The organism is Rhodococcus sp. BP-316 (genome assembly GCF_019836105.1).
Lineage (GTDB): Bacteria > Actinomycetota > Actinomycetes > Mycobacteriales > Mycobacteriaceae > Rhodococcoides.
On the sequence record NZ_JABUEE010000007.1, the window covers coordinates 288,358 to 344,848 of the forward strand.

Genomic DNA, 56,491 nt, shown 5'->3' on the forward strand with positions numbered 1-56,491 from the left:
GCGTCGCGGAACGTCGGCACGCCCGACTGCGCGGACATCCCGGCCCCGGTGAGCACGGCGACGCGGGACGCGGACCGGACGGCCTCCAGCACGGGCTGCGGAACGTCGGATGCGGGGTCGGCACTGTCGGTGGTCATGAAGCGAGTGTGCCAAGTCGCACCGACACACTCGGTCCGTTATGACCTCCGCCTCACATTCGACCTCGACGCTCGGTATGTCTGTGTCGTGCGTTACCTTGCGGTGGGCCCACCCGGCCGACTCCAGGACCTCTCACGCGGGCGAACATGAGCCACCGTCGACGAGGTCGTTCTCGGAACCGACGACAGTCGGCGGCAGTGCAGCTCCGCGGGACGCGGACGTGCCGCCATTCACAGGAAGTACAGCTGGTGGAAGATTCTCGAGAAGCAGGGACGCTGGTCGGCGTCGTGCGTGAGACGAACGAGGGGGAGCGCCGGGTGGCGCTGGTCCCCAAGGTGGTCGCCGCGCTGACGGGCAAGGGTGTGCGCGTGGTGGTGGAGGCGGGTGCCGGTCTGGGCGCTCTGATCCCCGATCAGCTGTACGTCGACGCCGGTGCGAGCATCGGCGATCCGTACAGCGCCGACGTGGTGGTCAAGGTGGCGCCGCCGTCGTCGGCCGAGGTGCGCAAGCTGCGCCGCGGATCGACGCTCATCGGCTTCCTCGCGCCGCGCAACGCGGACACGATCATTCCGGAGTTGACCGCTGCGGGCGTGCAGGCCTTCGCGGTCGAGGCGATCCCGCGTATCTCCCGCGCGCAGGTCATGGACGCGTTGTCCTCGCAGGCCAACGTCGCCGGCTACAAGGCGGTGCTGCTCGCGGCGTCGGAGTCGACGCGATTCTTCCCGATGCTGACCACCGCGGCGGGCACCGTGAAGCCGGCGACGGTGCTGGTACTCGGTGTGGGTGTGGCGGGACTGCAGGCGTTGGCGACGGCGAAGCGTCTCGGTGGCCGCGCCACCGGGTACGACGTGCGTCCCGAGGTCGCCGATCAGGTGCGGTCGGTCGGTGCGCAGTGGCTGGATCTGGGGATCGACGCCGCCGGTGAGGGCGGGTATGCCCGTGAGCTCACCGAGGACGAGCGTGCCCAGCAGCAGGCGGCGCTGGAGAAGGCGATCTCGACGTTCGACGTCGTCATCACCACCGCTCTGGTGCCGGGTCGTCCGGCGCCGAAGTTGGTCACCGCGGCGGCTGCCGCGGGGATGCGACCGGGCAGTGTCGTGGTGGACCTCGCGGGGGAGACCGGTGGCAACTGCGAGCTCACCGAGCCGGGTCGCACGGTGGTGAAGAACGACGTCATCATCGCCTCGCCGCTGAATCTGCCGGCGACGATGCCCGAGCACGCGAGTGAGCTGTACTCCAAGAACATCTCGGCGCTGATCGAACTGATGCTCGACGATGCCGGTGCCCTCGCCCCCGATTTCACCGACGAGGTCCTCGCGAAGTCGTGCGTGACGCGCACGGCCGACACCACCGTGAAGGCGGACGCCTGATGTACACACCGTTGCTCGCGAACATCGCGATCCTGGTCCTGGCCGGGTTCGTCGGTTTCGCTGTCATCTCCAAGGTGCCGAACACGCTGCACACGCCGCTGATGTCGGGTACCAACGCCATCCACGGCATCGTCGTGCTCGGCGCCCTCATCGTGTTGGGCAGGTTGCCGGAGGACGCGCCGTGGGGTGTGCGGATCATCGCGTTCGTCGCGTTGATCTTCGGCACGCTCAACGTCGTCGGTGGGTTCCTGGTGACCGACCGCATGCTCGGCATGTTCAAGGGCAAGAAGGCGCCCGCTGCTGTGTCGACTGCAACCGGTGAGAAGGGTGCTGATTCCTGATGAACAATCTCGTCAACATTCTCTACATCGTCGCGTTCGCGATGTTCATCTACGGTCTGATGGGTCTGACCGGTCCGAAGACGGCGGTGCGCGGCAACTGGATCGCCGCTGTCGGTATGGGTATCGCCGTGGTGGCGACTCTGATCGAGGTCCGCGACACCGCGGCGATCAACTGGATCCTCATCGCCGCGGGTCTGGCGATCGGTGTCCTGCTGGGTGTCCCGCCGGCCAAGCGCACGAAGATGACGGCGATGCCGCAGCTGGTGGCGTTGTTCAACGGTGTGGGCGGCGGCACGGTCGCATTGATCGCCTGGTCGGAGTTCATCGAGACCGACGGTTTCTCCGCGTTCCAGCACGGTGAAGAGCCGACGGTGCACATCGTCATCGGGTCACTGTTCGCGGCAGTCATCGGGTCGGTGTCGTTCTGGGGTTCGCTGGTGGCATTCCTGAAGCTGCAGGAGCTGCTGAACAAGAAGGTCGAGAAGGCGTTCGTGAAGAACGCCCGCATCTTCCAGCTCACCAACATCGTGTTGCTGCTCATCGCGGTGGCGGTGTCGGTCTACATCGGTCTGCGCGCCACCCCGGGTGAGGGCACCTCGCAGTGGTGGATCGTGCTGGTGCTCGTCGCGGCGGCACTGATGGGCCTGTTCGTGGTGTTCCCCATCGGCGGCGCGGACATGCCGGTGGTGATCTCGCTGCTGAACGCGTTGACGGGTCTGTCGGCTGCGGCGGCGGGGTTGGCGCTGAACAACACCGCGATGATCGTGGCGGGCATGATCGTCGGCGCGTCCGGCACCATCCTCACGAATCTGATGGCGACGGCAATGAACCGGTCGATTCCGGCGATCGTGTTCGGGTCCTTCGGTGGCGGCGGCGCGTCCGCGGTCGGTGGCCCGGACGATGCCGGCGGCACGGTGAAGTCCACCTCGGCGGCCGACGCGGCGATCCAGATGGCGTACGCCTCGCAGGTCATCGTGGTGCCCGGCTACGGTCTCGCGGTCGCCCAGGCCCAGCACGCGGTCAAGGACATGGCGTCGATCCTCGAGTCCAAGGGCGTGGAGGTGAAGTACGCGATCCATCCGGTGGCCGGGCGCATGCCGGGTCACATGAACGTGTTGCTCGCCGAGGCGGACGTGGAGTACGAGGCGATGAAGGAGATGGACGACATCAACGGGGAGTTCTCCCGCACCGATGTCACCCTCGTCATCGGCGCGAACGACGTCACCAACCCGGCGGCGCGCAACGATCCGAGTTCGCCGATCCACGGGATGCCGATCCTGAACGTGGACGAGTCGCGGTCGGTGATCGTGCTCAAGCGGTCGATGAGCTCCGGGTACGCAGGTATCGACAATCCGCTGTTCACGGCGGACCGCACGTCGATGCTCTTCGGCGACGCGAAGAAATCCGTCAACGCCGTCATCGAGGAACTCAAAGCCCTCTAGGTGTACCCGGCCCTGATGCCCCGCCCGCTCACCGGCGGCGGAGCATCAGGGCCGCGGTGTCGAGAGGGTTCTTCGCCTCGCGGGCAGCGGCGACGGGGGAGTGCGCCATGACGACACCGGCGGCGCCCCACCACATCCCGGTCACCAGCAGCGCCCCGACGATGCCGATGCCTGTCGCACCCGCGGTGACCACGGCGGCGAAGGCCACGCCGGCGACCAGGGCCGAGCCCAGCCCCAGGACGACGGGACGCAGCCGACCGGGCACGACGAGCGCACCCGACGCGATCACCGAGGATGCTGCGACCACGCGGCCGTCGGGAAGTGCCGACGTCGCGATGTGATCGGACAGCCATGCCGACCCGGCTGCGGCGGTCAGGGTCGACCCGAGGCACAGCATGAGGATCGCGCCGATGCCGTACGGCAACTTGCGCACCACCGCGACCACCGTCAGCGCGGCGACCACCACCAGCACGGTCGTCACGTCGATGACGTCGAGCACCGTGTCGGCCGGGGCGTACAGGGCCTCGAGCGCGACCGACGCCGGTGGGTAGCGCACGCCCAGCAGCGGCAGGACGGCGTAGAGCACGACCAGTGCCGCCGCAGACACTCCTGTCAGAGCCCACCACCGAGGGGTGGTGCGTCGGGCGCGAAGCGCGATCTGTTGCGTCGTCGTGGTACTCACGGGTCCCCATGATGGCGCACGAGGCTGGCAGAATCCTGTGACCCGGTGCAGTGATTCCCGTGCGGCGCGTCAGCCTGCGAGAACCGTGTCGACTCCCGTGAGAATCCGATCGACGTCCGGGAGGTGGTGCCGCTCGAGGCGTGCCGGCGGGTACGGAACGTGGAAGCCCGTGACCCGCTGGACGGGTGCCTCCAGCGAGTAGAAGCACTCCTGCGACACCTGGGCCGCCACCTCCGCCGCGATGCCGAGGTAGCCCGTGTCCTCGTGCACGACGACGAGGCGCCCGGTCCTACGCACGGACCGACAGACCGTGTCGGTGTCCAGCGGTGAGAGGGACCGGAGATCGATGACCTCGAGGCTGTGGCCCTCGGACTCCGCCACCTCGGCTGCCTTCAGTGCGGTCTGCACCATCGACCCGTAGGCCACCACTGTCGCATCGGTACCGGTGCGGCACACGCGAGCGGCGTCCAGCGGCAGATCGGGCGCATCGGTGGCCCATTCGCCTTTGTCCCAGTACCGGCGCTTGGGCTCGAGGAAGACGACGGGATCCTCCGAGCGCACGGCCTGTTGGATCATCCAGTAGGCGTCGTGAGGCGTGCTCGGGCTGACCACCCGCAGGCCGGCCGTGTGGGCGAAGTACGCCTCGGGAGATTCCGAATGGTGTTCGACGGCTCCGATGCCACCACCGAACGGGATGCGGATGACCATCGGGGCGCCGATGCGACCGGCGGTGCGGTACCGGATCTTGGCCACCTGGGACACGATCTGGTCGAAGGCCGGATAGACGAACCCGTCGAACTGGATCTCGACGACGGGGCGGTAGCCGCGCAGCGCCATGCCGAACGCGGTGCCCACCATGCCGGACTCGGCGAGGGGCATGTCGAGCACGCGCTGATCGCCGAAGTCCTTCTGCAGTCTGTCGGTCACGCGGAACACACCGCCGAGCTTGCCGATGTCGAGGCCCATCAGCACGACCTTGTCGTCGGCTTCGAGGGAGGCACGGAGACCTGCATTGATCGCACCACCGAGGGTGCCCTTGACGTGGAGATCGGACGACGCGGTGGTCGCGCCGGCGCGGGAGAGGGTTCCGGTGGTCATCGCAGTGTCTCCTTCTGGCGGTCCACCACAGCGTGGGGTTCGGCGTAGACGTGGTCGAGCAGGGTGGACGACTCCGGATCGACGGCGGAGATCGTGGCGGAGCGGAGCCGGGCGGCGACGTCGTCGGCGGTCGCGGCGATGCCCTCGCGCACGGACGGTGTCAGGGCGCCCTCGCGGGTGAGCAGTCTGTCGAGGCGGTCCAACGGATCGCGCGCCGCCCACACGTCGCGCTCGGCGTCGGCGCGGTACCGCGTCGGATCGTCGGACGTGGTGTGCGGGCCCATGCGGTAGGTCATGGCTTCGATGAACGTGGGGCCTCCGCCGGTGCGGGCGCGGTGCGCGGCGGCACGGGTGACGGCGAGGACGGCGAGGGCATCGTTGCCGTCGACTCGCAGGGCGGGCATGCCGAAGCCGGCGGCGCGGGAGGCGAGCGGCAGCGGACTCTGCAGCGCAACGGGCTCGCTGATGGCCCACTGGTTGTTCTGGCAGAAGAAGACGACGCCGGCCCCGAAGGAGACCGAGAACGACAACGCCTCCGAGATGTCGCCCTCGCTCGTGGCGCCGTCGCCGAAGTAGGCGACCGTGGCGATCTCGGCACCGTCGAGTCGCGCCGCCATGGCGTAGCCGGTGGCATGCAGCCCCTGCGCTCCGACGATGATCGCCGGGTTGGTGATGTTGTACTCGTCCGGATCCCAGCCGGAGTGCGCGGTGCCGCGCCACAGCGCAGTGAGCTTTTCCACCGGCACGCCTCGGCAGTACGCCACCGCGTGCTCGCGGTAGCTCGTGAAGATGTAGTCGTCCGCGGTGACGGCGTGGGCCGAGCCCACCTGGGCTGCTTCCTGACCCAGCAGCGGTGCCCACAGTCCCAGCTCACCCTGGCGCTGCAGCGCGGTCGCCTCGGTGTCGATGCGGCGAGCGACCACCATGTCGCGGTACATGTCGAGCATGTGGGCGGCGTCGACGTCGGCGACGAGTCGCCAGTGCTCGGGGTCGTGCACTCGTCGCCCGTCGGGCTGGACGAGCTGCACGGGATGCGCGATGCGATCGCCCCGCGGTGTGTCCGATCGGGTCATGGGCTTCCTCTCCGCCGGTGCGCGGACCTCGTCGTGAGAGGAGGGCGCACAGTGTGGACGAACCGGGTGTGGCTCACCTCACAGCATGCTCGCCTGACCGCATTGCGCAAGTGATGTGTACGAGAGTGAGCAACTCGCTCGGCGATTGCCTCACCGACACGCACAGAACGAGCAGGATGGGCATCGGATGACGGTGGCGGATGGTCACGCGTAGCGGTGCCCGGCCGGTTGGCTCCGCGGAGGACGGGGAACAGCAGAGCATGTCCTCTCCGGCTCCGCTCTGGGTGTTCGCCGATCAGCTCGGCCCCCATGTCCACTCGTCCGAGGAGATGGTGGACCGCGACGTCGTCATCATCGAGTCGGCGCGTGCGTTGGGCCGTCGACGGGGTCATCGGCAGAAGGCGCATCTGTTGCTCAGCGGCATGCGGCACCTCGCGGACGAACTCGGCGACCGTGCCACGTACATCCGAGCCGACACCTACCGCGAGGGCCTCGCCCGCGTCGGGCGCCCGGTCGTCGTGCACGAACCGACGTCGCGGCGTGCGGAGGCCTTCGTCCGTCGGCTGGCCGACGAGGGTCTGGTCGAGGAGATCGTGCCGACTCCGACGTTCGCCCTGTCCCGTGCGGACTTCGCCGAGTGGGCGGGCGGCAAGAAGTCGTTCCTGATGGAGAACTTCTACCGAGAGCAGCGCCGCCGGTTCGACATCCTGATGGACGGCGAGAACCCGGTGAGCGGCACCTGGAACCTCGACGCGGAGAACAGGGAGAAGCCGCCCAAGAAGCGGACGACACTCGGTGTTCCCGAACCGTGGTGGCCGGAGGAGGACGACATCGACGCCGGTGTGCGCGCGGATCTCGACGCCATGGACGTCGACTGGTCCGGCGAGGACGGACCGCGTCTCTTCGCCGTCACCGCAGCTGAGGCGGCGTCGGCGCTGAAGACCTTCGTGGCCACCCGTCTCGCCACGTTCGGTCCCTACGAGGACGCCGTGATGGCGGCGGACTGGACCATGTCGCACTCGCTGCTGTCGGTGCCGTTCAACCTCGGTGTGCTGCACCCGTTGGACGCGGCGCGCGCCGCCGAGCAGGCCTACCGGGACGGGACGGCACCGCTGGCGAGCGTCGAGGGGTTCGTACGCCAGATCCTCGGGTGGCGCGAGTACGTGTGGCACCTCTACTGGCATCTGGGCGAGGACTACATGCGCACGAACGCGCTCGACGCCGACACCCCTCTGCCCGGATGGTTCCAGACCCTCGACGCGGAGGAGGTCACCGCAGCGTGCCTGTCCGACGCCCTCGCCGGCGTGCACGATCGCGGGTGGGTGCACCACATCCCGCGCCTGATGATCCTGGGAAACCATGCGCTGCAACGGGGGTACGACCCGCGGGCGCTTACCCGGTGGTTCACCGAGCACTTCGTCGACGGGTACGAGTGGGTCATGCCCGTCAACGTCTTCGGCATGAGTCAGCACGCCGACGGGGGAGTGATCGCGACCAAGCCCTACACGTCCGGCGGCGCGTACATCGACCGCATGACCGACCACTGCAAGGGCTGCGCGTTCGACCCCAAGAAGCGGGTCGGGGAGGACGCGTGTCCGTTCACGGCGGGGTACTGGGCGTTCACGCACAAGCACCGCGAGCGGCTGGCGAAGAACATGCGCACGCGCCGAGCAGTCAGTTCGATGGAGCGGCTCGGCGACATCGACGAGATCGTCGAGCAGGAGCGGCACCGGACCTCTTTCTGAACTCGAGGTCGACCTCGAGTTCGTTGACCCTGAAAGCCCGTCACCCACTGCGCATGCCTACTATCTGAATGATGCGGGTCACAGACAAGGTCGCCATCGTCACGGGAGGTGGCGCCGGTATCGGCGCCGCCCTCGCCACTGCACTGGTCGAGGCCGGGAACTCGGTCCTGGTCGCCGATCTCGACGGGGCGGCCGCCGATGCGGTCGCCGCGCGACTGGGGGAGCGGTGCATCGCCGTCGGCGGCGACGTCGCCGACGACGCGGTGATCGCCCAGATGATCGAGCGGGTCGAGGAGGCGTTCGGGCCACTCGACATCTACATCGCCAATGCCGGGACGACGGCAGGGATGGGGCTCGACAGCACCGACGCCGCCTGGGACACCGCGCTGTCGGTCAACGTCCTCGCCCATGTGCGCGCTGCGCGCGTGGTGATCCCGCGATGGATCGAGCGCGGCACGCACGGCTACTTCCTGTCCACCGCGTCCGCGGCGGGCCTGCTCACCCAGATCGGATCGGCCACCTACTCGGTGTCCAAGCACGCCGCCGTCGGCTTCGCTGAATGGTTGTCGGTCACCTACGGCGACAAGGGCATCGCGGTGAGCTGCCTGTGCCCGATGGGCGTCAACACGGCGCTCCTGAACTCGGGCTTCGACAGTGACGCCGAGGGTGCCTCGGTGGCGGCCTCCGCCGTGACCGGCGCCGGCACCGTCCTCGAACCGGAGGACGTCGCTCGCATCGTCCTCGAGGCGATGGAGACCGAGAAGTTCCTCGTTCTCCCGCACCCCGAGGTGCTCACGTTCTACTCGCACAAGAGTGCCGACTACGACCGGTGGATCGCCGGGATGCGTCGGTACCGAACATCTCTCGAGACGGCCGCACGGCCAGGACAGGATCGCTGACATGGATTTCGCGTACTCGGATCGGTGCAAGGACTACCAGCAGCGCCTGCTGGCGTTCATGGACGAGAAGGTCTATCCGGCGGAGGCGGTCTACGCCCAGCAGATCCTGGAGTCCGGTGATCCGCACTTCCAGCCGCCGATCCTCGAGGAGCTCAAGGCCGACGCGAAGTCGCGCGGCCTCTGGAACCTCTTCCATCCGGATCCCGCCTACGGCCCCGGTCTGACCAACGCCGAGTACGCGCCGCTCGCGGAGATCATGGGCCGCAGCCCCGCGATCGCGCCCGAGGCCTGTAACTGCGCCGCACCCGACACCGGCAACATGGAGGTGTTCACCCGCTTCGGCACGGACGAGCACAAGGAGAAGTGGCTCGCACCGTTGCTCGAGGGCACCATCCGCTCCGCTTTCGCTATGACGGAGCCCGATGTCGCCAGCTCCGACGCGACGAACATCGCGATGTCCATGGTGGCCGACGGCGAGGACTGGATCCTGAACGGCCGCAAGTGGTGGACTTCCAACGCTTTGCACCAGAACTGCAAGGTGCTGATCGTCATGGGCAAGACGGCGCCCGAGGCGTCGACGTACGAACAGCAGTCGATGATGGTCGTGCCGATCGACGCGCCCGGCGTCACCGTCCTGCGCGGTCTGCCGGTGTTCGGGTACCAGGACCGCGAGGGTCACGCCGAGGTCCTGTTCGAGAACGTTCGCGTCCCCGGCAAGGACGTGCTCGCCGGACCGGGTGCCGGCTTCATGATCGGCCAGGCACGTCTCGGCCCCGGCCGAATCCACCACTGCATGCGGGCGATCGGCATGGCCGAGCGCGCACTGGAACTCATGTGCGACCGTGCGTCGTCCCGCGTGGCGTTCGGCAAGCCGATCGCGGCGCAGGCCAACATCCAGGACTGGATCGCCGAAGCCCGCATCGACATCGAGATGGCGCGCCTGCTCACGCTGAAGGCCGCCTGGATGATGGACGAGTTCAGCAACAAGGAAGCGCGCGTGGAGATCGCGGCCATCAAGGTCGCCGCGCCCGCGATGGCCCTGAAGATCGTCGACCGCGCCATCCAGGTCCACGGCGGCGGCGGTGTCTCCGACGACTTCCCGCTCGCCAGCATGTACGCCCACCTGCGGACCCTGCGTCTCGCCGACGGTCCGGACGAGGTGCACAAGCGGACCATCGCGCGCACCGAGCTCGCGCCGTACCGCAAGGTCGACAAGTGAGCACCGGAACCACGCCGGGCCTCGACGACGGTGCGGTGACGGCCTGGATGGAAAGCCTCGATATCGGGGCCTCGGGGCCACTGACCTTCGAGCGCATCGGTAACGGGCAGTCGAATCTGACCTTCGCGGTGACCGACGCCGCGGGCAGCAACTGGGTCCTGCGGAGACCGCCGCTGGGCACGCTGCTGGCGTCGGCGCACGACGTCGCTCGTGAGTACCGCATCCTGTCGGCGTTGCAGCACACTGCCGTTCCGGTGCCGACGACGATCGCGCTGACGGACGATCCGACGGTCACCGATGCGCCTCTGGTCCTGATGAGCCACGTCGAGGGGCTGGTGATCGACAGCCCGACCGTCGCGGAGACATTGTCCGAGGATCGTCGTCGGACGATCGGTGAGGCCATGCCCGCCACGCTCGGCAAGATCCACGCGGTCGATCTCGACAGCACCGGTCTCACCGATCTGGCGAGTCACAAGCCCTACGCTGCACGGCAATTGAAGCGATGGTCGTCGCAGTGGGCGCAGTCGAAGACGCGGGACGTCCCGGACATCGAGCGCCTGGCCACCGCGCTCGCGAATTCGGCTCCGGAGCAGACCGAGGTCTCGCTGGTGCACGGCGACTTCCATCTGAGCAACATCATCACCAGCGGAGCCGGTGAGGGAAGTGTCGACGATGCGATCGTCGCGGTGGTCGACTGGGAGCTGTGCACGCTGGGCGACCCGCTCGCGGACGTCGGTGCGCTGCTGGCCTACTGGTCGGAGGCCGACGACGACAACGCGGGCATGTTCATGTCCTCCACGTTGCCGGGCTTCCCGACGAGGAACGAGCTGGTCGAGCTCTATGCCGCCGCCACCGGCCGCGACGTCTCCGCGGTGGGGTACTGGCACGCCCTCGCGCTGTGGAAGCTGTCCGTCATCGCCGAGGGCGTCATGCGCCGGGCCATCGACGACGAGCGCAACCGGGCACGCGACGGTTCGCCGACGACGGACCTGGTGGACGGCATCATCGGCCGCGCCGTCGCCACGGCGGAGGAGGCCGGGATCCTCTGAGTGGGCTCCGCCCCCGTGCGCCTTTCGCGTACCCCTGGATACGCGAAAGGCGCACGAGGAGCCCCGGTCCTCAGGCGCGTCGGGTGAGGCCCAGTCGGACGACGAGACCGAGCACGAGCGCCCAGAAGGCCGAGCCGATCCCCGCGATCGCCACACCCGAGGCGGCGACCACGAACGTGATGGCCGCCGGCACCCGGTCCGCCTCGGTGCTCAACGCGGCGGCCAGCGATGCCGCGAGGGTTGCCAGCAACGCAAGTCCCGCAACGGTTTCCACGATGCCGGCCGGCGCGAGGGCGACGAGGGTCGCCAGCGCCGCCGAGGCGAGCGCGAGGGCCAGGTAGGACGCCCCGGCAGCCACCGCCGCGATCCACCGACGATCCTTGTCCGGGTGCGCGTCCGGGGCGGCCGCGAGCGCTGCGCTGATGGCAGCGAGGTTGACGGCGTGAACGCCGGCGGGTGCGGTGATCGCTGTACCGACACCGGTGACGGTCATCGAGGCTCGCCACGGTACCGCGTAGCCGAAGGAGGCCATGACGGCCGTTCCCGGGATGTTCTGCGACGCCATCGTCACGATGTAGAGCGGCAGTGCGATGCCGATCAGCGCCTGCCACGTCCAGGTGGGTGCGACGAGGTCGAGGCTCGGGAGCAGCGATCGGGCGCCGATCTCGGTGTCGCCCGTCGTGAGCGAGATGCCGATGACCACGGCGGCGACGGCGAAGGCCGCCGGTACCGCCCAGCGCGGGGAGAAGCGCAGCAGCACGACCCATGTGACGACGACGGGGGCGACCGCCGCGGGATTGTCCGCGAGGGCCCGCACGGGTTCGAGACACAGTGGCAGGATGACGCCGGCGAGCATCGCCTGTGCCAACGACACCGGGATCGCCGCGATGACGCGGCCGAGGCCGGACCACACTCCGGTGAGCACGATTGCGATGCCCACGGTCACGAACGCCCCCACGGCCGCCGGCCATCCGCCGACCACCGCTCCGGTACCCGCGAGCAACGCGGCACCGGGTGTGGACCAGGCCAGTGTGATCGGGATGCGGTAGCGCAGTGCCAGACCGGTGATCCCAAAGGCCATGACGAGAGACATGGCGAACAGTCCGGACGCGGCTTGGGACTCGCTCGCCCCCACCGAGCGCAGGCCCGTGAGGACCACGGCGAACGAACTGGTGAAGCCGACGAGCGCGGTGACCACCCCCGCGCCGATCGGCACGGCGAGGGACACCCGGCCGGGGGCTGTCACTGTCCGAGTGCCTCGACGACCGCGCGGATCTCGTCGGGGACCGGTGTCGGGCGGCGGGTCTCGGCGTCGACGTAGACGTGCACGAACCGTCCCGCCGCCGCCGGGGTCAAGTTTTCGCCGTCCACCCGGAAGATGCTCAGCGCGTACACGATCGAGGTGTTGCCGAGCCTCTCGACGGCGATACCCACCTGCAGGTCGTCGGGAAAGCTCAGTTGGCTGAGGAACCTGCAGGACGTCTCGGCCACCACGCCGATGGCCGGGAGTGTGCGGATGTCGAGGCCGGTGCTCTGCATGAGCCACCCGTTCACCGCGGTGTCGAAGTACGAGTAGTACGTGACGTTGTTGACGTGCCCGTAGTGGTCGTTGTCCTCCCAGCGGGTGGCGACGGGCCACAGGACGGGGCAGTCGGCTGCGGACGGGACGGTGCTCTCGGTCATGCGGGTGAGGATTCCATCCCCGTGCGCCTTTCGCGTATCCCAGGGTGCGCAAAAGGCGCACGGGGCGCAGCCACGGTAGTAAGTTGGACGGGACCAGTCCGTACCGCTCGCGCCACAGATCGCTCCGGTCGCGCCGATTCTCGGGAGTACACGCCGTGGTGATGCCCGTCCACCTTCGCGACAGTGCCGTACCCAAGCACGAGCAGCTCCGCGCGATCCTGCTGCACCGGTGCACCAAGGAACTCCAGCCCGGCGATCTGATGCCGAGCGAACGGCGCCTCATGGAGGACTACGGGGTCAGTCGGATCACCGTGCGCGAGGCCATCGGTCAGCTCGTCAACGAGGGCCACCTGGTGCGGGTGCGCGGCAAGGGCACGTTCGTCGCCAGTCGGCCCGTCCAGTCGAGGCTCCACCTGGCGTCGTTCTCGGAGGAGATGCGCGCGCAGGGTCTCGAACCCACCACGGTCGTTCTCTTCGCGCGGCTCGAGGATCCGTCGGTGGCCACCATCCGTGCGCTGGACATCGCCGCGGGCGGCAAGGCGTACCACATCAAGCGGCTGCGACTGGCGGACGGAGAGCCCGTCAGCGTCGACGACGGGTGGTACGACGCCGCCGTGCTGCCGGGCCTGGTCGATCTCGATCTGAGCAAGTCCATCTACGACGCGGTGTCCTCCCACTACGGGCAGACCATCGATCGCGCCGAGCAGACGGTCAGCGCGACGGCGGCCGACAACGACACCGCGACGTTGCTGGGGACGAAGCGTGGGGCGCCGGTGCTGTACTTCGACCGGGTGTCGTTCAGCGGTGACCGGCCGATCGAACACACGGAGAGCTGGTACCGCTGCGATCGGTATCAGCTCACGATGGAGGTCCAGGGCGGGCGGCGGCCACAGCGTCGCTGACGTCCACAGCCGACAGCGTCGCCGACGCCGTCCGCTCGTACACTTCGGTCGAGGCGTTCCATCCGCAGATCGAAAGGCTCCTCCGTGCCCACTCCCCGTTCGCTCACCGGTCGCACCATCGTCGTGACGGGAGCGAGCGACGGGATCGGGCGCATCGCCGCGCGCACCCTGGCGGAACGCGGTGCGGAGGTGCTCGTCGTGGGCCGCTCACCGGAGAAGACCGCCGCCGCGGCCTCGGAGATCGGTGGTCGCGCGTTCGTGGCCGATTTCGCCACGTTCGACGACGTGCGACGGGTCGCGGACGAGCTGCGGGATTCCGTCGATCACATCGACGTCCTGTTGAACAACGCGGGTGGAACGTTCGATCCGTCGAAGCGCACCGCCGACGGGCACGAGCCGAACGTCCAGATCAATCACCTGTCGCCGTTCCTGCTCACCCATCTGTTGCTCGACCGACTCGGCGGTACGGCGGGCAGTCGTATCGTCAACACGTCGTCCGTGGGCAACCTCGGTGGACGAATCGATCTGCAGGACATCGCCTACGACCGTTCCTCGCCGGCCGAGTTCCGCGCCTACTGCACCAGCAAGCTGATGAACATCGGCTTCACTCGCGGCGCCACGGAGCGGTGGTCCGACCGCGGCATCACGTCGGTGGCCGTCCACCCCGGAGCGGTGCGCAGCAACTTCGGCAACGCCAACGTCCTGTTCCGGGTGATCTACCGGACTCCGCTGAAGTACGTGGCCTCGATCAGTGCCGAGTCGGGCGCCGAGCCGTTGGTGTCGGTGGCCGTCGACAAGCCGGACGCCGAGGTCGCCGGGATCTACTACAGCCGCCACAAGGCTCGCGGTCGCACGAACGGGCAGGTCGACGATCCCGCCGTGGTCGACGGGCTGTGGAGAGAGTCGGAGAAACTGGTCGGGCTGGCCTGACCCCGGCCCGTCAGAGGACGAAGAGCGGCTCGCCGGCAGTGACGGACGACCCGACCGACGGCGTCGCGAAGGAGTCCGCGGCGGAGTCCATCACGACGACGGGGCACACGTCGTCGAATCCGGCGGCGGCGACGGCGGCCGGGTCGTAGCGCACGACGACGTCTCCGGCCGACACCGAGTCCTTCTCGGCCGCGACGAGTTCGAAACCCTCGCCCTTCATCGTCACGGTGTCGATACCGACGTGCACCAGCACTCCCTTCCTGTCCTCCGTCAGAACCACGAAGGCATGAGGGTGCAGCTTGAGGATGCGCCCGGACACGGGCGAGTGGACGTCCACCATTCCGGTCGTCGAAGCGGGTCTGACAGCCACGCCGGCGCCGACCATCTGCGAGGAGAACACCGGGTCGGGGACGTCGGCCAGTGCGATGACGGTGCCCGCGAGCGGGCTGCCCACGGCGGTGTCGGTCACAGGATGTCGTCGATGTCCTCGGCGAGGGTGTCCGCCTCGGGCCCGACGATGACCTGCACGGCCGTCCCCTTGTGGAAGACCCCGTGTGCTCCGGCGGCCTTGAGAGCGGCCTCGTTCACGAGTGCTCCGTCTCGCACCTCGGTGCGGAGCCGCGTGATGCAGGCTTCGATCTCGACGATGTTCCCGGCTCCTCCGAGCCCGGCGACGATGGCGTCCGCCTTGGACATGCGGTGCTCCTTCCGCTCGGTGACCCGCCCCCGGCGCGATGCGATGCAGGTGGGCGTGCTCACACTTTCTGTTTGACATCAGGCTGCCACCTGGTCAAACTACAACTGGTTATGACCGGACAGTACCCGTGATGGAACCGGTCCACAACACACACGAGAAGAAGGTCGCCATGGCCGGCACGACTGCCACCGGGAACACCGCACCACAGACGCCCACCGAGAAGAAGGACTCCCGCGCACTCGCCGGGTTGCAGCGATTCGGGCGCAGTCTCATGCTGCCCATCGCCGTGCTCCCCGCCGCGGGCATCCTGCTTCGCATCGGCCAGCCCGATCTGCTCGGACGCTTCGCCCCGCTCGAGACCACCGCGTCGGTCATCTCGGCCGCCGGGCAGTCGGTCTTCACGTGGCTTCCCCTCATCTTCGCAGTCGGCATCGCGATCGGCTGGGCGAAGAAGTCGGACGGCTCCACCGCGTTGGCCGCGGTGGTCGGCTACATGGTGGTCGACGGAGTCTTCACGGCCATGTCGCCGGTGGTGCTCGACGGCGAGGTCGACGCGAACGGCGACCCTGCCGTCATCGACTACGGCGTGCTGGCCGGCATCATCATCGGTCTGCTCTCCGCCGTTCTCTGGCAACGCTTCTACCGTCAGAAGCTGCCCGACTACCTGGGCTTCTTCAGCGGCCGACGCCTCGTCCCGATCCTGACGGCGATCACCGGTCTCGTGGTCGGCGTCCTGATGTCCTTCGTGTACCCGCTGTTCTACAGCGCCCTGAACTGGGTGGGCACCACCGTCGCCGATCACTCCGTCGTGGGCAGCGGTATCTACGGTTTCGCCAACCGCATGCTCATCCCGACCGGCCTGCACCACATCCTCAACTCCGTCGTGTGGTTCCTCGTCGGTGACTACACGGACGCGAGCGGCCAGATCGTCCGAGGCGACCTCAACCGCTTCTTCGCCGGGGACCCGAGCGCCGGAGTGTTCATGACCGGCTTCTTCCCGATCATGATGTTCGCGCTGCCCGCCGCTGCCTTCGCGATCTACCGCAACGCGAAGCCGTCGCAGAAGAAGCTCGTCGGCGGCATCATGCTCTCGACCGGTCTCACGGCCTTCGTCACCGGTATCACCGAGCCGCTCGAGTACTCGTTCATGTTCGTCGCCTGGCCGCTCTACATCGTGCACGCCGTGCTGACCGGTACCTCGATGGCGTTGACCAACGCACTGGGCATCCACGACGGCTTCTTCTTCTCCGCGGGCGGTATCGACTACCTGCTGAACTACGGAATCGCCACCAAAGCGTGGCTTCTCATCCCGATCGGCCTGGTCTACGCCGTCATCTACTACGTGCTGTTCAGCTTCGTCATCAAGAAGTGGAACCTGCGCACGCCCGGACGTGAGGACGACGTGACCCTCGACGACGCGGCGGTGACCACCGGTGCACCGGCGGCCACCACCGCATCGACGGACGCCACGACCGCGCCGACGGACAAGCCGGCCGGCGGCGGCTCGGCGTGACCCTCCTCCGCGGCCGCGTCGTCCTGGTGGACGGTGTGCTCGAGGACGGGGTGGTGGAGTTCGAGGACGATCGGATCGTCCGGGTGGGCCCGGTCCGCGAGTGGACGGACATCGCCGTCCCGCCGTCGTCGTCGACGATTCTGCCGGGCATGGTGGACGTGCACTGTCACGGCGGCGGGGGAGCAGGCTTCCCCGATGCCACGGCCGACGCCGTCGAAGCCGCTGTCGCGCATCACGTGCGCAGCGGGACGACGACCATGCTCGCCTCCCTCGTGTCCGCCCCGCGCGAGGTGCTCGTCGACAGGACGACACTGCTGGCGGAGCTGTGGCGCCGCGGCGACATCGCGGGCGTTCATCTCGAGGGGCCGTTCCTCGCCCGTAGCCGTTGCGGTGCACAGGATCCCTCGGCGATCGTCCCGGGCGATCCGCGTCTCCTCGAGGCCGTGGTGGCGGCCGGTGGGGGAGCCGTGCGGTCGATGACGCTGGCACCGGAGACCGCGAACCTGGACGCCCTTGCTCAGGTGATGGCCGAGAACGACATCCGTCCGAGCGTGGGTCACACCGACGCCGATGCGGCCACGGTCACGGCAGCGCTGGCGCGGCTGACCGGGCCGGTGAGCGCCACCCATCTATTCAACGGGATGCCGCCGCTGCACCATCGGTCGCCCGGACCGGTGGCCGCGTGTCTCGCGGCGGCGGGACGCGGCGAGATGATGCTCGAACTCATCGGTGACGGTGTGCATCTCGATTCCTGGACGGTCGCCATGGTGGTCGACCTCGTCGGACCCGACGGCATCGTGTTCGTCTCCGACGCCATGGCTGCGGCCGGGATGAGCGACGGCCCTTACCGATTGGGCTCGCTCGACGTGACGGTCGCGGACGGGGTGGCGCGCCTGACGCAGGACGGCGACGAGCCGGGAGCCATCGCGGGCGGAACGTCGACAGTCCTCGACATCGTGCGACGGGCGGTGGCCGAGTCGGGAGTCGACCTGGTGTCGGCGGTGCGCATGGGGGCGACCACACCGGCTCGGTTCCTCGGCCTGCAGGACACGGTGGGGCGCCTGGCGGCCGGGATGCGCGCGGACATCGTGATCACCGATGCCGATCTGACCGTGACGAGCGTCGTGAGGCGCGGACGAGTGGAAGTGGGTGTGCCGGATGGAGATCGTCATCCGTGACGACGCAGCGGCGGTGCACCGCACCGTGGCGGACATCGTCGAACGCAGGGTTCGGCAGGGTGCCGCGGTGCTGGGCGTGGCGACGGGGTCCACCCCGTTGGGGACGTACCGGGAGCTCGGTCGGCGGCATCGCGAGGAGGCGTTGTCGTTCGCGTCCTGCCGGGCGTTCCTCCTCGACGAGTACGTGAATCTCCCGGCCGCCCATCCGCAGTCGTACCGTTCGGTGATCGCCACGGAGTTCGCTGCGGAGATCGACATCGACCCGGATGCCATCGACGGTCCGAACGGCGAGGCGGCGGACGTCGCGGCCGAGTGCGCTCGCTACGACGCCGCGATCGCCGCGTCGGGCGGTGTGGACGTGCAATTGTTGGGCATCGGGTCCGACGGCCACATCGGCTTCAACGAACCGGGGTCGTCGCTCGTCTCCCGCACGCGGGTCAAGACCCTCACGCGCCGCACGCGGGAGGACAACGCACGCTTCTTCCACTCCGCCGACGAGGTACCGCATCACGTGGTGACCCAGGGTCTGGGCACGATTCTCGAGGCCCGCCATCTGGTCCTCGTCGCACTCGGCGAAGGGAAGGCGGACGCTCTCGCCGCGTCGGTGGAGGGGCCGCTGGCCGCGTCCTGTCCGGCGTCGGTGATCCAGATGCATCCGCACGTGACAGTGGTCGTCGACGAGGGCGCGGCGTCGGCGCTGGGGTCGAGTGACTACTACCGGTACGCGTTGTCGGAGAAACCCACATGGCAGCACTTCTGATCGTCGGACGTCCGGTCCCTACAGTGAGCGGATGACCATGTCGACGCTGCGTACGCGTCTCACCGGATCCACCGTCCTCGTCACCGGCGCGAGCTCGGGCCTGGGTGCCGATTTCGCACGACGCTTCGCGTCCCTCGGGTGCGACGTCGTGCTCGTCGCGCGGCGACTCGATCGCCTCGAGGAGCTGGCTGCGGAGATCTCCTCCCGGCACGGTGTCACCGCCACCCCGATCGCCGCGGACCTCGCCGTGCCCGGTGCGGGATCGGCGCTGAAGGCGACTCTCGGTCACCGCGGCATCACGGTGCACTCGCTGATCAACAATGCGGGATTCGGGACGCACCAGCCGTTCGTCGAGGAGGATCCGGTGACGCTCGGCAACGAGATCGCCGTGAACATCGCTGCTGTCGTCGATCTCTCGCGTGCGTTCCTGCCGGGCATGATCGAGCACGGCGCGGGTGTGCTGGTCACGCTCGCGAGCACGGCGGCGTACCAACCGCTCCCGGGAATGGCCGTCTACGCGGCGAGCAAAGCGTTCGTGCTCAGCTTCACCGAGGCGCTGGCCGTCGAGACTCGCGGGACCGGTGTCACCGTCATGGCGGTCTCGCCGGGTCCCACCGAGACCGAGTTCTTCGAGGTGCTCGGCAGCAAGGACGCCGCGTTCGGGAAGATGCAGACGTCGGAACAGGTCATGGACACGACGTTCGCGGCGCTCGCGGCCAAGCGGCCCCCGGCCTCGGTGGTGTCCGGAGTGAACAACAAGCTGCAGTCGGCCGGTGTGCGGTTGCTCCCACGTCGCGCCGCCCTCGAGGTCACCGCCAGAATGTTCCGTGAGTAGTCGGCTGGTCGAACGACCTCAGCGCCGACTGAACTCGGAGGCCCGCTGGATCTGCTCGGTGCGCAGGCGCACGCCGGTGTACAGCGCGAATTGCTCCGCGGCCTGCAGTGCCACCACCTGCGCACCGGTGATCACGGGCTTTCCTGCGGCGCGCGCCGCGACGATCAGCGGTGTCTCGGACGGCACCGCGACCACGTCGACGACGGCGCGAGCGGCGGCGATCTGCTCGGTGGCGAACGGCAGCGCGTCGGAGTCCGGACCGCCGGCCATCCCGACGGGTGTCACGTTGACGAGGACGTCGGCCGAGACGTCGTCGGCGGTGGCCGACCAGCCGTAGCCGTACTTCCCGGCGAGAGCCGGTCCGGTTCTCTCGTTGCGCGCCACGACAGTTCCCGTGGTGAAGCCCGTGTCCCGCAGCGCGGCGACGACGGCCTTGGCCATGCCGCCACTGCCCGTGACCGCGACCGACCACGACGGGTCGAGACCGGCCTCCCGGACGAGGTCCGCGACGGCCTGGTAGTCCGTGTTGTAGGCGTGCAGCACGCCGTCCTCGTTGACGATGGTGTTCACCGAGTCGATCGCGGACGCCGAGTCGTGCATGATGTCGACGTGCTCGATGCACGCCTCCTTGAACGGCATGGACACTCCGCAGCCGCGGATTCCGAGCGCACGGATTCCGGCGACGGCCGCGGGGAGGTCGGTGGTGGTGAACGCCTTGTAGACGAAGTTCAGATCCAGCTCGTCGTAGAGATAGTTGTGGAACCGGGTCCCGATGTTGCTGGGCCGCCCCGACAACGACATGCAGAGCTGGGTGTCTTTGGTGAACACACGCGACATGACGGGCAGCGTAACGGTTCCGGCGACGGCTCGGGTTCGGACGGAGTCAGGGGCAGGAGTTCGACACCGTGGTCAGCACGTCCCGGTCTGCCACCGTGACGGGAAGCCCGTACCGGACGGCCACCGTGAGGAACCGCCCCGCGTAGTAGCAGTGGTACGCGCCGTTGGGAGGCATCCAGTCCGAGGGGGTCTTGTCGCTCTTCGACTGGTTCTCCGCACCCGAGACGGCCATGAGGTTGTACGTGATGTCGTTGGCGAAACGGATGCGCTGATCGAGCGGCCACTGCCATGCGCCCATGTCCCACGCCGCCGCCAGCGGGTAGGTGTGGTCGATCTGCACGTCGCCTGCGCTCTGCTTGCTGAACGGCAGCACCGATCCCGTGAACGGATCGTTCAACGATCCCGCCACGACGACGCAGTCGTTGGTTCCCGGCCGGAACTGCACGTCGGTGAGCGCGAGCTGCAGCACGTTGTCGCGGGTGCCGCAGCCGTCGTGTCCACCCGGGCCGTCGTAGTCGTCGGTCCAGGCGGGACCGAACACGCATCCGTCCCCGGCCTTGCAACTGCGCTCGTACCCCGGCACGTCGGGCCGGGAGTCCACGACGGCGACCTGCGCGAGCAGTGACTCGATCGTCGTCGCGGGGGGACTGCCCGGTGCGGGAGTGGGCGCGCCCAGCAGCGTCGAGCAGCCGGTGAGGACGGCCAGGACCATCGCGGCGACGAGCGCGGACGCGAGACGCCGCGTCGGCCGGGTCGAGGAGAAGGTCACGAGGAGCGAGTATGCCGGGTGGGTCCGACAGGACGCGGGACGTTCTGCACAGGCCTCGCAGTGATTGGATGGCACCATGCTCCACGGCCTCTGGACCCCCGGTCGAGGCCTGATGTTGTGGGAGGACGACGACGCCCCGAGCGGCGACCGTCACTCGGCCGACACGCCGGAGCTCCCGCCTCACCTGGCCAAGGTGATGTCCCGACGGATGCGGCACCGTGCCGACGTCACCCTGCCGACGCCGCGCGGACACGTGGCGGTGTCGATGCCGTCGATCGCGCTGGCGCCGGCGGACGCAGCGGAACTGCTGTTGCGCGTTCCGCCCCGCCATCCCGCGATCTCCGGGGATCTGCGCTATCTCGCCCTCGTGGTGGCCGGGGTGGAGCGGTGGGTCCGTGCCGCGCGAGTGGTCCCGGTGCAGGTGCGGTTCGAGTCGCAGTGGTGGCTGCGGTGGCGACTGGTCGGAGGGGAGCCACAGCGCGCGTGGCGCGCGGAACTGGCGGCCGCGATGCCGCCGGTGCAGAGTGCGGAGGGCGGTGCGCGCGCCGTCCTCGACGACCTGCTCGCCGAGGTGACGGATCCGATCGTGCGCCGCGTCATCGGACGCCCCGGAGTCGAGCATCCGCTCCTGTGGTCCCTCGTCGAGGAGGAGCCGTACGAGGAGGGATCGGCTCGCTCCGAGGCGGCACTGGAGCAGTGGCGGGCGAGCCTGCGCGGCGACGAGCCCGAGCTGGTCCTGCGGCTCACCGAACCGGACGACGACGAGGAGACCGGGGAGCCGTTGTGGCCGCTCGAGGTGTTGCTGCGTCCGGACGGTGAGGCGCCGACGCCGGTGGTGGTGCACCGCGGCGGCGCGCCCGGTGCACACGGTGGCGGAGCGCCGGGTGTGCGCGACGCGGAACTGTTCCGGGTCGCGGTGGCGAAGCTCGGCGAGGCGATGGCCGCGTACGAGCCGCTGCGCTCGATGGCGACGGACACCGGCTCGCTCGACATGCTGCTGCCCACGGCGGCGGTGACCGACTTCGTGCTGCACGGGGTCGAGAAGCTGCGTGCCGTGTCGGTCGGGGTGCTGCTTCCGCGGGCGTGGAGTCGCCTCGACGCGTCGTTGCGGCTGAAGGTCGACTCGCCGCCGTCGCCCACCGCGGAGAACCGGGCGGTGGGGTTGGACGAGATCGTCTCGTACGACTGGCAACTGGCCATCGGCGACATGGAACTGACGCCGGAGGAGATGACCCGGCTCGCGTCGACGAAGGGCGACCTGGTGCGACTGCGCGGCACCTGGGTGCAGGCCGACGGAACCGCCCTGAGCCGCGCGATCGAGTACGTGAAGAAGCAGAACCGGGACCGCGCCCTGCCGCTCGCCGACGTGCTGGGGCAGTTGTCCGCCGAGAAACCGCCGCCGGTTCCCGTCGAGCGGATCGAGGCCACCGGCTGGGCGCAGAAGTTGCTCGACCCGGACCGCCGGCCGGAACCGGTGGAGGTGCCCGACTCGGTGCACGCGACGCTGCGGCCGTATCAGCAGCGCGGTGTGGAGTGGCTCGCCTTCATGAGTTCGGCCGGCCTCGGGGCGGTACTGGCCGACGACATGGGGTTGGGAAAGACGCTGCAGCTGCTGGTTCTCCTGGCGCACGAGCGATCGGTGACACCGACGTTGCTCGTCGCGCCCATGTCGGTGGTGGGCAACTGGCAGCGCGAGGCGGCGAGGTTCGTGCCGACCCTGCGCGTGCTGGTGCACCACGGGCCGGATCGCGCGACGGGGGACGACCTGACGGCTGCGGTGCGCTCGCACGATCTGGTGGTCACGACGTACGCATTGTTGGCCCGCGACGTGGGCGAACTGTCGGCGCAGACCTGGCGACGGGTGGTGCTCGACGAGGCCCAGCACGTCAAGAACAGCAGCACGGCGCAGGCCCGCGCGGCGCGGGCGATTCCCGCGGCACACCGGATCGCGCTGACGGGCACGCCCGTGGAGAACCGGCTGGACGAGCTGCGGTCCATCTTCGACTTCTGCAACCCTGGAATCCTGGGCACCCCCGCCACGTTCCGGGCGCGCTTCGCGATCCCGATCGAACGCGAGAAGGAGGAGACCGCCGTGGCTCGGTTGCGTTCTCTCACCTCACCGTTCGTTCTGCGACGGGTGAAGACCGACAAGACGGTCATCGCGGATCTGCCCGACAAGTTCGAGATGACCGTGCGCTCGAACCTCACCGCCGAGCAGGCGAGCCTGTACCAGGCCGTCGTCGACGAGATGATGCGACAGATCGCCGAGAGCGAGGGCATGGCGCGCAAGGGTGCGGTGCTCGGCGCACTGACCCGGCTCAAGCAGGTGTGCAACCACCCTGCGCACTTCCTCGACGACGGGTCGACGGTGTTACGTCGTGGCAAACACCGCTCCGGCAAACTCGCACTCGTGGACGACATCCTCGACTCGGTCCTCGGCGACGGCGAGAAGGCGTTGTTGTTCACCCAGTTCACGGCGTTCGGCTCGATGGTGGCGCCGTACCTCGAACGCCGGTTCGGCGTTCCCGTCCCGTTCCTGCACGGTGGTGTGAGCAAGGGCCGACGGGACGCGATGGTCGAGGAGTTCCAGTCCGCCGGCGGTCCTCCGATCATGGTGCTCTCGCTCAAGGCGGGTGGCACCGGCCTCAACCTGACGGCCGCCAATCACGTGGTGCACCTGGACCGGTGGTGGAATCCGGCGGCGGAGAACCAGGCGACGGATCGCGCGTTCCGCATCGGCCAGCGCAAGGACGTCCAGGTGCGCAAGTTGTTGTGCGTCGGCACCGTGGAGGAGCGCATCGACACCATGCTCACCACGAAGAAGGATCTGGCCGATCTCGCGGTGGGCTCCGGCGAGAGTTGGATCACCGAGTTGTCGACGGGGGAGTTGCGCGATCTGCTCACGCTCTCCGAGGACGCGGTGGGCGACTGATGGCGCAGTTCGACCAGTTCGGCCCCCGGCGGCGGATCCCGGACGGCATCGCGGCGAAGACCTCTCGGGGCGCCTTCGGTCGCACGTGGTGGGGCAAGCAGTTCGTGGAGACCATCGAGTCGATCGCCGACGCCGGGCGGCTCTCACGCGGACGGACGTACGCCCGCGGCGGGCAGGTGATCTCCCTCGAACTCCGGCCGGGGCGGATCGACGGCGACGTCCAGGGCAGTCAGGTGGAGCCGTTCTCGGCGTCCGTGAGCATCGCTGTCCTGGATCCGTTCGACATGGACGCGCTGATGTCCGACGTGCAGGAGTCGCCCGGCATGCTGACCGAGCTCGCCTCCGGCTCTGTTCCGCGGGCGCTGGGGCCGCGGCTGCTGCTGTCGAGTGCGTCGCAGCTCGATTTCGACTGCACCTGTCCCGACAGCGGGTGGCCCTGCAAGCACGCCGCGGCGCTGACGTATCTCGCCGCGGAGCGGATCGACGAGGACCCGACCCGCCTGCTGGCGCTGCGCGGAGTCGACCTCGATGCCCTGGTCGGGTTCGTCGAGGACGCGGAGGCGACGGTCGATCCGGACGATCACTTCGGTGACGCGACGACGCTGCCGGCGCTGCCGGACCCGCTGTTCTCGCCGGCGTCGGACGATCTCGAGGCGTCGTTGCTGCGCATCGCGTTGCGGACTGCGGACGTCGACGAGCGCGGGGTGCGGTCCGCGATGGCGGAGCTCGATGCGCTCTATCGGCGGATGGGCGGGGCGTGATCCTGGACATACGTGGACGTCCGACTATAGGATCACCTCACTCAACGACGACGAAGGTGGATCCGTGACCCGAGAACTGACGCACTACATCGGTGGACAGCACGTGGCGGGGGAGTCGGGCCGTTTCGCCGACGTCTTCGACCCGAACACCGGCGAGGTGCAGGCCCGCGTTCCGCTCGCCAGTACGGCGGAGGTCGAGGCGGCCGTGGCGAACGCCGAGGAGGCGCAGGTCGAGTGGGCGCTGCAGAACCCGCAGAAGCGTGCCCGCGTCCTGATGCGCTTCCTGGCCCTGATCAACGAGAACATGGAGCCGCTCGCCCAGTTGCTCTCGTCCGAGCACGGCAAGACCGTGGCCGATGCCAAGGGCGACATCCAGCGCGGACTCGAGGTCGTCGAGTTCGCCACCGGCATCCCGCATCTGCTCAAGGGTGAGTTCACGGCGAGTGCCGGAACGGGTATCGACGTGTACTCGATGCGTCAGCCTCTCGGTGTCGTCTCCGGTATCACCCCGTTCAACTTCCCCGCGATGATCCCGCTGTGGAAGGCCGCGCCCGCCATCGCCTGCGGCAACGCGTTCATCCTCAAGCCGTCCGAGCGGGACCCCTCCGTGCCGCTGCGGTTGGCCGAACTCTTCCTCGAGGCCGGTGGCCCTCCCGGAATCTTCAACGTCGTCAACGGTGACAAGGAAGCAGTCGACGCGATCCTGACCGACCCCCGCGTCAGTGCGGTGGGCTTCGTCGGCTCCACGCCCATCGCCCAGTACATCTACGAGACGGCGGCGGCGCACGGCAAGCGCGCCCAGTGCTTCGGCGGAGCGAAGAACCACGCCATCGTCATGCCCGACGCCGACCTCGACGAGGTGGCCGATGCGCTGATCGGTGCCGGCTACGGCAGTGCGGGTGAGCGCTGCATGGCCATCTCCGTGGCCGTTCCCGTCGGCGAGGAGACCGCGGAGGCCCTGCGCGCCAAGCTGGTCGAGCGCGTCGAGAAGCTCAGCGTCGGACGCAGCGACGACGCGGGCAGCGACTTCGGACCGCTCATCACGGCCGAGGCCGTCCAGCGCGTCACGGACTACGTGCAGATCGGTGTCGACGAGGGTGCGGACCTGGTGGTCGACGGCCGAGGCTTCTCCCTTGCCGGCCACGAGAACGGGTTCTTCACCGGTGCAACGCTGTTCGACAAGGTGACGACGGACATGCGCATCTACAAGGAGGAGATCTTCGGACCGGTGCTGCAGATCGTGCGTGCGGCCGACTACGAGGAGGCTCTGCGCCTGCCGTCGGCTCACGAGTACGGCAACGGTGTCGCGATCTTCACGCGCGACGGTGACACGGCGCGCGACTTCACCGCGCGGGTGAACGTCGGCATGGTCGGCGTCAACGTTCCCATTCCGGTGCCGATCGCGTACCACACCTTCGGTGGCTGGAAGCGGTCCGGATTCGGCGACCTCAATCAGCACGGCCCGGATTCGGTGCGGTTCTACACCAAGACCAAGACGGTCACCCAGCGGTGGCCCAGCGGCCGCAAGGAAGCTGTGGCGCAGAACCACTTCGTCATCCCGACGATGGACTGACGGTGGCGGACATCTTCGCGCTCGACGAGGACGAGCGCGCGATCAGCGAGACGGCAGCGGATTTCGCCGCGGAGTTCCTCGCTCCGAACGCCGTGGAGTGGGACCGGACCAAGCACTTCCCGGTCGACGTCCTGCGCAAGGCCGCCGCACTCGGTATGGGCGGGATCTACATCGCCGAGGACGTCGGCGGCTCCGGTCTGCGCCGCGTCGACGCCGTGCGGATCTTCGAGAAGCTCGCCGCAGGTGATCCGTCGATCGCCGCGTACCTGTCGATCCACAACATGGTGGCGTGGATGATCGACACCTACGGCTCCGACGATCAACGGCGACAGTGGCTTCCGGCTCTGTGCTCGATGGAGACCCTGGGCAGCTACTGCCTCACCGAACCGGGCGCCGGATCCGACGCGGCCGCGCTGTCGACCAAGGCGGTGCGCGACGGGGACACCTACGTCCTGAACGGCGTGAAACAGTTCATCTCGGGTGCCGGCGAGTCCGCCGTCTACGTCGTCATGGCACGCACCGGCGGGCCCGGCCCGTCCGGCATCTCCGCGTTCGTCGTCGAGAAGGACACGCCGGGACTGTCGTTCGGCGCCAACGAGGCCAAGATGGGCTGGAACGCGCAGCCCACCCGCCAGGTGATCCTGGAGGACGTCACGGTGCCGGCCGAGAATCTGCTCGGCGGCGAGGGCAACGGGTTCCGCATCGCGATGAACGGTCTCAACGGCGGTCGCATCAACATCGCGGCCTGCTCGCTGGGCGGCGCGACGGCGGCGTTCGACGCCGCGGTGTCCTACCTCGCCGACCGTCGTGCGTTCGGATCACGGCTGCTCGACGCGCAGGCACTGCAGTTCCGCCTGGCCGACATGCGGACAGATCTCGAGGCGGCCCGGGTCCTGCTCCTGCGGGCCGCGAGTGCTCTCGACGCCGATGCTCCCGACAAGGTGCAGCTGTGTGCGATGGCGAAGAAGTTCACCACCGACGTGGGGTTCACCGTGGCCAACGACGCGCTCCAGTTGCTCGGTGGCTACGGCTATCTCAGTGAGTACGGTCTGGAGAAGATCGTCCGCGATCTCCGAGTGCACCAGATCCTGGAAGGAACGAACGAGGTCATGCGAATCGTCATCGCCCGATCGGTGGTGGGTGCCGCGTGAGCGACACCGCCGCGGAGAACTCCGACGTCCTGCTGACGGTCGACCGCGGGGTCGCCACGGTCACCCTGAACCGGCCGCGCGCGATCAACGCGCTCAGCCACGCGATGGTGCGCGACATCGACGCGGCTCTCGTGCGGTGGGAGGACGACCCGTCGGTGCGCGCCGTGCTGATCACCGGCAACGGTGAGCGCGGACTGTGCGCCGGCGGCGACATCGTCGCGATCCACGACGACGCGAAGGCGAAGGCGGGCGAGAACTGGCCGACGGGGTCCGCCACCGCTCAGTTCTGGCGGGACGAGTACGTCATGAACTCGCGGATCAACCGGTACGGCAAGCCGATCGTCGCTCTGATGGACGGTGCGGTGATGGGCGGCGGAGTGGGTATCTCCGCTCACGCGACGGTCCGCATCGTGACGGAGAAGTCGAAGGTCGCGATGCCCGAGGTCGGCATCGGCTTCGTTCCGGACGTCGGCGGGACGTATCTCCTCGCCCGGACGCCCGGCGAGATCGGCACCCACCTCGCGTTGACCACCGCGCGCATGACGGCGGGCGACGCCGTCGCTGCCGGATTCGCCGATCACTTCGTGCCCACCGAGGATCTGCCGGCGTTCGTCGAGGCCCTGCACACGGGCACCGTCGACACCGCCCTGTCGCTCGTCTCGCCCGTTCCCGAGTCGGCTCTGGCGGCGCAGCGTGAGTGGATCGACGCGGCCTACACGGGCGACGACGCGGCGAGCATCGTCGCTCGGTTACGTGCCGACGGCCGTGACGAGGCCGTCGCTGCGGCCGACGCGATCGAGGCGAAGTCCCCCACGTCGGTGGCGGTCACGCTCCGCTCACTGCGCCGCGCGGCCGCGGCCTCGTCGCTGGACGAGGTCCTCGACGACGAGTACCGCGTGTCCATCGCCTGCCTGGACAGCCCCGACCTCGTCGAGGGCATCCGCGCGCAGGTGGTGGACAAGGATCGTCGACCGCGCTGGCGGCCTGCCCATCTCGACGACGTCACCACCTCCGACGTCGATCGTTTCTTCGCACCGCTCGGCGACGCCGAGTTGGGTCTGACATCCGCTGCGGCGGACTCCGTCTCGAAAGGACCACAATCGTGAGCACCGTGATCGCCTTCCTGGGGCTGGGGCACATGGGCGGGCCGATGGCGGCCAACCTCGCCGCGGCCGGCCACGACGTCCGAGGCTTCGACCTCGTTCCCGCCTCGCTCGACCAGGCGCGGGAGAAGGGCATCACGGTCGCCGAGTCGGCCGCCGACGCCGTGGCGGGTGCCTCGGTGGTGGTGACGATGTTGCCCAGTGGCAAGCACGTCCTCGACTGCTATGCCGACGTCGTCCCCGCTGCCGGCGCCGGCACGCTGTTCATCGACTCCTCGACCATCGACGTGGCCGATGCCCGTACGGCGGCCGACGTCGCGCTGGCCGCGGGCCACCGCGCCGTCGACGCTCCCGTCTCGGGCGGCGTCGGTGGAGCCACCGCGGGCACGCTGACGTTCATGGTCGGGGGCGACGACGCTGCCGTCGCCGAGGCGAATCCGCTGCTCGAGATCATGGGTCGCAAGATCGTGCACTGCGGACAGAGCGGCAACGGCCAGGCGGCCAAGCTGTGCAACAACATGATTCTCGGGGTCTCCATGATCGCCGTCAGCGAGGCCTTCGTGCTCGGGGAGAAGCTGGGGCTGACCAATCAGGCACTGTTCGACGTCGCCAGCACGGCATCGGGACAGTGCTGGGCGTTGACCACCAACTGTCCCGTTCCGGGGCCGGTGCCGACGAGTCCCGCGAACAACGACTACACGCCGGGATTCGCCGCCGCGTTGATGCGCAAGGATCTGGGTCTCGTGTCGGAGGCCGTGCGCGCCAACGGTGTCGAGGCGCAGCTGGGCATGCTGGCCTCGGCGATGTACGAGGCGTACGCCGCCGAGCACGGGGACAGGGACTTCTCCGGCATCGTGCAGGACATCCGTGAGCGTTCGGGCGGTACCGCGTGAGCGACATCGGGACGCCGACAGTGGAGACGCAGCAGTTCGAGACGATCACGGTCGAGACCAGGGGCCGCGTCGGCGTCATCACGCTGAACCGGCCGAAGGCGCTGAACGCGTTGAACTCTCAGCTGATGACCGAGGTGGTCGAGGCTGCCGTGGCGTTCGATCGTGATTCGGCGATCGGGGCGATCGTGGTGACCGGTTCCGAGAAGGCGTTCGCGGCCGGTGCCGACATCAAGGAGATGCAGTCCAAGACCTACATGGAGGTCTACACGCAGGACTTCTTCTCCGAGTGGGACGCGTTCGCCTCAGTGCGCACACCGACCATCGCCGCCGTGGCGGGTTACGCCCTCGGTGGGGGTTGCGAGCTGGCCATGATGTGCGACATCCTGATCGCAGCGGACACGGCTCAGTTCGGCCAACCGGAGATCGCTCTGGGGGTGATCCCCGGAATCGGTGGCTCCCAACGGTTGACGCGTGCCGTCGGCAAGGCCAAAGCGATGGAGATGTGTCTGACGGGTCGCAAGATGGGCGCCGAGGAGGCGGAGCGAGCAGGGCTCGTGTCGCGGATCGTGCCGGCGGCCGATCTGCTCGCCGATGCGCTGGAGACGGCCGAGACGATCGCCGCGAAGTCGCTTCCCATCGCCGTCATGGCGAAGGAAGCCGTGAATCGGGCGTTCGAATCGACTCTGGCGGAGGGTGTTCGGTTCGAACGTCGCCTGTTCCACTCGACGTTCGCCACCGACGATCAGACCGAGGGCATGACCGCGTTCACCGAGAAGCGTCAGCCGGTGTTCCGCCACCGCTGATCCGGCCGTACCGAGATCCGGTGCGACTCTCCTCGCCGAGCGAGGGGAGTGGCACCGGATCTCTGCTGTCACCAGCCGGACGTGTCCTCGTCGTCGAAGTCCCCGGCGCGCCGCCGGACCCCTGCGAGGATGGACACCAGTCTGTCCAGATCCACACCCGCGACTCCGGGGAGCCCGAACACGCGGTCGTTGAGATCTTCCGTCGCCTTGACCGCCAATTGCCGTCCCGCCTCGGTGATCTCGACGAGTGTGGTGCGGCGATCCGTGGGGTGCGGCACCCGCGTGACCAGGTCCGCCTTCTCCAACCTGTCGACGGCGTTGGTCACCGAGGTGGGATGGACCTGCAGGCGCGCGCTGGCTTTCGCCATCGGCAGGGCGCCGGTCTTCGTGAAGGTGAGCAGGGTCAGCAACTCGTAGCGAGCGAAGGTCAGCCCCGTGGGTTTGAGGACCTCTTCGACGCGCGCCATCATGATCTGCTGGACGCGCATGATGGACGTGACCGCGGCCATGCCGTCGGCGGCGTCCGACCATCCGTGGCGGATCCACTGACGGTGAGCTTCCGCGATGGGGTCCAGCGGAAGCTTCGGCGCTGACGACATGGGTCGATCTTCCCACGTTCGCACGGTGGATCGACTCGGCGCGCGACCGAGTCGATCGCCACATCCGTCACATCTGCATCATGCGACACTTTGGTATCAATGCAGTCTCGACGACCGTGACCTGACGAAACCCGTGATCGAATCGGACCACACGGTTCCCACGGGACCGCACGCGCATCTCGATCCCGAGATCGTCGACCCCGAGCCATTCAGGAGCATGCATGCGTACATTCCGTCGGCCTCGTCGAACGGTGGCCGCCCTGGCCATCGCCTGCGCCGGAGCGCTCGCGCTTCCGGCCGTCGCCTCTGCCGATCCGGCACCCGCTCCGGACCCGTTCCAGCAGGCGCTGGCCACTCTCGAGGGATCCGCTGCGCCGGGGGACGTCGCCCTCGAGGCGGCGCGCGCCGTGCTGGGTGCCGCACCGTCGGTCGATGTCGCGGAGCCCGCCGGTACGAACCCGCTGGCGCTGCTGGACGCTGCGAACGGACTGCTCGGCGGCTTCGGTCTCACGCCGTTCTTCTACCCGACGGCCGCGATCAACTGCTCCGCGCTCCCGGGTGCGCCGCTCGGCATCGTGCCCGCGGTCGCCGGTTCGGCTCCCGGCCCGTACACGCCGAAGGTGCCGGGTGTCACCATTCCGACACTGCCCGGGATCGACACCACGATCGCCGATCCGGGCGAGACGCTGTACGCCTTCGTTCCGGCGCCCGGCGGCATCGTGAACGACGGTGCGAACAAGTCCGGCATGCAGGTGGCGTGGTTCAACGTCAACACGCTGAAGGGTGGCTTCGCCGACATGGGTGGACTCACCGACGTCGTCCTCGCGGAGATCATCGAGCCACTGGGTGAGCCGTTCCGTTCCATCGGACGCGACCTGCTGACGAACAACCTCTCGAAGTTCCCCAACGCCGGTGTCCGCCTGGCACCCGTCGCCACGGGCTCGGGCACCGTGCTGTCGGCGATCTTCGGCCAGGTCTCGCACGACGGCAAGACCTGCGCGTTCTTCCCGACGGTGGGGCTCACTCAGGTTCCCTGACACCGGACGCACGAGAAGAACGGGCATCGACCACTGTGGTCGGTGCCCGTTCTGCGTTACGGTCGCGGCATGACGGAGGGAACGGTGCGGGAGTGGCGAGCCGACGGGATCCACGGCGTCGTCCACGAACCTGCCGGCGCACCCGTCGCGACGGCCGTGCTCGCCCACGGTGCGGGAAGCAACTGCGACGCAGCGATTCTGGTGGCCGTGGCCACCGAGCTCGCGGACCGTGGGGTACTGACGGCGCGGATCGATCTCCCGTTTCGTCAGGCTCGGCCGAAGGGCCCTCCGAACCGAGCGGGCGCCGCCGCGGATCGTGCCGGTATCGCCGCCGCGGTGCGGGCGCTGGATGCGCGGGGACCGGTGATCGTCGGGGGTCACTCGTACGGCGGCCGTCAGGCCTCGATGCTCCTCGCCGAGGACCCCGACATCGCGGACGCTCTTCTCGCACTGTCCTATCCGCTGCACCCGCCGACGAAGCCGGACACCCTGCGGACCGAGCACTTCCCGGGCATCGCCGCGCCGACCGTGATCGTGCACGGCTCGCGGGACCCGTTCGCCACCGGCGACGAACTGCGCGAGCACACGACGCGGATCGGGGGAGCGGTGACCATCGTGACGATCGAGGCTGCGGGACACGACCTGGCGCCTGCGAGGAAACCGACGGCCCGGCTGACGGCCGACGCCGTGATGACGGCTCTCCTGGCGAACGACTGACGGTGCTCGCACCGGGCGAGTGATGGGTGCCCCCGGCAGGATTCGAACCTGCGGCCTTCCGCTCCGGAGGCGGACGCTCTATCCCCTGAGCTACGGGGGCGCACCGGAGCGAACTCCGATGTGCCGTTTCGGGCGGTGCCAACAGTAGCGCATCACGCGATCAGAGCGGAGCAGCACCCTTCTCGGTGAGCATCTGCGTCATCAGCTGAGCCTCCGAGGTCTGGGTGTTCACCATCGTCTGCGCGAGATTGCGCACCGCGGGCGTCTCCGCGTGCACCGCGCCGTACTCCATCATCGGCAGACCACCCTCGTGGTGGCGCAGCATCAACTGGAGGAACAGCACGTCCAGTGCCGGACCGGTGGCGGCGCGCAGCGCCGTCATGTCCTGCGTGCTCGCCATACCCGGCATGGTCTGCACGGGACCGGTGGACGAGCCGGACCCGGACATGGACGACATCGACGAGCCGGACATGGGGTGTCCGCCGTCCTCCGTCATCCAGCCCATGTAGCCGCCCGTCGGCAACGGAGCGGCGTCCCAGAGCGCCAGCCAGCCCTGCATCTGCCCGGCCTGGTTCTGCTGTGTCGTGAGGATGTCGTACGCGAGATTCTTGACCAGCGGATCGGAGGCGCCACTGAGCGCGATGGTCGCCATCTCGATCGCCTGGTTGTGGTGCACGGTCATGTCCTGCGAGAACCCGACGTCGACCGAATCGGCGCCCGGTGTGGGTGCCGGATCGTCCCGCAACGGGGTCTGCGCGAGGAAGCCGACGGCGAACCCGATGACGAGCAGGGCCACCGCGCCCAGGACCAGCAGCGCCGACCGCTGACTCCGCTGCGCCGTGGGCCGCTCCTCCGTCGTCACGCTCACGGTGTGGGCACTGCCGCGCCGTCGGTGGGCAGGCCGTCGGTGGGCAGGCCCAGCCCGCCCGGGAGCTGACCCGCACCCGTCTCGGAGGCGTCGGGGGTCAGGCCCTCGCCACTCATCGGCACCGCGTCGGGGCCCGGTGCACTGCCGTCGAACGGCGGCGGGTTGTCCTGGTCGAAGGTCTCCGGCGTCGTGGAGCAGCTCGCGCCGACCTCGGGGTAGGCGTAGCGGTTCAGGCGCAGTGCGGCGATGAAGTGGTCGATCCGGGGGTCGTCGACACTGTCCAGCTTGAGCTGGTGGCCCCACGACTGCAGGGAGATCGGGGAGTCGAGTCCGGGGTAGGCGGACATGAGCATGTACTGCTGGTTCTCGACCTTGGCGGCCAGCGTCGAGATCTGGTCCTCGCTCAGGTCGTCCGGGTTGTAGGCGATCCAGACGGCGCCGTGCTCGAGCGAGTGCACGGCGTTCTCGGTGCGCAGGCCGTCCGGGTAGACCGTGCCCATGCAGTTGGCCCACACCTGGTCGTGCGGGCCACCGAACGGCGGCGACTGGTCGTAGGCGACACGCTGCGAGCCGGTGACGTGCAGCGCAGCGGGATAGTCCTGCGTGACCACGCCGTCGATGCCGGTCGACGGGTCCTGGTTCTCCTCGGTGGGAGCGAAGCGCTGCGCCTCGGCGCGGTCCTGGTACTTGGGCACCAGATTCCAGGCCAGGGCGCCGATCAGCGCGATGACCACGACGGATGCCGCCACCGTCAGCCACGGGATCTGGCGCCGCTTGCCCGATCCCACGCTGGAGGGGACACCACCCTTGTTCCGGGTGCCGGTCTTGCTGGCAGCCTTGATGGCCTTGGCTGACTTCTTGTCGGAACCGCTTGGCATGGTCGGAGCGCTCTTTCGATCGAGGAGATGAGTGGCCGCCTACTCGAGGCAGCCCCACTGTACGGAGGGAGTCTGAGCCCTCGCTGAAGCGCTCCCGTCGGACCCACCGGTGACCGCGGTCGGGGTGCTGTGCAGCGAGACCATAGGATAAGGCCCCGTGACTCCCGCCGACCTCGCCGAACTGCTGCATGCCACCGCAGCGGCCGTGCTCACCGAGCACGGACTCGATCCTGCCGTGTTGCCCGCGACGGTGACGGTGGACCGCCCGCGCAATCCCGAGCACGGCGACTACGCGACCAACGTCGCGATGCAGGTGGCCAAGAAGGCGGGCGTCAGCCCCCGCGACCTGGCGACCTGGCTCGCGGACGCTCTGGCCGGTGCCGACGCTGTCGAGGCCGTCGACGTGGCCGGTCCCGGATTCCTCAACATCCGGCTCGCGAAGTCCGCTCAGGGCGCCATCGTGGAGCGCGTGCAGCGCGAGAACGATCGCTACGGCTGGTCCTACGAGCTCACCGGGACCTCGATCAACCTGGAGTTCGTCTCGGCGAACCCCACGGGTCCCGTGCACCTGGGCGGCGCCCGCTGGGCCGCGGTGGGCGACGCCCTGGGGCGCATCCTCACCTCGCGGGGTGCCGCGGTCACCCGCGAGTACTACTTCAACGATCACGGCGCGCAGATCGATCGGTTCGCACGCTCGCTGGTCGCCTCGGCGCTGGGTCTGCCCGCACCGGAGGACGGCTACGCGGGCGAGTACATCGCCGAGATCGCCGCGGCCGTCGTCACGCAGCGACCGGACGTGATGGGTCTGCCCGACGACGAGCGGCAGGAGGTGTTCCGAGCCCTCGGCGTCGACGCGATGTTCACGAAGATCAAGTCGGACCTGCACGAGTTCGGCACCGACTTCGACGTGTACTTCCACGAGAACTCGCTCTTCGAGTCCGGCGCGGTCGAGCGCGCTGTGGAGACGCTGAAATCCTCGGGCAACCTGTACGAGAAGGACGGGGCCTGGTGGCTCCGCAGCACCGAGTACGGCGACGACAAGGATCGCGTCGTGGTCAAGAGCGACGGCAACGCCGCGTACATCGCCGGCGACATCGCGTACTTCCAGGACAAGCGATCTCGCGGGTTCGACCTGTGCATCTACATGCTCGGCGCGGACCACCACGGCTACATCGGTCGGCTCAAGGCCGCTGCCGCAGCCTTCGGCGACGATCCGGCGACCGTCGAGGTGCTCATCGGTCAGATGGTCAACCTCGTCCGCGACGGTGTCGCCGTGAAGATGAGCAAGCGTGCGGGCACGGTGATCTCTCTCGACGACCTCGTGGAGGCCATCGGGATCGACGCCGCGCGGTACGTGATGGTGCGGTCGTCGGTCGACTCGTCGATCGACATCGATCTCGCGCTGTGGGCGAGCCGGAGCAACGACAACCCGGTGTACTACGTGCAGTACGCCCACGCCCGGTTGTGTTCTCTCGCCCGCGGTGCCGAGGAGCTGGGCGTCTCCGCCGCGGATCCCGACTTCGCGCTGCTGACCCATGCCGCGGAAGGTGACCTCGTCCGTACCGTCGGGGAGTTCCCGCGCGTCGTCGCCAGTGCGGCGGGGCTGCGCGAACCCCACCGGATCGCCCGGTACCTCGAGGAGTTGGCGGGTGCCTATCACCGGTTCTACGGAGCGTGTCGAGTACTTCCCCGAGGAGACGAGGATCCGATGCCCGTCCACACAGCGCGGCTCGCCCTGGGCGACGCCACTCGGCAGGTCCTGGCCAACGGCCTGGCCATGCTCGGTGTCAGTGCACCGGAGAAGATGTGAGCGCGCATCCCGCCGGGCCGCGGCACGCCGAGCAGTCGGGCCCCGGCATGCCGGAGCGTCCGGCGGACAGCGCGGCACTCACGGACCTTCATCCGAAGGTGTTCCCCCGCAACGCAGCTCGTGGTGACGACGGCGTCGTGACGCTGGCCAGTGTTCCGGTGACGGAACTCGCAGCCACGTACGGAACGCCGCTGTTCGTCATCGACGAGGACGATTTCCGGTCGCGCTGCCGCGAGATGGCAGAGGCGTTCGGTGCCCCCGAGCGGGTGCACTACGCGTCCAAGGCCTTCCTGTGTGGGGAGATCGCTCGCTGGGTCGCGGACGAGGGTCTGTCCCTCGACGTGTGCTCGGGCGGCGAGCTGGCGATCGCACTGAACGCGGGCTTCCCGGCGAACCGGATCGCGATGCACGGCAACAACAAGTCACGGGCCGAACTGGAGGCGGGAGTGCGCGCCGGTGTCGAGCACGTCGTGCTGGACTCGATGATCGAGATCGACCGGCTCGACGAGGTCGCTGCCGCGGCGGGAACGGTGCAGGACGTCCTGATCCGCATCACCGTCGGGGTCGAGGCACACACGCACGAGTTCATCGCCACCGCCCACGAGGACCAGAAGTTCGGCTTCAGCCTGTCCGACGGCAGCGCGCTCCGGGCCGTCAGTCGGGTGTTCGAGACCGACAATCTGCGCCTCGTCGGCCTGCACTCGCACATCGGATCCCAGATCTTCGAGGTCGACGGGTTCGAGCTCGCGGCTCACCGCGTGATCGGGTTGCTGCGCGACATCAAGGCCGAGTTCGGCACCGAGAAGACCTCGCAGATCACCGTGGTCGATCTCGGCGGCGGCATGGGCATCCACTACGTGCCGGGGGACAACCCGCCTCCCGTGCAGGATCTGGCCGCCAAGCTCGCCCACATCGTCGAGTCCGAGTCGGCGGCCGCCGGGATCCCTACTCCGACACTGGCAGTGGAGCCCGGACGCGCGATCGCGGGACCCGGCACCGTGACGCTGTACGAGGTGGGCACCGTCAAGGACGTCACCGTCGACAGCACCCACACGCGCCGCTACATCAGCGTCGACGGGGGCATGAGCGACAACATCCGGACCTCGCTCTATCAGGCCGAGTACGTCGGCCGCCTCGCGTCGCGTACGTCGGAGGCTCCGGCCGTTCTGGCCCGGATCGTCGGAAAGCACTGCGAGAGTGGCGACATCGTCATCCGTGACACGTGGCAGCCCGAGGATCTCGGTCCCGGTGACCTGTTCACCGTGGGCGCGACGGGTGCGTACTGCTACTCGATGTCGTCCCGGTACAACCTTCTGCCCCGTCCGGCCGTCGTCGCCGTGCGGGACGGGCAAGCGCGGCTGGTACTCCGCCGCGAAACGTTCGACGACCTGCTCAGCTTGGAGGTAGACCGGTGACCGCTCCAGAATCGTCAGTGTCGTCGGAGGCCGCGGCCTTCGTCAGTCCCGTGGACAAGCCGATCGGCGTCGCCGTCCTCGGTATGGGGAACGTCGGCAGCGAGGTCGTGCGCATCCTGCTCGATCACGCCACCGATCTCACCGCCCGCGTCGGTGCGCCGCTCGTGCTGCGGGGAGTCGCGGTGCGCGACATCGGCAAGGACCGCGGCATCGACCCCGACCTGCTGACCACCGACGTGCGCGCACTCGTCGCGCGCGACGACGTCGACCTGGTGGTCGAGGTGCTCGGCGGCATCGAGCCGGCCCGCGAACTGATCCTCGCCGCGCTCAACGCCGGCAAGTCGGTCGTCACGGCCAACAAGGCACTCCTCGCCGAGTACACCGGTGAGTTGGCCGACGCCGCCGAGAGCCACCGCGCCGACTTGTACTTCGAAGCCGCTGTGGCAGGGGCCATTCCGGTGGTCCGGCCGCTGATGCAGTCTCTCGCCGGCGACCGGGTGAACCGTGTCATCGGCATCGTCAACGGCACGACGAACTTCATCCTCTCGGCCATGGACGAGACGGGTGCGGACTACGCGGACACGCTCGCGGAGGCGGGACGGCTGGGATACGCGGAGGCGGATCCGACGGCCGACGTCGAGGGCTTCGATGCTGCGGCGAAGGCCGCCATCCTGGCCTCGCTCGCGTTCCACACGCGGGTCACCTCGGCCGACGTACACCGCGAAGGGATCTCCTCGATCACCGCGGCGGACATCGCCACCGCGCGTGCGTTCGACTGCACCGTCAAGCTTCTCGCGCTGTGCGAGCGTGTGAGTGACGACGACGGCAACGACCGCATCTCCGTCCGCGTCTACCCGTCGCTCGTACCGCTGTCGCACCCGCTCGCCTCGGTGTCGGGTGCCTTCAACGCCGTCGTGGTCGAAGCCGAGGCCGCGGGACGGCTCATGTTCTACGGCCAGGGTGCGGGCGGCGCTCCCACCGCGTCCGCCGTCATGGGCGACCTGGTGATGGCGGCGCGCAACAAGTTCTACGGCGGCCGTGGACCCGGGGAGTCGACGTACGCCAAGCTCCCCGTCGCGCCCATGGGGGACACCCCCACGCGGTACCACGTCAACATGCAGGTCGCGGATCGCGCCGGAGTGCTCTCCGCCGTCGCGGCCGAGTTCGCCAAGAACGACGTCAGCATCTCCACGGTGCGCCAGGAGGGCGCGAGCAAGCATGCCCGTCTCGTCGTCGTCACGCACCGCGCCAAGGACTCGGCTCTGGCGGCCACCGTGGACGCGCTGAAGGAACTCGACATCGTCACCGCCGTCACCAGCGTTCTCCGACTCGAGGGAACGTCCGAATGATCGGGATCTCGATCGCGGGATCGACTGTGGCGCCAGGGTCGTCGGTGAACCCGGCTGCTACCGAGTCGGCATAGTGGCCGGGCCGGCCGACGTGACGAGGACACTCACCACCGGGACGGTGGCGCACGCCCGCGTGCCTGCCTCCAGTGCCAACCTCGGACCAGGGTTCGACACACTGGGGCTCGCCCTGGGTCTGTTCGACGACGTCGTCGTCACCGTGGCGGAGTCCGGGCTCGACATCGAGGTCGACGGTGAGGGTGCGCGCGAGGTTCCGTGGGGTCCGTCGCATCTCGTCGTGCGAGCGATCGAGCGTGGTCTCGAGTCGGCCGGCGTGTGGGCGGACGGCTTGAAAGTACGCTGCCACAACAGGATTCCTCACTCTCGCGGCCTCGGCTCGTCGGCGTCGGCAGTGGTCGGTGGGCTCGCCGCGGCCAACTGCCTCGCGGCGTCCCTGGATCCGGCTCTCGCGTTGTCGCCCGAGCAGATGGTGCAGCTGGCCGCCGAGTTCGAGGGTCATCCGGACAACGCGTCGGCCAGCGTGCTCGGCGGCGCCGTGGTGTCCTGGAGCCGCGAGTCCGGACCGCCGGAGGGGCCGCGGGCCTATGCGGCCGCCCGTCTCGACGTGCACCCGGACATCGGTGCGACGGTGCTCATCCCGACCGAACGGTCGTCCACGGCGCACACGCGCGGACTGTTGCCCGACCTCGTTCCGCACCGCGACGCCGCGTTCAACGCGAGCCGATCCGCGCTCGCGGTCGTGGCCCTGACGACGCGACCCGATCTGTTGATGGTGTCCACCGAGGATCGCCTGCACCAGCCCTACCGGGCCTCCGCCCTGCCGGTGACGTCGCGATGGGTCGAGACCCTGCGCGCACACGGGCACGCCGCGACGGTCTCGGGCGCCGGACCCACCGTGCTCGTGCTCGGAACGGCGAGCATCGCGCGCGAGTTGGCCGACCGCGCCGGGGACGACGGGATGACGGTGCTGGAGCTGGACATCGCGGACGGCGTCACGACGCGCTGACGCGGACATTCTTGCCCGTACCTCGCATCACGGCTATTGTGGTACGCGTCCGTACATCGTGCGCAGTCAGCGCGCCGATTTCTCCAGGGCATTACTTCCCGGCCTCGAGCTCCAGCGGTGCCGTCGTCGATCGGCGCGCCACGGCCGCCAGGGAAGTCGCATCCTGGAACAGCCTTCGCTCTTCTGCACGACGCGAACGTACGCGGCATCCGAGTTCGACACGAGAGTCGAACGGCGGAACGAACCCTCGATCTGCGCACCAGGCGCGCGAGGGAAGGAAAGGACCTCCGTGACCGATACGGAATCTATCGCTGCTCCGGCGACCCAGTCCGACACCCGCCCGCGCACGTCGCGCCGCGGTGCCGGGCTCTCCGGGATGGTGCTCACCGAGCTGCGCGGACTCGCGTCCGAACTCGGGATCAAGGGTGTCTCCGGGATGCGTAAGGGCGACCTCGTGTCCGCGATCGAGGCCAAGCAGGTGCCCGCGTCCGCGGCTGCCACCGAGGCACCGTCGCGCGCACCCCGCGTGAGCCGGTCCGCGCCCGCCGCCACGTCGGACGCACCGTCCGCCGGTGTGTCCGACGCCGTGGCCCCCCGGGATTCCGGAGCCGACGGTGCGAGCGCCGGCGCCTCCAGCTCCGACGCCGGTACCCCCAGCGCCGACACCTCGGGTTCCGACGGTGCAGCGTCCGACGGCGCGAACCCCGACGGCCCGCGTCGCACGCGGAACCGTCGCGGAGCGACCCGCCGTGCCGGCGCCGCGGAGTCGACCGACACCGCCGCCGAGTCGCAGAACGACGCTGCGCCTGCGCAGGACGGCCGCGCGCACCAGTCGACCGACGCGGCAGCGTCCACCACGACGGCTCCGGCCGAGACCACCCGCACCGACGGTGGCGACGACCGCGACCAGGGCGAGGGTGATCGTCAGAACGGGGACCGGCCGCGCCGCGAGCGCCAGGGCCGCAACCAGGGCGATCGCAACGATCGCAACCAGGGCGACCGCAACCAGGGCGACCGGAACGACCGCAACCAGGGCGACCGAAACGATCGCAACCAGGGCGACCGCAACCAGGGCGACCGAAACGATCGCAACCAGGGCGACCGCAATCAGGGCGACCGCAACGATCGCAACCAGGGCGACCGCAACGATCGCAACCAGGGCGACCGCAATCAGGGTGACCGGAACGATCGCAACCAGGGCGACCGCAACAACGGGCCTCGTGACAACGGTCCCCGCGACGACGAGGACGGCGAGGGCCGCGGCAGGCGGGGACGTCGTTTCCGCGAGCGTCGCCGTGGGCGCGATCGTGACGGTGCTCCCGAGGGCGGCGGCAACCAGCGTGATCGTGAGCGCGAGCCCGAACTGCGCGACGACGACGTCGTGCAGCCCGTCGCCGGCATTCTCGACGTGCTCGACAACTACGCGTTCGTCCGGACCTCGGGATACCTCGCGGGACCGAACGACGTGTACGTCTCCATGAACATGGTGCGCCGCAACGGCCTCCGACGCGGTGACGCACTGACCGGTGCCGTGCGAGTGGCCCGCGAGGGGGAGCAGAACAACTCCCGGCAGAAGTTCAACCCGCTGGTCCGTCTCGACACGGTCAACGGTGCGCCGCCGGACGGCAACCGCAAGCGGCCGGAGTTCAACAAGCTCACGCCGCTGTACCCGAATCAGCGGCTGCGCCTCGAGACCACGCAGAACATCCTGACGACGCGCGTGATCGATCTGGTCATGCCGATCGGCAAGGGGCAGCGTGCGCTCATCGTGAGCCCGCCCAAGGCGGGTAAGACCAGCGTGTTGCAGGCGATCGCGAACGCCATCGCGACGAACAACCCCGAGTGCTACCTGATGGTCGTGCTCGTGGACGAGCGTCCCGAAGAAGTGACCGACATGCAGCGCAGCGTGAAGGGTGAGGTCATCGCCTCCACCTTCGATCGCCCGCCGGGCGACCACACCTCGGTCGCCGAGCTGGCGATCGAGCGCGCCAAGCGTCTGGTCGAGGACGGCCGCGACGTGGTGGTGCTGCTCGACTCGATCACGCGTCTGGGCCGTGCGTACAACAACAGCTCGCCGGCCTCGGGTCGCATCCTGTCCGGTGGTGTCGACTCCACGGCGCTCTACCCGCCCAAGCGCTTCCTCGGTGCCGCGCGCAACATCGAGAACGGTGGATCGCTCACCATCATCGCCACGGCGATGGTGGAGACCGGCTCGACAGGTGACACGGTGATCTTCGAGGAGTTCAAGGGCACGGGCAACGCCGAGCTCAAGCTCGATCGCAAGATCGCCGAGCGGCGCGTGTTCCCGGCGGTGGACGTCAATCCGTCGGGCACCCGCAAGGACGAGCTCCTGCTCAGTCCCGACGAGGCGGCCGTGCTGCACAAGCTGCGTCGGGTGCTCTCCGGGCTCGACTCGCACCAGGCGATCGATCTGCTGATCGACCGACTGAAGAAGAGCAAGAACAACATCGAGTTCCTCATGTCGGTCTCCAAGACGGCGCCCGGTTCGCCGGAGGACTGACCCCCGAGGATCGACGGAACAAACGTCTCGGCACCGATGTTGAGACGATTACCAGCGCGGACAGCTGCTCTGGCATACTGATCGGCCGAGTCCGGTTCCGGTTCACGCTCTCGACAGTCGAGGCGACCCGGCGACCATGAAAGGGACACCATGAAGGCAGGAATCCACCCCGATTACACAGCGACGACAGTCGTGTGTGGTTGCGGACATACTTTCGAGACCCGCAGCACCAACTCGGCGGAGCGCATCAACGTCGAGGTCTGCTCGCAGTGCCACCCGTTCTACACGGGCAAGCAGAAGATCCTCGACACCGGCGGCCGCGTGGCTCGCTTCGAGGCTCGCTACGGCAAGCGCGCAGGCAAGAAGGCCGACGCCGACAGCTAGCTCTTCCGCCGACGCCCGTTCCGAGATTCGTCTCGGGGCGGGCGTCGGTCGTTTCTGCACCATTGTTCGTTGACATTCTTCGGTTCGACAGGGAGAACACCGTGGCCGCCTCCGCGACACCGTCCGCGATCGACGACATCCTCGCCGAGCACGCCGGACTCGAGCGCGACCTGTCCGATCCCTCGCTGCACGACGATCCGGCGGCGGCTCGCCGCGCCGGGAAGCGGTTCGCGCAGCTGGCCCCGATCATGAGTGTGTACTCCAAGCTCAGTGCCGCCCGCGACGATCTCGAGGCGGCCCGCGAGCTCGCTGCCGACGACGCCGGCTTCGCCGCGGAGATCCCGGCGCTCGAGGCGACCGTGGCCGAGCTCGACACCACCCTCACCGACCTGCTCGCGCCCCGTGATCCTCACGACGCCGACGACGTCGTGCTGGAGGTCAAGTCGGGTGAGGGCGGCGAGGAGTCCGCCCTGTTCGCGTCCGATCTCGCTCGGATGTACGTCCGGTACGCCGAGCGCCACGGCTGGCGGGTCGAGATCCTCGACGCGAACGTCTCCGATCTGGGTGGGTACAAGGACGCGACGCTGTCCATCAAGGCGCGCACCGACACCGCCGACGGTGTGTGGTCGCGGTTCAAGTTCGAGGGCGGCGTGCATCGGGTGCAGCGTGTTCCCGTCACCGAATCGCAGGGACGAGTGCACACGTCGGCGGCCGGCGTCCTGATCTACCCGGAGCAGGACGAGGTCGAAGCCGTCCAGATCGACGAGACCGATCTGCGCATCGACGTCTACCGCTCGTCCGGCAAGGGTGGCCAGGGCGTCAACACCACGGACTCCGCGGTGCGCATCACGCATCTGCCCACGGGAATCGTCGTCACCTGTCAGAACGAACGCTCCCAGCTGCAGAACAAGGCGAGGGCGATGCAGGTGCTCGCCTCGCGGCTGCAGGCGGCGGCCGAGGAAGCGGCCGACAAGGAGGCGGCGGCCGGGCGTGCGAGCCAGGTGCGCACCGTCGATCGGTCCGAGCGCATCCGCACGTACAACTTCCCTGAGAACCGCATCACCGACCACCGCATCGGCTTCAAGTCGCACAACCTGGACGCCGTTCTCGACGGTGACATGGACGCGCTCCTCGACGCGCTCGCCGCGGCCGACCGACAGGCGCGGCTCCAGGCGGAATGACCTCCGCGTGATCGCCGGGCCGACCGGCAGTGCGAAGCTGTGTCGGTGAGTCGCGTCCCGCTACGTCTGGCCATCGTCGAGGCAACCCGCGTCCTGACCGAGGCCGGCGTCCCCAGCCCGCGGGTCGACGCAGAGTTGCTCGCCGCGCATCTGCTGTCGGTTCCCCGCGGGCGGCTCGGCCTGACCCCGTTGGTGGAGCCCGAGGTCGCCGAAGCCTACCGTGCGACCGTCGCGCAGCGTGCGAAGCGAATTCCGTTGCAGCACATCATCGGAACGTCGTCACTGGGGGAGATCGACGTCGAGGTGGGCCCCGGGGTGTTCGTCCCCCGCCCGGAGACGGAACTGTTGCTCGCCTGGGCACTCGCGTTCCTCGAGTCCGCCGGGCGGCATCCGCCCGTCGTCCTCGACCTGTGCACCGGAAGCGGCGCACTCGCCCTCGCGATCGCCCACGCTCGCCCGGACGCCGTGGTGCACGCGGTGGAGAAGGATCCGCACGCGTTGGCGTGGGCGCGGCGCAACGCCGACCTGCGGGCGTCGGACGGCGACACTCCCGTGCATCTGCATCACGGTGACGTGACCGAGAGGACGGTGCTCACGGAGCTCGACGGCACCGTCGACCTGGTCGTGGCGAACCCGCCCTACGTGCCGACGAGTGCGCGGCTCGATCCCGAGGTGATCGACCACGATCCGCACGTCGCGCTGTTCGGTGGCCCGGACGGGCTGTCCGTCATCGAGCCGATGATCGCGAACATCGCGCGGTGGTTGCGGATCGACGGGGGAGTGGGCATCGAGCACGACGACTCGCACGGAGACCGGGTGGTCGCCCTCCTGGAGGGGCGAGCGGTGTTCGGAGACGTGTCCCAGCATCGGGATCTCGCGGACCGCCCACGCTTCGTCGTCGCTCGTCGGCAGCGCCGGATCACCTAGGACGCGAGATCGCGCCACCGCTGCGCAGGCGTGCCGTGCACGCAGTGGCAAGATGGGCCGGGTGTCCACCGTCTACGACTGCTCCGATTCCGCCTCTCGCGCGGCAGGTCTCGATGCCGCCAAGCGTGCGCTGTCGTCCGGCCGACTGGTCGTGATGCCCACCGACACCGTGTACGGGCTGGCTGCGGACGCCTTCGACAGCAGCGCCGTCACGGATCTGCTCCGCGCAAAGGGGCGCGGCCGCGACATGCCGGTGCCGGTGCTCGTCGGGTCCTGGCACACGATCGACGGCCTCGTGCTGGGAGTGCGGCAGGCGGCGCGCGATCTCATCCGCGCGTTCTGGCCCGGAGCCCTGAGTCTCGTCGTGCACCAGGCGCCGTCGCTCGCGTGGGACCTCGGCGACGCCCGCGGCACCGTCATGCTCCGCATGCCGCTGCATCCGGTGGCTCTCGAACTGCTGCGCGAGGTGGGCCCCCTGGCCGTCTCGAGTGCGAACATCTCCGGCCGCCCGCCCGCCGTCACGGCGGAGGACGCCCGCGTACAGCTCGGCGGGTCCGCGGCCGTGTATCTCGACGGCGGTCCGGCCGAGCATGCGCTCGCGTCGACGATCGTCGACCTGACGGGGGACACCCCGCGCATTCTCCGCGTCGGCGCGGTCTCGACGAGCGAGATCGCCGAGGTCCTCGGCGTGACCGCCGAGTCGCTCGTCGCCGGAAGCGCCTGACGAATGCCGCACTCGGCTCCGCCGCGGGAGTCACCGTGGTGACGCCCGTGCCCGCGCACGCGAGTGCGCTCCTGGCGCAGTCGGACGGGGGCGCGGGTGTCCCAATCCGCGAGCTTCTTCTCGTCATGCTCACGGCAGCGGTGGTGACGTTCCTGGTCACCGGAGCCGTCCGGCTCGGCGCTATGCGTTTCGGCGCGGTGGCCGTACCGCGTGAGCGCGACGTCCACGTCACCCCGACGCCCCGGCTCGGGGGTATCGGCATCTACCTGGGGCTGCTCGTCGCGCTGCTCTTCGCGCAGAAGTTGCCGGCCCTCACCCGAGGGTTCGAGTTCACCACGGACGTCCAGGCGGCCCTGGTCTCCGGGTTCATCATCATGGCCGTGGGTGTGGTCGACGACCGGTGGGGCCTGGACGCGCTGACCAAGTTCGCCGGTCAGGTCACCGCGGCCGGTGTCCTGGTGCTGATGGGCGTCAGCTGGTACCTGCTGTATCTGCCGTGGGGCGAGGGGTCGACGCTGATTCTGGACCAGCTGCAGGCGGGTCTCGTCACCGTGCTCATCGCCGTGGTCATGATCAACGCGATGAACTTCATCGACGGTCTGGACGGCCTCGCCGCGGGCGTCGGCCTGATCGCCGCGGTGGCCATCTGTCTGTTCTCCGTCGGACTGCTGCACGAGCAGGGCGGTGACGTCAGCGCCTACCCGCCCGCGATGATCGCCGCGGCCCTCGCCGGTGCGTGCCTGGGGTTCCTGCCGCACAACTTCCAGCCGGCGCGCATCTTCATGGGCGACTCGGGTTCCATGGTCATCGGCCTCATGCTCGCCACCGTCGCGACCAGTGCGTCCGGACGTATCGGGCTCAGTGCCTACGGCACGCGGGACCTCCTGGGTCTGCTGACCCCGTTGCTGCTGGTGGGCGCGATCATGTTCATCCCGATCCTCGACCTGCTGCTCGCGATCGTGCGTCGCACGCGTGCAGGCCGCAGCCCCTTCAGCCCGGACAAGATGCACCTGCATCACCGTCTGCTCCAGATCGGTCACTCGCATCGCCGCGTGGTGCTGCTCATCTACTTGTGGGTCGGTGTGCTCGCGTTCGGGGCGGTCGGCGCGTCCCTGTTCGATCGCCGCCTCGTGGTGCTGCTGCTCGCCGGCGGACTCGTCTTCGCCCTGGTGGTCACCGCGGTGCCGTCGTTCCGGGATCCGGGCCGCCGGTAACCTGCGTGTCGTGACCTTCTCGCCCGCACCGATCCCGTCCTCCACCGCACCGCTCCGCGCCGCCGTCCGGTACGGCGTCATCGCCCTGCTCGGCCTCGCCGTGGTCGCCGCGATCATCGCGGTGCTCGTCGCCGGCCTCGAAGGTCTGTGGGGCGCGCTGCTCGGGTCCGCGGTCGGTGGTCTGTTCATCCTCGCCACCGCCGCATCCGTCCTGTTCTCGGCCAAGTTGCCGCCGACCGCGGTCGGGGCCGTCCTACTGGGCGGGTGGATCGTGAAGATGCTGATCGCGGTGATCGTGCTGGGACTGCTGCGGGGGATGGACTTCTACAACCGCCCGACACTGGGCATCGTGGTGCTCGCGTCCCTGGTCATCGTCCTGGGTGCCGAGATGTACGGCATCTTCCGGCAGCGTGTTCCGTACGTCGATTCTCCCGCGGGCGACCCCGACTCGGACGTTCAGTAGTACGACATTTTGTAGTAGTGTCGTCCGCGGAGCGACCCCCGACACAACTCAGCGTGTTGTGTTGATAAAGTTCCTTTCGAGCGAGGGCTTACCGGGCGTAACGGACACATCGCGCCGCCCGGAACCGTCTTTGCAGGTGATCGACGTCACCGAAGCTGTTTCTCGTAGTCCACGCCATGTGAGAGTGTGTACCGCGACGAAGCGTCCGTTTCGAGACGTCGCGTCACCGAGTCGACGAAGTCGCCGACACCCGACAGACGCGGGACCGTGAGCACGGTCCGACGCGGCTGACGACTACTCGAGCCGACCCGAGTCGACTTGTAGATCGTCCTAGCTCGATCGTGCCCGAATGCCATACGTCCGATCGAACCGTGGGTGTCCTTCGCCTGCGGCCGAACACGGGAGAGACCGCTGAGCGTCACCAACTTGGCCGCGGAGTTCCATCCGCCGTCACTGTCCGACTTTTTCCCACCGGCAATCCTGTTCGAGGGCACCCCGTTCGAGCTCGACCGGTTGATGCTCGTCCGCATCCTGATGACCGTCGTGCTGATCGCCTTCTTCGCACTGGCGATGCGCAGCCCGAAGATCGTGCCTCGCGGCATCCAGAACATCGGCGAGATCGCTCTCGGCTTCGTCAAGGACCAGATCGCGAACGAAGTTCTCGGCAAGGAGCAGGGCAAGCGTTTCCTGCCCGTCATCGCCACGATCTTCTTCGCCGTTCTGTTCCTGAACGTGTCGGGCATCATCCCGTTCATCAACATCTCGTCGAATGCCCGAGTGGGCATGCCGATCGTGTTGGCGGCCCTCGCGTACATCGTCTTCAACTACGTCGGCATCAAGAAGTACGGGTTCTTCAAGTACGTGAAGAGCAGCATCGTGGTTCCGGGTGTGCCGATCGCGATGCACGTGCTGCTGATCCCCATCGAGTTCATCTCGACCTTCATCCTGCGGCCGTTCACGCTGACCGTGCGACTCATGGCCAACATGCTCGCCGGCCACATCATGCTGGTGCTGTTCTTCAGCGCGACGCAGTTCTTCTTCTTCGAGGCCGCTGCGGGCATGAAGGTGTTCGGCATCTTCTCTCTCGTGGCCGGCTTCGGCTTCACTCTGTTCGAGATGCTCGTCATCTTCCTGCAGGCCTACGTGTTCGCGCTGCTGACGGCGGTCTACATCGACCTCGCCCTGCACGCAGACTCGCACTGACCATCCGAACCACCAGCCACCTGACAGAACCTGACCCGCTGCCGTCCGGTCGTGGGCAACAGAAAGGGAACGAATCACAATGAGCCTCAGCTACCTCGCGCAGGAAGCCCAGGAAATCACCGGCAGCGGCTACGGAGCCATCGGCTACGGCCTCGCGGCCATCGGCCCCGGCATCGGTGTGGGCATCGTGGTCGGTAAGGCCATCGAGGGCATCGCGCGTCAGCCCGAGCTCGCCGGCCAGATCCGCACCAACATGTTCCTCGGCATCGCGTTCACCGAGGCCCTCGCGCTGATCGGCCTCGTCGCCGGCTTCGTCTTCGCCTGACATCGCCATGACGACGCCAATCGCAGTCCTCGCAGCAGCGGAAGGAGGAGAGGACGTCAATCCTCTCCTTCCCGCCACCTACGACATCGTCTGGTCTGCGATCTGCATCGCCGTCATCGGGTTCTTCTTCTGGAAGTACGTTCTTCCTCGTTTCCAGAAGGTGCTCTCCGACCGGTCCGAGCAGATCGAAGGCGGGATCAAGCGCGCCGAAGAGGCACAGGCCGAAGCCAAGGAGGCGCTCGAGCAGTACCGCGCCCAGTTGGCCGACGCACGCCAGGAAGCCGCCAAGATCCGTGAAGACGCACGCACCCAGGGTCAGCAGATCCTCGCGGAGATGAAGACCAGTGCACAGGCGGAGAGCGACCGCATCGTGGCCTCCGGTCACCAGCAGCTCGCGGCTCAGCGTCAGCAGATCGTCACCGAACTGCGTGCCGATCTGGGTCGTACGGCTGTCGAGCTGGCCGAGAAGGTCATCGGCGAGCAGCTGTCCGACGACGTCAAGCGTGCCGGCACGATCGATCGTTTCCTCGACGAACTCGATTCTGTCGGCGCAGATTCCGCTAGCGGGAAGTGAGCACCATGTACGCAGCGAGTCGTGAAGCCCTCGCCGAGGCCCGCACCGTCCTGACGGCCGAGCTCGATGCGGCGTCGGATGCGACGTCGGCTGCCGCCGGCGCCGGATCCGACCTCTTCGGGGTCGTGTCGGTGCTCGACGGACAGCGTCCACTGCGCGCCGCACTCGCGGACGCGTCGGCTGCTCCGGACGCGCGACGCGCGCTCGCGGGCCGCCTGTTCGACGGCAAGATCGGTGCAGCGGCCACCGCCGCACTGCAGGCCGCCGTCGCACAGAACTGGTCGTCGGCCCGTGACCTCACCGACTCGCTCGTACTCCTGGGCCGTGAGGCACTTCTGCGCGCGGCGCAGGACCAGGATCAGTTGGGCACCGTGGAGGACGAGCTGTTCCGTCTCGGCCGCATCATCGCCGGCGATCCTGCCCTCGAGCAGGCGCTGTCCGATCGAAGCAAGCCCGCCGAGGCGTCGGGATCGCTCCTGTCGACGTTGCTCTACGGCAAGGTCACCGCGATCACCGAGGCCCTGGCGATCCAGGCCGTCGGCCGACTGAAGGGTGCTGCACCGGCATCCGTGTTCGGCGAATTGTCCGCACTCGCGGCCACTCGTCGTGACAAGGAGGTCGCTCACGTCCGCAGCAGCACCGAGCTGAGCGACGATCAGATCTCTCGGCTCACGTCCAGGCTGGAAGGTATCTACGGCAAGTCCGTGACCGTCCACGTGGAGGTGGACCGGGAACTGCTGAGCGGACTGGTCGTCCGTGTCGGCGACGAGGTCATCGACGGCAGTGGTGCGGGTCGTCTCGCCTCCCTGAGGAAGTCGCTCCGGTGAGCGGTACGCATCGCAGCACCCGAGTTCTGTAGCAAGCCCAGTTCGGTAACAAGCCCCACCCCGCGTTTCGGACGTCGACCGCACAGCCGGTCCGGCCACGAAACACCAGACAGTGAGAGCAGGAAAACATGGCGGAGTTGACGATCTCCTCCGACGAGATCCGTAGCGCGATCGAGAGCTACACAGCGAACTACGCACCGGAGTCCTCTCGTGAAGAGGTCGGTCTGGTGTCCGACACGAGCGATGGAATCGCTCACGTGACGGGCCTCCCGTCCGCGATGTCGAACGAGCTGCTGGAGTTCCCCGGCGGCATCCTCGGCGTGGCACTGAACCTCGACGACCGTGAGATCGGTGCCGTCATCCTCGGTGACTACGAGCACATCGAGGAAGGCCAGGAAGTCAAGCGCACCGGCGAGGTCCTCTCGGTCCCCGTCGGCGACAACTTCCTCGGACGCGTCATCGACCCGCTGGGCAAGCCCATCGACGGTCTCGGTGACATCGAGTCGAACGAACAGCGTGTCCTGGAGCTCCAGGCGGCATCGGTGCTCGAGCGCCAGCCCGTCGAGGAGCCCCTCGCGACCGGCATCACCGCCATCGACGCCCTGACGGCCATCGGCCGCGGCCAGCGTCAGCTGATCATCGGCGACCGCAAGACGGGCAAGACCGCCGTCTGCGTCGACGCCATCATCAACCAGAAGGCCAACTGGGAGACCGGCGACGCCGACAAGCAGGTGCGCTGCATCTACGTCGCCATCGGCCAGAAGGGTTCGACCATCGCGGGCGTCAAGTCCGCTCTGGACGAGCACGGCGCCATGGAATACACGACCATCGTCGCCGCTCCCGCGTCCGACTCGGCCGGCTTCAAGTGGCTCGCCCCGTACACCGGTTCGGCCCTCGGCCAGCACTGGATGTACCAGGGCAAGCACGTCCTCATCGTGTTCGACGACCTGACCAAGCAGGCCGAGGCATACCGCACCATCTCGCTGCTGCTGCGTCGCCCGCCGGGCCGCGAGGCGTACCCCGGTGACGTCTTCTACCTGCACTCCCGTCTGCTCGAGCGGTGCGCGAAGCTGTCCGACGAGCTCGGTGGCGGTTCGATGACGGGTCTGCCGCTGATCGAGACCAAGGCCAACGACATCTCGGCCTTCATCCCGACCAACGTCATCTCCATCACCGACGGCCAGGTCTTCCTCGAGTCGGACCTCTTCAACAAGGGTGTCCGTCCCGCCATCAACGTCGGTACCTCGGTGTCCCGAGTCGGTGGCGCGGCGCAGACCAAGGGTCTGAAGAAGGTTGCCGGTTCGCTCCGTCTGGAGATGGCTCAGTTCCGCGAGCTGGAGGCGTTCTCCGCCTTCGCGTCCGACCTCGACGCCGCGTCCAAGGCGCAGCTCGAGCGCGGTGCCCGCTGGGTCGAGCTGCTCAAGCAGGACCAGTACACCCCGGTGTCCGTCGAGGACCAGATCGTCTCGATCTACCTCGTCGACGCCGGCTACTACGACACGGTCCCGGTCGAGGACGTTCGTCGCTTCAACCGCGAGCTCCTCGAGGATCTGCACCGCAACGCGTCGAGCGCCTACGAGGCGATCGCCGGCGGCAAGGTTCTCAAGGACGAGGCCGCCGACGCGATCACGAAGGCGACCGACGAGTTCAAGCAGGGCTTCCTGACGTCCTCGGGCGAGCGGATCGTCAACGAGGCAGAGGCCGACGCGCTCGACAAGGGCGACGTCGACCAGGAGAAGGTCACCGTCACTCGCAAGACTGTCAGCAAGTGATGAGCGGACCCGTGGCACGTCGAACAGGGAGTGAGGTGACAGATGCCCAGCATTCGTGAGCTGCGCTCCCGGATCAGGTCGACCAACTCGATCAAGAAGATCACCAAGGCGCAGGAACTGATCGCGACCTCGCGCATCACCAAGGCGCAGGCCCGCGTCGAGGCGTCGAAGCCGTACGCCACCGAGATCACCAAGGTGCTCTCGGCGTTGGCCAGTGCCTCGGGTTCGCTGGACCATCCGCTGCTCACCGAGCGTGCGGAGCCCAAGCGGGCCGCCGTGCTCGTCGTGACCAGCGACTCGGGTCAGTGTGGTGGCTACAACTCCAACATCCTTCGTGAGGCCGAGGAGCTCCAGCAGCTCCTCAAGTCCGAGGGCAAGGAGCCGGTCATCTACGTTCTGGGCCGAAAGGGCCTGACGTACTACACGTTCCGTGATCGCGACGTCAAGGGCGCGTGGACGGGCTTCTCACAGCAGCCGGCGTACACCGATGCCGCGAAGGCCGCCAAGCACCTCGTCCAGCTGTTCATGGCGGGGTCCGGCGAGGAGATCGAGGCACCGAACGGCGAGGGCACGGTCGAGGGTGTGGACGAACTCCACATCGTCTACACCACCTTCGTGTCGATGCTGTCGCTCAAGCCGACGGTGCGCCGCATGGCTCCTCTGGAGATCGACTACGACGACGAGGAGATCGAGCTGGGTGCAGACATGCTCAGCGACTCGCCGTCGTCGAAGGAGGTCACCGCGCAGTACGACTTCGAGCCGGAGGCGGACACGCTGTTGTCCGCGCTGCTCCCGAAGTACGTGAGCACCCGCATCTACGCCGCACTGCTCGACGCGGCGGCATCCGAGTCGGCCGCTCGTCGCACCGCGATGAAGGCCGCCACGGACAATGCCAACGATCTGGTCAATGCCCTGTCACGCCAGGCCAACCAGGCACGCCAGGCTCAGATCACCCAGGAAATCAGCGAGATCGTCGGCGGCGTCGACGCGCTTGCCGCGAGCTCAGGAAGAGACTGAACATGACCGCAGCAGTAACCGATAGCACGGGTTCCGGCGCCAAGTCGTCCGAGAACGGGCGCGTCGTGCGCGTCATCGGTCCCGTCGTCGACATCGAGTTCCCCCGTGGATCCATCCCCGCGCTGTTCAACGCGCTGAACGCAGAGATCGAGCTGAAGGCCGTCGCCAAGACGCTGACGCTCGAGGTCGCACAGCACCTCGGAGACAACCTCGTGCGCACCGTGTCGATGCAGCCCACCGACGGCCTCGTCCGCGGCACCCCCGTCGTCGACTCCGGCAAGCCGATCTCGGTTCCCGTCGGTGACGTCGTCAAGGGCCACGTGTTCAACGCCCTCGGCGACTGCCTGGACAGCCCCGGACTCGGCCGTGACGGCGAGCAGTGGGGCATCCACCGCAAGCCCCCGGCCTTCGATCAGCTCGAGGGCAAGACCGAGATCCTCGAGACCGGCATCAAGGTCATCGACCTCCTGACCCCGTACGTCAAGGGCGGAAAGATCGGTCTGTTCGGCGGCGCAGGCGTCGGCAAGACCGTGCTCATCCAGGAGATGATCACCCGTATCGCACGTGAGTTCTCCGGCACGTCGGTGTTCGCCGGCGTCGGTGAGCGCACGCGTGAGGGCACCGACCTCCACCTCGAGATGGAGGAGATGGGCGTTCTGCAGGACACCGCCCTGGTGTTCGGTCAGATGGACGAGCCGCCGGGCACGCGTATGCGCGTCGCCCTCTCGGCTCTCACCATGGCCGAGTACTTCCGCGACGTGCAGAACCAGGACGTGTTGCTCTTCATCGACAACATCTTCCGGTTCACGCAGGCAGGCTCCGAGGTCTCCACTCTCCTCGGCCGCATGCCGTCCGCCGTGGGCTACCAGCCCACCCTCGCCGACGAGATGGGTGAGCTCCAGGAGCGCATCACCTCGACGCGTGGTCGTTCCATCACGTCTCTGCAGGCCATCTACGTGCCCGCCGACGACTACACCGACCCCGCACCGGCGACGACCTTCGCCCACCTCGATGCCACCACCGAGCTGTCGCGTCCGATCTCGCAGAAGGGCATCTACCCCGCTGTCGATCCGCTGACGTCCACCTCGCGCATCCTGGAGGCGTCGATCGTCGGAGACGAGCACTTCCGCGTCGCCAACGAGGTCAAGCGCATCCTGCAGAAGTACAAGGAGCTGCAGGACATCATCGCCATCCTCGGTATGGACGAGCTGTCCGAGGAGGACAAGGTCACGGTCTCCCGTGCCCGTCGTCTGGAGAAGTTCCTCGGCCAGAACTTCATCGTCGCCGAGAAGTTCACCGGTGAAGAGGGTTCGGTCGTGTCGCTGGCCGACACCATCGAGGCGTTCGACAAGGTCACCAAGGGCGAGTACGACCACCTTCCCGAGCAGGCCTTCAACAGCTGCGGTGGACTCGACGACGTCGAGGCCGCAGCCAAGAAGATCTCCGGAAAGTAGTCCGAGATGGCTGAGATGGACGTCGAACTGGTCGCAGTCGAGGAACGCCTGTGGTCGGGAACGGCCACGCTGGTCAGCGCTCAGACCACCGAGGGCGAGATCGGCATCATGGCCGGACACGAGCCGGTTCTCGGTCAGTTGATCGAGGGCGGCACCGTGGCCATCACGACGGGCGACGGTGAACGGCGCGTCGCCGCCGTGCACGGTGGTTTCCTGTCGGTCACCGGCCGGACCGTCACCATCCTCGCCGAGTCCGCCGAGTTCGCGGAGGACATCGACGTCGAGGCTGCGCGGTCCGTGCTGTCCGAGGGCTCCGACGACGAGGAGGCGCTCGCGATCGCACGCGGGCGTGTCCGCGCGGTCGAGCGGGCCTAGGTACACGAGAAGAAGCCGCGGCGGGTTCCGAAGAGATGACGTCTTGGATGACAGTGCTTGTCGTTCTGGTCGTGCTGCTCGGAGGGCTCGCCGCGGCTTTTCTGTATCGGTTGGTGCTTCTCCGCCGCGGGGGCACTGCCGTGATCCTGCGCAGTCTTCCCGCCGCGGCGGGAAGTGGGTGGCGTCACGGCATCGTCCGCTACGGCGAGAACGTGCTCGTGTTCTACAAGCTCTCGAGTCTGCGTCCGGGTCCGGACCGCCGCATGATCCGCCAGACTCTGATCCAGGGCGAGCGGCGCAGTCCGCAGAGCTCCGAGTTCGACATCATGAGTGACGAGACCGCGATCGTCGAACTCGACGCGGGGGACCGCCGCTACGAGATCGCCATGGAGCGTGGCCCGTTCACTGCATTCACGTCGTGGCTCGAGTCGAGGCCGTCCGACCGGTCGCAGCGCAACATGCCGGGCAGCGGCCCGGCCTGACACCTCGCTCGCTCGGGCCCGTGGTCAGTCGCGCGAATGCTCGCCGCCCGGCTTCCACAGGACGTCGCCGTCCGGGTTGGTGACCCGCCCGAGAATGAACAGCAGATCCGACAGTCGGTTGAGATAGGTCGCCGGCAGCGGCCCCGTCGTCTCGGGATGTGCCTCGACAGCGGCCCACGCTGCCCGCTCCGCCCGTCGCGCGACGGTGCGCGCCTGGTGTAGAAACGCGGAAGCAGCCGTCCCGCCCGGAAGGACGAAGGAGGTCAGCGGCGCGAGAGTGTCGTTGAACTCGTCGCACCACGTCTCGAGCCGCGTGACGTACTCCGGCGTGACTCGCAGCGGTGGGTACTTCGGGTTCTCCTGGATGGGAGTCGACAGGTCGGCTCCGGCATCGAACAGATCGTTCTGGATCCGGCGCAACACCGTCGCCACGCCCTCGGGCGGTGATCCGACCGCCAACACCAGTCCCAGAGCAGCGTTCAGTTCGTCGCACTCCGCGTAGGCCACGACCCTCGGGTCGTTCTTCGAGACGCGGGAGAAGTCGCTGAGACCCGTCGTCCCGTCGTCGCCGGTACGGGTGTAGATCGAGGTCAGGTGAACCGCCATGGATCAACCCTACTGGCAGTCGGCCGATGCTCTGATCGACGACCGATGCCTCTACTGTTGACGTCGTGAGTGAACGTTTCCTGGTCACCGGCGGTAGTCGTCTCTCCGGCGACGTGTCGGTCGGTGGGGCGAAGAACAGCGTGCTGAAGTTGATGGCCGCGGCGCTGCTCGCCGAGGGCACGACCACCCTCACCAACTGCCCCGACATTCTCGATGTCCCCCTCATGGCCGACGTTCTCCGTGGGCTGGGGTGCGACGTCGAACTCGAGGGGGATGCCGTGCGCATCACCACCCCCGCAGAGCCGAAGTATCACGCCGACTTCGCGGCGGTACGCCAGTTCCGTGCGTCGGTGTGCGTCCTGGGACCGC

Annotated in this window: 57 protein-coding genes and 1 tRNA gene (2 of these 58 running past the window's edge); 43 read left to right on the forward strand and 15 right to left on the reverse strand. The window is 68.3% G+C overall.

Annotation, left to right across the window (positions count from 1 at the left end; genetic code table 11):
* Window positions 1–137, reverse strand: partial view of an NAD-dependent deacylase gene (locus HQ312_RS15625; RefSeq protein ID WP_222639166.1) — the beginning only. 658 nt of this gene lie to the left of the window's left edge; only the first 137 of its 795 coding nucleotides appear in the window; it begins with the start codon at window positions 135–137; its stop codon lies beyond the left edge, outside the window.
* A 249-nt stretch (window positions 138–386) separates the two neighbouring features.
* Between HQ312_RS15625 and HQ312_RS15630 the strand changes: the two genes are divergently transcribed.
* The 3 genes from HQ312_RS15630 to HQ312_RS15640 are packed head-to-tail and all read left to right on the forward strand — an operon-like array spanning window position 387 to window position 3,291.
* A complete protein-coding gene (locus HQ312_RS15630; protein WP_056448439.1) occupies window positions 387–1,508 on the forward strand; it encodes an NAD(P) transhydrogenase subunit alpha in 1,122 nt (373 codons plus the stop codon).
* On the forward strand, window positions 1,508–1,849 hold the full coding sequence (locus HQ312_RS15635) for an NAD(P) transhydrogenase subunit alpha (protein ID WP_056448442.1): 342 nt from the start codon (window positions 1,508–1,510) through the stop codon (window positions 1,847–1,849). The genes HQ312_RS15630 and HQ312_RS15635 overlap by 1 nt, the downstream gene beginning before the upstream one ends.
* On the forward strand, window positions 1,849–3,291 hold the full coding sequence (locus HQ312_RS15640) for an NAD(P)(+) transhydrogenase (Re/Si-specific) subunit beta (RefSeq protein ID WP_222639167.1): 1,443 nt from the start codon (window positions 1,849–1,851) through the stop codon (window positions 3,289–3,291). Before HQ312_RS15635 ends, HQ312_RS15640 begins: the two co-directional genes overlap by 1 nt.
* A 28-nt stretch (window positions 3,292–3,319) precedes the next feature.
* On the opposite strand, the gene HQ312_RS15645 is transcribed toward HQ312_RS15640, so the two are convergent.
* The 3 genes from HQ312_RS15645 to pdhA form a co-directional block, all read right to left on the reverse strand.
* The gene (locus tag HQ312_RS15645; protein WP_222639168.1) at window positions 3,320–3,973 is read right to left on the reverse strand and encodes a hypothetical protein; all 654 of its coding nucleotides are present in this window, start codon (window positions 3,971–3,973) and stop codon (window positions 3,320–3,322) included.
* A 69-nt stretch (window positions 3,974–4,042) separates the two neighbouring features.
* Window positions 4,043–5,071: an alpha-ketoacid dehydrogenase subunit beta gene (locus HQ312_RS15650; protein WP_222639169.1), complete on the reverse strand. Its 1,029-nt coding sequence runs from the start codon at window positions 5,069–5,071 to the stop codon at window positions 4,043–4,045.
* Window positions 5,068–6,144, reverse strand: a complete 1,077-nt coding sequence (pdhA, locus tag HQ312_RS15655; protein WP_222639170.1) for a pyruvate dehydrogenase (acetyl-transferring) E1 component subunit alpha — start codon at window positions 6,142–6,144, stop codon at window positions 5,068–5,070. Before pdhA ends, HQ312_RS15650 begins: the two co-directional genes overlap by 4 nt.
* A gap of 260 nt (window positions 6,145–6,404) precedes the next feature.
* Here pdhA and HQ312_RS15660 point away from each other — a divergent pair, with 260 nt between their 5' ends.
* The 4 genes from HQ312_RS15660 to HQ312_RS15675 all read left to right on the forward strand — a co-directional run bounded on the left by HQ312_RS15660 (window position 6,405) and on the right by HQ312_RS15675 (window position 11,056).
* Window positions 6,405–7,889 (forward strand): cryptochrome/photolyase family protein, encoded by a 1,485-nt coding sequence (locus HQ312_RS15660; protein WP_222639171.1) that lies wholly within the window; start codon window positions 6,405–6,407, stop codon window positions 7,887–7,889.
* 71 nt (window positions 7,890–7,960) lie between these two features.
* Complete coding sequence (locus tag HQ312_RS15665) at window positions 7,961–8,788, forward strand: SDR family oxidoreductase (RefSeq protein ID WP_027507259.1); 828 nt, start codon at window positions 7,961–7,963, stop codon at window positions 8,786–8,788.
* Between the two features lies 1 nt (window position 8,789).
* Window positions 8,790–10,007: an acyl-CoA dehydrogenase family protein gene (locus tag HQ312_RS15670; protein WP_222632738.1), complete on the forward strand. Its 1,218-nt coding sequence runs from the start codon at window positions 8,790–8,792 to the stop codon at window positions 10,005–10,007.
* Between the two features lie 47 nt (window positions 10,008–10,054).
* Window positions 10,055–11,056, forward strand: a complete 1,002-nt coding sequence (locus tag HQ312_RS15675) for a phosphotransferase family protein (RefSeq protein WP_222639224.1) — start codon at window positions 10,055–10,057, stop codon at window positions 11,054–11,056.
* Between the two features lie 70 nt (window positions 11,057–11,126).
* Here HQ312_RS15675 and HQ312_RS15680 read toward each other — a convergent pair whose 3' ends face one another.
* Window positions 11,127–12,302, reverse strand: a complete 1,176-nt coding sequence (locus HQ312_RS15680) for a benzoate/H(+) symporter BenE family transporter (RefSeq protein ID WP_222639172.1) — start codon at window positions 12,300–12,302, stop codon at window positions 11,127–11,129.
* Entirely contained in the window at window positions 12,299–12,739 is a 441-nt protein-coding gene (locus HQ312_RS15685) for a thioesterase family protein (protein WP_027507255.1), read from the reverse strand. Before HQ312_RS15685 ends, HQ312_RS15680 begins: the two co-directional genes overlap by 4 nt.
* A 158-nt stretch (window positions 12,740–12,897) precedes the next feature.
* Here HQ312_RS15685 and HQ312_RS15690 point away from each other — a divergent pair, with 158 nt between their 5' ends.
* The gene (locus HQ312_RS15690; RefSeq protein ID WP_056448583.1) at window positions 12,898–13,641 is read left to right on the forward strand and encodes a GntR family transcriptional regulator; all 744 of its coding nucleotides are present in this window, start codon (window positions 12,898–12,900) and stop codon (window positions 13,639–13,641) included.
* Window positions 13,642–13,725: 84 nt separating this feature from the next.
* Complete coding sequence (locus HQ312_RS15695; protein ID WP_222639173.1) at window positions 13,726–14,571, forward strand: SDR family NAD(P)-dependent oxidoreductase; 846 nt, start codon at window positions 13,726–13,728, stop codon at window positions 14,569–14,571.
* A 10-nt stretch (window positions 14,572–14,581) separates the two neighbouring features.
* Here HQ312_RS15695 and HQ312_RS15700 read toward each other — a convergent pair whose 3' ends face one another.
* Window positions 14,582–15,040 carry a PTS glucose transporter subunit IIA gene (locus HQ312_RS15700; RefSeq protein WP_056448462.1) on the reverse strand — a complete coding sequence of 153 codons (459 nt, stop codon included), beginning with the start codon at window positions 15,038–15,040 and terminating at the stop codon, window positions 14,582–14,584.
* The gene (locus tag HQ312_RS15705; RefSeq protein WP_027507251.1) at window positions 15,037–15,267 is read right to left on the reverse strand and encodes a glucose PTS transporter subunit EIIB; all 231 of its coding nucleotides are present in this window, start codon (window positions 15,265–15,267) and stop codon (window positions 15,037–15,039) included. The genes HQ312_RS15700 and HQ312_RS15705 overlap by 4 nt, the downstream gene beginning before the upstream one ends.
* A gap of 272 nt (window positions 15,268–15,539) precedes the next feature.
* On the opposite strand from HQ312_RS15705, the gene HQ312_RS15710 reads away from it, so the two are divergent.
* From HQ312_RS15710 to HQ312_RS15725, 4 genes are read left to right on the forward strand one after another with little or no spacing between them, the layout of a single operon-like run.
* Entirely contained in the window at window positions 15,540–16,781 is a 1,242-nt protein-coding gene (locus tag HQ312_RS15710; RefSeq protein ID WP_374198300.1) for a PTS transporter subunit EIIC, read from the forward strand.
* On the forward strand, window positions 16,778–17,959 hold the full coding sequence (locus HQ312_RS15715) for an amidohydrolase family protein (protein WP_308123905.1): 1,182 nt from the start codon (window positions 16,778–16,780) through the stop codon (window positions 17,957–17,959). Before HQ312_RS15710 ends, HQ312_RS15715 begins: the two co-directional genes overlap by 4 nt.
* Window positions 17,940–18,719, forward strand: coding sequence for a glucosamine-6-phosphate deaminase (gene nagB / locus HQ312_RS15720; protein ID WP_222639174.1), 780 nt, complete (start codon window positions 17,940–17,942; stop codon window positions 18,717–18,719). Before HQ312_RS15715 ends, nagB begins: the two co-directional genes overlap by 20 nt.
* 31 nt (window positions 18,720–18,750) lie before the next feature.
* On the forward strand, window positions 18,751–19,554 hold the full coding sequence (locus HQ312_RS15725) for an SDR family oxidoreductase (protein WP_027507247.1): 804 nt from the start codon (window positions 18,751–18,753) through the stop codon (window positions 19,552–19,554).
* Between the two features lie 18 nt (window positions 19,555–19,572).
* Here the strand turns inward: HQ312_RS15725 and HQ312_RS15730 are convergent, their stop codons facing one another.
* Together HQ312_RS15730 and HQ312_RS15735 are read right to left on the reverse strand one after the other, a co-directional pair.
* On the reverse strand, window positions 19,573–20,391 hold the full coding sequence (locus tag HQ312_RS15730; RefSeq protein WP_222639175.1) for a shikimate 5-dehydrogenase: 819 nt from the start codon (window positions 20,389–20,391) through the stop codon (window positions 19,573–19,575).
* A gap of 46 nt (window positions 20,392–20,437) precedes the next feature.
* Window positions 20,438–21,103 carry an HNH endonuclease family protein gene (locus tag HQ312_RS15735; RefSeq protein WP_056448586.1) on the reverse strand — a complete coding sequence of 222 codons (666 nt, stop codon included), beginning with the start codon at window positions 21,101–21,103 and terminating at the stop codon, window positions 20,438–20,440.
* A 133-nt stretch (window positions 21,104–21,236) separates the two neighbouring features.
* Here HQ312_RS15735 and HQ312_RS15740 point away from each other — a divergent pair, with 133 nt between their 5' ends.
* The 7 genes from HQ312_RS15740 (at window position 21,237) to HQ312_RS15770 (ending at window position 30,376) form a co-directional block, all read left to right on the forward strand.
* Window positions 21,237–24,092 carry a DEAD/DEAH box helicase gene (locus tag HQ312_RS15740; RefSeq protein WP_222639176.1) on the forward strand — a complete coding sequence of 952 codons (2,856 nt, stop codon included), beginning with the start codon at window positions 21,237–21,239 and terminating at the stop codon, window positions 24,090–24,092.
* Entirely contained in the window at window positions 24,092–24,853 is a 762-nt protein-coding gene (locus HQ312_RS15745; protein ID WP_037187418.1) for an SWIM zinc finger family protein, read from the forward strand. The genes HQ312_RS15740 and HQ312_RS15745 overlap by 1 nt, the downstream gene beginning before the upstream one ends.
* Before the next feature lie 64 nt (window positions 24,854–24,917).
* The gene (locus tag HQ312_RS15750; protein WP_027507242.1) at window positions 24,918–26,426 is read left to right on the forward strand and encodes a CoA-acylating methylmalonate-semialdehyde dehydrogenase; all 1,509 of its coding nucleotides are present in this window, start codon (window positions 24,918–24,920) and stop codon (window positions 26,424–26,426) included.
* Between the two features lie 11 nt (window positions 26,427–26,437).
* A complete protein-coding gene (locus HQ312_RS15755; RefSeq protein ID WP_027507241.1) occupies window positions 26,438–27,577 on the forward strand; it encodes an acyl-CoA dehydrogenase family protein in 1,140 nt (379 codons plus the stop codon).
* Window positions 27,574–28,683 carry an enoyl-CoA hydratase/isomerase family protein gene (locus tag HQ312_RS15760; protein ID WP_037187413.1) on the forward strand — a complete coding sequence of 370 codons (1,110 nt, stop codon included), beginning with the start codon at window positions 27,574–27,576 and terminating at the stop codon, window positions 28,681–28,683. The genes HQ312_RS15755 and HQ312_RS15760 overlap by 4 nt, the downstream gene beginning before the upstream one ends.
* Window positions 28,680–29,573, forward strand: coding sequence for a 3-hydroxyisobutyrate dehydrogenase (gene mmsB, locus HQ312_RS15765; protein WP_222639177.1), 894 nt, complete (start codon window positions 28,680–28,682; stop codon window positions 29,571–29,573). Before HQ312_RS15760 ends, mmsB begins: the two co-directional genes overlap by 4 nt.
* A gap of 5 nt (window positions 29,574–29,578) precedes the next feature.
* The gene (locus HQ312_RS15770; protein ID WP_308123909.1) at window positions 29,579–30,376 is read left to right on the forward strand and encodes an enoyl-CoA hydratase; all 798 of its coding nucleotides are present in this window, start codon (window positions 29,579–29,581) and stop codon (window positions 30,374–30,376) included.
* A gap of 68 nt (window positions 30,377–30,444) precedes the next feature.
* Here HQ312_RS15770 and HQ312_RS15775 read toward each other — a convergent pair whose 3' ends face one another.
* Window positions 30,445–30,975 carry a MarR family winged helix-turn-helix transcriptional regulator gene (locus HQ312_RS15775; RefSeq protein ID WP_222639178.1) on the reverse strand — a complete coding sequence of 177 codons (531 nt, stop codon included), beginning with the start codon at window positions 30,973–30,975 and terminating at the stop codon, window positions 30,445–30,447.
* 221 nt (window positions 30,976–31,196) lie between these two features.
* Here HQ312_RS15775 and HQ312_RS15780 point away from each other — a divergent pair, with 221 nt between their 5' ends.
* Window positions 31,197–32,012: a hypothetical protein gene (locus HQ312_RS15780; RefSeq protein WP_027507236.1), complete on the forward strand. Its 816-nt coding sequence runs from the start codon at window positions 31,197–31,199 to the stop codon at window positions 32,010–32,012.
* Window positions 32,013–32,081: 69 nt separating this feature from the next.
* Complete coding sequence (locus tag HQ312_RS15785; protein ID WP_222639179.1) at window positions 32,082–32,729, forward strand: alpha/beta family hydrolase; 648 nt, start codon at window positions 32,082–32,084, stop codon at window positions 32,727–32,729.
* 27 nt (window positions 32,730–32,756) lie between these two features.
* On the opposite strand, the gene HQ312_RS15790 is transcribed toward HQ312_RS15785, so the two are convergent.
* From HQ312_RS15790 to HQ312_RS15800, 3 genes are all read right to left on the reverse strand, one after another.
* A tRNA-Arg gene (locus HQ312_RS15790) sits at window positions 32,757–32,829 on the reverse strand.
* A 60-nt stretch (window positions 32,830–32,889) separates the two neighbouring features.
* On the reverse strand, window positions 32,890–33,591 hold the full coding sequence (locus HQ312_RS15795; protein WP_222639229.1) for a DUF305 domain-containing protein: 702 nt from the start codon (window positions 33,589–33,591) through the stop codon (window positions 32,890–32,892).
* 2 nt (window positions 33,592–33,593) lie between these two features.
* Window positions 33,594–34,475, reverse strand: a complete 882-nt coding sequence (locus tag HQ312_RS15800) for a DUF3105 domain-containing protein (protein ID WP_027507233.1) — start codon at window positions 34,473–34,475, stop codon at window positions 33,594–33,596.
* A 157-nt stretch (window positions 34,476–34,632) separates the two neighbouring features.
* On the opposite strand from HQ312_RS15800, the gene argS reads away from it, so the two are divergent.
* The 20 genes from argS (at window position 34,633) to HQ312_RS15900 (ending at window position 55,516) form a co-directional block, all read left to right on the forward strand.
* Window positions 34,633–36,285, forward strand: a complete 1,653-nt coding sequence (argS, locus tag HQ312_RS15805) for an arginine--tRNA ligase (RefSeq protein WP_222639180.1) — start codon at window positions 34,633–34,635, stop codon at window positions 36,283–36,285.
* A complete protein-coding gene (gene lysA, locus HQ312_RS15810) occupies window positions 36,282–37,700 on the forward strand; it encodes a diaminopimelate decarboxylase (RefSeq protein WP_222639181.1) in 1,419 nt (472 codons plus the stop codon). Before argS ends, lysA begins: the two co-directional genes overlap by 4 nt.
* Window positions 37,697–39,049, forward strand: coding sequence for a homoserine dehydrogenase (locus tag HQ312_RS15815; RefSeq protein ID WP_155957165.1), 1,353 nt, complete (start codon window positions 37,697–37,699; stop codon window positions 39,047–39,049). The genes lysA and HQ312_RS15815 overlap by 4 nt, the downstream gene beginning before the upstream one ends.
* Window positions 39,050–39,140: 91 nt before the next feature.
* On the forward strand, window positions 39,141–40,073 hold the full coding sequence (thrB, locus tag HQ312_RS15820; protein WP_222632725.1) for a homoserine kinase: 933 nt from the start codon (window positions 39,141–39,143) through the stop codon (window positions 40,071–40,073).
* Between the two features lie 376 nt (window positions 40,074–40,449).
* On the forward strand, window positions 40,450–42,594 hold the full coding sequence (rho, locus tag HQ312_RS15825) for a transcription termination factor Rho (protein WP_222639231.1): 2,145 nt from the start codon (window positions 40,450–40,452) through the stop codon (window positions 42,592–42,594).
* 150 nt (window positions 42,595–42,744) lie between these two features.
* A complete protein-coding gene (gene rpmE / locus HQ312_RS15830) occupies window positions 42,745–42,978 on the forward strand; it encodes a 50S ribosomal protein L31 (RefSeq protein WP_027507227.1) in 234 nt (77 codons plus the stop codon).
* Window positions 42,979–43,079: 101 nt separating this feature from the next.
* Window positions 43,080–44,159 (forward strand): peptide chain release factor 1, encoded by a 1,080-nt coding sequence (gene prfA, locus HQ312_RS15835; RefSeq protein WP_056448490.1) that lies wholly within the window; start codon window positions 43,080–43,082, stop codon window positions 44,157–44,159.
* Window positions 44,160–44,204: 45 nt separating this feature from the next.
* The gene (gene prmC / locus HQ312_RS15840; RefSeq protein ID WP_056448594.1) at window positions 44,205–45,086 is read left to right on the forward strand and encodes a peptide chain release factor N(5)-glutamine methyltransferase; all 882 of its coding nucleotides are present in this window, start codon (window positions 44,205–44,207) and stop codon (window positions 45,084–45,086) included.
* A 61-nt stretch (window positions 45,087–45,147) separates the two neighbouring features.
* Window positions 45,148–45,810: an L-threonylcarbamoyladenylate synthase gene (locus tag HQ312_RS15845; RefSeq protein WP_027507224.1), complete on the forward strand. Its 663-nt coding sequence runs from the start codon at window positions 45,148–45,150 to the stop codon at window positions 45,808–45,810.
* 125 nt (window positions 45,811–45,935) lie between these two features.
* The gene (locus HQ312_RS15850; RefSeq protein WP_222639233.1) at window positions 45,936–47,024 is read left to right on the forward strand and encodes a glycosyltransferase family 4 protein; all 1,089 of its coding nucleotides are present in this window, start codon (window positions 45,936–45,938) and stop codon (window positions 47,022–47,024) included.
* A gap of 1 nt (window position 47,025) precedes the next feature.
* The gene (locus tag HQ312_RS15855; RefSeq protein ID WP_197027871.1) at window positions 47,026–47,487 is read left to right on the forward strand and encodes a hypothetical protein; all 462 of its coding nucleotides are present in this window, start codon (window positions 47,026–47,028) and stop codon (window positions 47,485–47,487) included.
* Window positions 47,488–47,964: 477 nt separating this feature from the next.
* Complete coding sequence (gene atpB, locus HQ312_RS15860) at window positions 47,965–48,690, forward strand: F0F1 ATP synthase subunit A (protein WP_374197686.1); 726 nt, start codon at window positions 47,965–47,967, stop codon at window positions 48,688–48,690.
* 79 nt (window positions 48,691–48,769) lie between these two features.
* A complete protein-coding gene (locus HQ312_RS15865) occupies window positions 48,770–49,015 on the forward strand; it encodes an ATP synthase F0 subunit C (RefSeq protein ID WP_204868635.1) in 246 nt (81 codons plus the stop codon).
* 7 nt (window positions 49,016–49,022) lie between these two features.
* On the forward strand, window positions 49,023–49,589 hold the full coding sequence (locus tag HQ312_RS15870) for a F0F1 ATP synthase subunit B (RefSeq protein WP_204868634.1): 567 nt from the start codon (window positions 49,023–49,025) through the stop codon (window positions 49,587–49,589).
* Window positions 49,586–50,416 carry a F0F1 ATP synthase subunit delta gene (locus HQ312_RS15875; RefSeq protein WP_200933823.1) on the forward strand — a complete coding sequence of 277 codons (831 nt, stop codon included), beginning with the start codon at window positions 49,586–49,588 and terminating at the stop codon, window positions 50,414–50,416. Before HQ312_RS15870 ends, HQ312_RS15875 begins: the two co-directional genes overlap by 4 nt.
* A gap of 128 nt (window positions 50,417–50,544) precedes the next feature.
* Window positions 50,545–52,188 (forward strand): F0F1 ATP synthase subunit alpha, encoded by a 1,644-nt coding sequence (atpA, locus tag HQ312_RS15880; RefSeq protein ID WP_027507217.1) that lies wholly within the window; start codon window positions 50,545–50,547, stop codon window positions 52,186–52,188.
* 42 nt (window positions 52,189–52,230) lie between these two features.
* Entirely contained in the window at window positions 52,231–53,205 is a 975-nt protein-coding gene (locus HQ312_RS15885) for a F0F1 ATP synthase subunit gamma (RefSeq protein WP_027507216.1), read from the forward strand.
* Between the two features lie 2 nt (window positions 53,206–53,207).
* Window positions 53,208–54,659 carry a F0F1 ATP synthase subunit beta gene (gene atpD, locus HQ312_RS15890; RefSeq protein ID WP_027507215.1) on the forward strand — a complete coding sequence of 484 codons (1,452 nt, stop codon included), beginning with the start codon at window positions 53,208–53,210 and terminating at the stop codon, window positions 54,657–54,659.
* Window positions 54,660–54,665: 6 nt separating this feature from the next.
* Window positions 54,666–55,034 carry a F0F1 ATP synthase subunit epsilon gene (locus tag HQ312_RS15895; protein WP_027507214.1) on the forward strand — a complete coding sequence of 123 codons (369 nt, stop codon included), beginning with the start codon at window positions 54,666–54,668 and terminating at the stop codon, window positions 55,032–55,034.
* Between the two features lie 47 nt (window positions 55,035–55,081).
* A complete protein-coding gene (locus HQ312_RS15900; RefSeq protein WP_231476479.1) occupies window positions 55,082–55,516 on the forward strand; it encodes a DUF2550 domain-containing protein in 435 nt (144 codons plus the stop codon).
* Between the two features lie 24 nt (window positions 55,517–55,540).
* Here the strand turns inward: HQ312_RS15900 and HQ312_RS15905 are convergent, their stop codons facing one another.
* Entirely contained in the window at window positions 55,541–56,122 is a 582-nt protein-coding gene (locus tag HQ312_RS15905) for a cob(I)yrinic acid a,c-diamide adenosyltransferase (protein WP_222639182.1), read from the reverse strand.
* A 65-nt stretch (window positions 56,123–56,187) separates the two neighbouring features.
* Between HQ312_RS15905 and murA the strand changes: the two genes are divergently transcribed.
* Window positions 56,188–56,491 carry the 5' portion of a UDP-N-acetylglucosamine 1-carboxyvinyltransferase gene (murA, locus tag HQ312_RS15910; RefSeq protein ID WP_027507211.1) on the forward strand. Its footprint extends 950 nt past the window's final position, so the window shows 304 of its 1,254 coding nt (coding positions 1–304); the start codon lies at window positions 56,188–56,190; the stop codon falls past the right edge of the window.

What these genes read in the sequence shown, in the direction of transcription:
- HQ312_RS15635 (WP_056448442.1), top strand. Translation starts at nt 1,508, where the DNA reads ATGTACACACCGTTGCTCGCGAACATCGCGATCCTGGTCCTGGCCGGG.
- HQ312_RS15640 (WP_222639167.1), top strand. Translation starts at nt 1,849, where the DNA reads ATGAACAATCTCGTCAACATTCTCTACATCGTCGCGTTCGCGATGTTC.
- HQ312_RS15650 (WP_222639169.1), bottom strand. Translation starts at nt 5,071, where the DNA reads ATGACCACCGGAACCCTCTCCCGCGCCGGCGCGACCACCGCGTCGTCC.
- pdhA (WP_222639170.1), bottom strand. Translation starts at nt 6,144, where the DNA reads ATGACCCGATCGGACACACCGCGGGGCGATCGCATCGCGCATCCCGTG.
- HQ312_RS15660 (WP_222639171.1), top strand. Translation starts at nt 6,405, where the DNA reads ATGTCCTCTCCGGCTCCGCTCTGGGTGTTCGCCGATCAGCTCGGCCCC.
- HQ312_RS15665 (WP_027507259.1), top strand. Translation starts at nt 7,961, where the DNA reads ATGCGGGTCACAGACAAGGTCGCCATCGTCACGGGAGGTGGCGCCGGT.
- HQ312_RS15670 (WP_222632738.1), top strand. Translation starts at nt 8,790, where the DNA reads ATGGATTTCGCGTACTCGGATCGGTGCAAGGACTACCAGCAGCGCCTG.
- HQ312_RS15675 (WP_222639224.1), top strand. Translation starts at nt 10,055, where the DNA reads ATGGAAAGCCTCGATATCGGGGCCTCGGGGCCACTGACCTTCGAGCGC.
- HQ312_RS15685 (WP_027507255.1), bottom strand. Translation starts at nt 12,739, where the DNA reads ATGACCGAGAGCACCGTCCCGTCCGCAGCCGACTGCCCCGTCCTGTGG.
- HQ312_RS15705 (WP_027507251.1), bottom strand. Translation starts at nt 15,267, where the DNA reads ATGTCCAAGGCGGACGCCATCGTCGCCGGGCTCGGAGGAGCCGGGAAC.
- HQ312_RS15710 (WP_374198300.1), top strand. Translation starts at nt 15,540, where the DNA reads ATGCTGCCCATCGCCGTGCTCCCCGCCGCGGGCATCCTGCTTCGCATC.
- nagB (WP_222639174.1), top strand. Translation starts at nt 17,940, where the DNA reads ATGGAGATCGTCATCCGTGACGACGCAGCGGCGGTGCACCGCACCGTG.
- HQ312_RS15725 (WP_027507247.1), top strand. Translation starts at nt 18,751, where the DNA reads ATGACCATGTCGACGCTGCGTACGCGTCTCACCGGATCCACCGTCCTC.
- HQ312_RS15730 (WP_222639175.1), bottom strand. Translation starts at nt 20,391, where the DNA reads ATGTCGCGTGTGTTCACCAAAGACACCCAGCTCTGCATGTCGTTGTCG.
- HQ312_RS15735 (WP_056448586.1), bottom strand. Translation starts at nt 21,103, where the DNA reads ATGGTCCTGGCCGTCCTCACCGGCTGCTCGACGCTGCTGGGCGCGCCC.
- HQ312_RS15740 (WP_222639176.1), top strand. Translation starts at nt 21,237, where the DNA reads ATGCTCCACGGCCTCTGGACCCCCGGTCGAGGCCTGATGTTGTGGGAG.
- HQ312_RS15745 (WP_037187418.1), top strand. Translation starts at nt 24,092, where the DNA reads ATGGCGCAGTTCGACCAGTTCGGCCCCCGGCGGCGGATCCCGGACGGC.
- HQ312_RS15775 (WP_222639178.1), bottom strand. Translation starts at nt 30,975, where the DNA reads ATGTCGTCAGCGCCGAAGCTTCCGCTGGACCCCATCGCGGAAGCTCAC.
- HQ312_RS15780 (WP_027507236.1), top strand. Translation starts at nt 31,197, where the DNA reads ATGCGTACATTCCGTCGGCCTCGTCGAACGGTGGCCGCCCTGGCCATC.
- HQ312_RS15785 (WP_222639179.1), top strand. Translation starts at nt 32,082, where the DNA reads ATGACGGAGGGAACGGTGCGGGAGTGGCGAGCCGACGGGATCCACGGC.
- HQ312_RS15800 (WP_027507233.1), bottom strand. Translation starts at nt 34,475, where the DNA reads ATGCCAAGCGGTTCCGACAAGAAGTCAGCCAAGGCCATCAAGGCTGCC.
- rho (WP_222639231.1), top strand. Translation starts at nt 40,450, where the DNA reads ATGGTGCTCACCGAGCTGCGCGGACTCGCGTCCGAACTCGGGATCAAG.
- rpmE (WP_027507227.1), top strand. Translation starts at nt 42,745, where the DNA reads ATGAAGGCAGGAATCCACCCCGATTACACAGCGACGACAGTCGTGTGT.
- HQ312_RS15850 (WP_222639233.1), top strand. Translation starts at nt 45,936, where the DNA reads ATGCTCACGGCAGCGGTGGTGACGTTCCTGGTCACCGGAGCCGTCCGG.
- HQ312_RS15865 (WP_204868635.1), top strand. Translation starts at nt 48,770, where the DNA reads ATGAGCCTCAGCTACCTCGCGCAGGAAGCCCAGGAAATCACCGGCAGC.
- HQ312_RS15870 (WP_204868634.1), top strand. Translation starts at nt 49,023, where the DNA reads ATGACGACGCCAATCGCAGTCCTCGCAGCAGCGGAAGGAGGAGAGGAC.
- atpA (WP_027507217.1), top strand. Translation starts at nt 50,545, where the DNA reads ATGGCGGAGTTGACGATCTCCTCCGACGAGATCCGTAGCGCGATCGAG.
- HQ312_RS15885 (WP_027507216.1), top strand. Translation starts at nt 52,231, where the DNA reads ATGCCCAGCATTCGTGAGCTGCGCTCCCGGATCAGGTCGACCAACTCG.
- atpD (WP_027507215.1), top strand. Translation starts at nt 53,208, where the DNA reads ATGACCGCAGCAGTAACCGATAGCACGGGTTCCGGCGCCAAGTCGTCC.
- HQ312_RS15895 (WP_027507214.1), top strand. Translation starts at nt 54,666, where the DNA reads ATGGCTGAGATGGACGTCGAACTGGTCGCAGTCGAGGAACGCCTGTGG.
- HQ312_RS15900 (WP_231476479.1), top strand. Translation starts at nt 55,082, where the DNA reads ATGACAGTGCTTGTCGTTCTGGTCGTGCTGCTCGGAGGGCTCGCCGCG.
- HQ312_RS15905 (WP_222639182.1), bottom strand. Translation starts at nt 56,122, where the DNA reads ATGGCGGTTCACCTGACCTCGATCTACACCCGTACCGGCGACGACGGG.